The organism is Planosporangium mesophilum (assembly GCF_016863255.1).
GTDB classification, from domain to species: domain Bacteria; phylum Actinomycetota; class Actinomycetes; order Mycobacteriales; family Micromonosporaceae; genus Planosporangium; species Planosporangium mesophilum.
The window spans coordinates 1-56,544 of record NZ_BOON01000047.1 but is presented as its reverse complement, the minus strand read 5'-3'; the positions used below and the strand labels follow the sequence as shown (position 1 = coordinate 56,544).

Genomic DNA, 56,544 nt, shown 5'->3' with positions numbered 1-56,544 from the left:
TGGCTGGGGTAGGGTCGCGCCAGCGGCGGGCGCCGCACGGCCGACAACGGTGGGTGTTGCCATGACGATGCGGGGCGCTGGTCCGGACCACCCGGTCACTGGACCGTCCGGGCGTTCCCTCCCGCCGGGCAGGACCGCCGCCAGGGCCGGTGCGGGGCCGACCGCGGCCGATCGGGCCGCCGCCCGGCGAGCCACCGCTCCGCCACCCCCGCGCCGGCCGCGGGTCCGCCCCGTACTCCTGGTCGCGAGCCTGGTCGGGCTGCTGGCGGCCGGGTTCGCGGCCGGTGCGACGGTGCTGACCTCGCAGGACACCGGCCTGGACGCCGCGCCACGCTGGTCGGCTCCGCCGGGGGACGCGGGTGCACCCGATGCCGGTGCCGACCCGCTGTCGATCGCCCCACCGGCGTCGGGCGACACGGTCTCCATCTCCGCCACCGGCGACATCGTGATGGGGGCGGCGCCCGCCGGGCTGCCGCCGGACGGCGCCAGGAACTTCTTCGCCGGTGTCAAGAACGCCCTGCGCGCCGACCTCCAGATGGGCAACCTCGAGCAGCCGCTGACCAACGACACGGGGGTCAGCAAGTGCCCGCAGCCGTCACCGGGCGCGTCGCCGCCACCGAGGACCACGTGCTTCGCGTTCCGCTCTCCCCCCGCGTACGCCGGGGTGCTGCGGAACGCCGGCTTCAAGGTCCTCAACCTCGCCAACAACCACGCGTACGACTTCGGCGCCGAGGGCAACCGGCAGACCCGTACCGCGCTGGAGGCCGCCGGCCTCGTGCACACCGGCGCGCCGGGCCAGATCGCGGTGGTGGAGGTCAAGGGCATCAAGATCGCGGTCCTGGGCTTCGCGTCGTACTCGTGGTCGGCCAACGTGGTCGACGTCGTCGCCGGAGCGGCCCTGGTCAGGGACGCCAAGGCCCGGGCCGACCTGGTCGTGGTGCAGATGCACGTGGGCGGGGAGGGGGCCGACAAGACCCACGTCCGGCCGGGTACCGAGACGTTCCTGGGGGAGAACCGGGGTGACCCGATCAAGTTCGCCCGCGCCGTCGTCGATGCCGGCGCGGATCTCGTCATCGGGCACGGTCCGCACGTCATGCGGGCGATGGAGTTCTACCGGGGCCGGCTCATCGCGTACTCCCTGGGCAACTTCGCCGGATACAAGTCGCTCATCTACAACGGGGTGGTGGGTGTCGGCGGCGTGCTGAAGGTGACCCTGCGCAAGGACGGCTCGTACGTGGCGGGCTCCCTCGTACCGACCCACATGGTGGCCCCCGGACTACCGGCGACGGACCCGGCCAAGCAGGCGTTGTCGCTGGTACGGGGTCTGGGCGACGCTGACCTGCCGGACTCGGCGGCGCGCATCGCCGCCAACGGGTCGATCACGCCGCGTTCCTGACGGGTGTCATCGGTGTCGTAGCGGCGACGTAGGCTGCGAGCCGTGGCCGCTGACGAAACTGAGCTGGGACGCAAGCGGCGGGCCCGGCGGATGGCGCGGGAGCTCGCCGTGACGCACCCCGACGCGCACTGCGAGCTGGACCATCGCAACCCACTCGAACTCGCCGTGGCCACGATCCTCTCCGCCCAGACCACCGACGTGCGGGTCAACGAGGTGACGCCGAAGCTGTTCGCGCGGTACCCGACGGCGGCGGACTACGCGGCGGCGGACCGGACCGAGCTGGAAGGGCTGATCAAGTCGACCGGCTTCTACCGGAACAAGGCCGACTCGTTGATCAAGCTTGGCCAGATGCTCGTCGAGCGGTTCGACGGCGAGGTTCCCCGCACGATCGAGGAGCTGGTCACGCTGCCCGGCATCGGGCGCAAGACGGCCAACGTCATCCTCGGCAACGCGTACGACGTGCCCGGCATCACCGTCGACACCCACTTCTCCCGCCTGACGCAGCGCTGGCGGTGGACCACCGAGACCGATCCCGTCAAGATCGAGCACGCCGTCGGCGCGCTCATCGAACGGCGCGACTGGACGATGCTGTCGCACCGGGTGATCTTCCACGGCCGGCGGGTGTGCCATGCCCGCAAGCCGGCCTGCGGCGCATGCACGCTGGCCGGTGACTGCCCGTCGTTCGGCCTCGGCCCCACCGAGTTCGAGACCGCCGCCAAACTGCTCAAGGGCCCCCGGGTGGCCGAGCTGGCCGAGCAGGCCCGGCTCTACCGGGAGGCGAAGGGGCGATGACCCGGCTGCCCGGGGCGCTCGTGGCCCTCGTGGTGACGGTCGCCCTCCTGCTGTCGGGCTGCACGTCGACGCCGGCCCGCGACCGCGAGACCGGTGCGGCGCCGGCGCCGTCCGGGCCGTCCTGCCTGCCGGTACCGGCCTCGGCCGGCCCGGCCGGTCTCGTCTCCGGCCCGGTGAGCCCGCCCGCCGTCCCGATCAGCCCCGCCACCGGAGCCGGTGAGCCGGTGCCCGACCTGGCGCTGCCCTGCTTCGTCGGCGGCCAGCCGGTACGGCTGGCGCACCTCGGCACCCCCGCCGTGATCAACCTGTGGGCATCCTGGTGCCAACCCTGCCTGACCGAGTTGCCGCAGATCCAGCGCTATGCCGATCGGGCCGCCGGTCGGGTACAAGTGGTAGGTGTGATCACCAGCGACCCGGTCCGGGGCAAGCCGCAGTCGGTGATCGACGAGTTCCGGCTGCGCTTCCCGATGCTGTACGACGACAAGGCCACCCTCCAGAGCCGAATGGGCGCCCGACTGCTGCCCATGACCCTGCTGGTCGATGCGCAGGGGCGGGTGGTGTACCGGTACCAGTCCCGGCCGCTGGACGAGGCCGCCCTCGCCGACCTCGTACAGCGCCATCTCGGGGTGACAGCGTGAGTGAGTGCGGAGAGGTCACCTCTGAGGCGGCCAGGAGGCACCTGCCCCAGTGGTGGGAGCCGTTGCTGAGCCGGATCGACGGGGCCGGCGCCAGCGACTTCACCCGGCTGCCGACCCCCGAGCGGGCCAGCCGGGAGAGCGCCGTCCTGGTCCTGCTGGGCGAGGAGGGGCCGGACAGCGGCCCGGACGTGCTGGTCCTCCAGCGGGCCCACACGCTGCGCAATCACGCCGGCCAGCCCGCCTTCCCCGGCGGTGCCTGCGACCCCGGTGACGTCGACATGGCGGCGACGGCGCTGCGGGAGGCGGCCGAGGAGGTGGGCCTCGACCCCACGAGCGTGGAGGTCGTCGCGCACCTGCCGACCCTCTGGATACCGGTGAGCGACTTCCTGGTCACGCCGGTGCTCGCCTGGTGGCGCAGCCCCCACCCGGTCCGCCCGATGGACCCGGCGGAGGTGGCGCGGGTGGAGCGGCTGCCGCTGTCCGAACTCGCCGACCCCGCGAACCGGCTGCGGATCCGGCACCCGAGCGGCTGGATCGGGCCGGCGTTCCGGGTACGGGAGATGCTGGTCTGGGGTTTTACCGCGGGCATCTTATCCACTTTGTTGGAAATGGGCGGCTGGTCCGTGCCGTGGTCGATCGACCGGGTCGAGGGCCTGCCGGGTTCTGGATCCGCACCCGTACGCTGAACCCGTGCCCGGCACCCTCATTGATCTGACGCTTGTCGGTCTGATGCTCGTGTTCGCCCTGAACGGCTACCGCCAGGGCTTCCTCATCGGCCTGATGTCGTTCATCGGTTTCTTCGGCGGCGCCCTCATCGGGTTACAGGTGGGGCCGCTGATCGCGCAGCACTTCACCGACGATCCGATCCGGGTGCTCGTTTCGTTGGCCGCGGTGTTCGGCGTGGCCGCGATCGGGCAGGCCGTCGCCGGCTTCATCGGAGCCAAGCTGCGGGAGGCCGTCCGCAGCCCGTCCGCACGCCGCCTGGACGACCTGGGCGGCGCGCTCGTCTCCGTGGTCGCGGTGCTGGTCGTGGTGTGGCTGGTCGCGGCGCCGCTCGGGTCGTCGTCGCTGCCGTGGCTGGCCCGCTCGGTGCGCAACTCGGCGATCCTCGGCACGGTCGACCGGGTCATGCCGGATCAGGCCAAGGCGCTGTCGGACGCGCTGCGCCAGACCGTCGACACGCGCGGTTTCCCGGACGTCTTCGAGGGGCTCACCCCGACCCGGGTACGCCCGGTGCCCAACCCCGACCCGACGCTGGCCAACTCGCCCCTCGTTCTGAGCGCGCAGAGCTCGGTCGTCAAGGTGCTCGGCAACGCGCCCAGTTGCTCGCGGCGCATCGAGGGCTCCGGGTTCATCTACTCCTCCGAGCACGTGATGACCAACGCGCACGTGGTGGCCGGCACCCGGAGCAACGCCGTCGAGGTGAACGGGGCACGGCGGGCCGCCCAGGTGGTGGCGTACGACCCCCAGCGCGACCTCGCGGTGCTGTACGTGCCCGGCCTACGCGGCCCGGTGATGAAGTTCGGCCGGCCGGCGCCGAGCGGCTCCGACGCGATCGTGCTCGGCTTCCCGCTCGACGGGCCGTACGACGCGCAGAGCGCACGGGTGGCCGACCGGCGCGAGATCACCGGCCCGGACATCTACAACACCGGCAAGGTCACCCGGGAGATCTACACGATCCGCGGCCTGGTCCGCAGCGGCAACTCCGGTGGCCCGATGGTCGGCACCGACGGCACGGTCCTCGGCGTCATCTTCGCGGCCGCCGCCGACGACCCACAGACCGGCTTCGCCATCACCGCGGACGAGGCCTCGACGGTCGCGGCCGCGGGCCAGACCCGCACCCAGCCGGCGAGTACCGGCCCCTGCGCCGACTGAGGGCGGCGGACTGTCAGGCGCGGCGCGCCCGGCGTATCCCCAGCACGCCGACGGCCACGGCGGCGATCAGCAGGGCCAGCACGATGCCGATGCCGACCAGCAGCCCGTACGGTCGCGGCTTCGGCCGCTGGGCGACGGCCGCCGGTGCCGTGGTGGCGGAGCGCTCGCCGAAGCCCTCGACCCCAGGGGCCGCCGGCTTCGGCGCGACGAGCGGGTTGCGGCGCACGGTCGGCACCGTGCCGGTCAGCGCCCCGACCGGGTTGACCTCGCCGTAGCCGTACCGGTCGTCGCGGCCGGGCGACCCGAGGTCGCGGGCGGTCCGGATCAGCCGGTTGATCACGTTCGCGGCGTCCATGGTGGGCCAGCGGGAGCGTACGAGTGCGGCGACGCCGGTGACCAACGGAGCCGCGAAGCTGGTGCCCTGCACCCGCCAGTACCCGCCGGGGCGCGCGCCGATCAGGTTGACCGCCGGTGCGGTGAGGACGGTCGGCGTGCCGGTCAACGACCCGGTCCAGAGCGCCTCCGCGCTGCCGCCGGCGCCACCGGCGCCCACCGTACCGCCCCCGCCGGCCGACGCGCCGGTGTCCGTTGTGGCCAGGCCGGCGACCGCGACCACGCCAGGCTCGCGGGCCGGGTACCAGACCTCGGAGTAGTCCGCGCCGGACGCCACGTTGCCGGTGCAGGCGATGATCACGACGTCGTGGGCGGCCGCGTAGGCCAGCGCGTCGGCGAGGGCGTCGCTGCGCACGCTGCCGCCCAGCGACATGTTGACGACCTTGGCGCCGTGGTCGACCGCCCAGCGCAGGCCGGCCGCGACCACGGTCGCGTCGTCGTACTTGTTGTCCTTGTCCAGCACCCGTACCGGCAGGATGCTGGCCGAGGGCGCGATGCCCGCGACGCCGGAGCTCTTGTCGTTGCGCCCGGCGATCAAGGCCGCGACGGTGGTGCCGTGACCGACGAAGTCGAGGCGGCCGTCGGTGGAGCCGTCGACGAAGTCGGCACCGGGCAGCACCTTGCCGGCCAGGTCGGGATGGCTGGCGTCCACCCCCGAGTCGAGCACCGCGACCGTCACCCCCGAGCCGGTCGCCGACCGCCAGGCCGTGCGCACGTCGAGCACCCGAAGCTGGTACTGCTCGTCGCGTACCGAGTCGGCGAACGCCGGTGCACCCAGACCCGGGCCAGCCGTCATCAGCACGACCGCCAGGGCGACCGAGGCGGTACGCGTGACGGCTCGACGGACGGATGGGTGTCTGCTCACGGTCGTTACATTCTGGCGGGTTTCGATCTCCCGTGGGTTCCGATTTGCGTTAAGAGTTCCTTAGCTCGACGGGACGTGCGTCACCTGGACGAGCCGGGCTCCTTGCTTGCGGGTGACCAGCCAGCCACGGCCGGGCGGCTGGATCGACGGCCGGACGTTACCCAGCAGCGCACCCTCCTCGCGGTCGCCCGACATGATCAGACCGGGTGAGGAGAGCTCCCGCAGCCGCTGGATCACCGGGTCGTACATGGCCCGCCCGGCACCACCGCTGCGGCGGGTCATGATCAGGTGCAGGCCGATGTCGCGCGCCTGCGCCAGGTACTCCAGCAGTGGCAGCATCGGGTTGTTGGGGCCGCTGGCGACGAGGTCGTAGTCGTCGACCAGCACGAAGCACTCCGGTCCGCTCCACCACGACCGGTTGCGCAGCTGCTCGGGGGTGACGTCCCGGCCGGGCAGCCGGTTCTTCATGTACTCGGCGACCGCCTGGGTCAGCTCCAGCGTCGACGCCGCCGACGTGCAGGTACCCATGTTGTGCTCGGTGTCGGCGGCGCCCATCAGGCTGCGCCGGTAGTCCACGAGGAGGATCCGGGCCTGCTCGGGGGCGTACCGCTGCGTGATCGTCTTCGCCAGCGACCGCAGGAAGGTGGACTTGCCCGACTCCGAGTCGCCGAACAGCAGGAAGTGCGGCTCCGAGTCGAAGTCCACCAGGACCGGCCGCAGGTCGGCCTCTGCGATGCCGATCGGCAGCGCCAGCGGGCGGCTGTCGTCGCGGACGCTCTCGATCGCCGAGTACGGCACGACCGCCGGCAGCATCCGTACCCTCGGCGCCGGCGCCCCGGTCCAACCGGCGGCGATGTGCTTGACCAGGTCGGCCGGCTCACTGCCGGTCAGCTTCGGGATGGCGGTGAGGAAGTGCAGCTGCTCGGCCGTGATACCGCGGCCCGGCGTGCGCTCGGGTACGTTGGCCGCGGCCTTGCGGGAGATCGACGAGTCGCTCGGGTCGCCCAGGCGCAGTTCCAGCCGGGAGCCGAACATGTCCCGGATCGCCGGCCGGAAGTCCATCCAGCGGGTGGCGGCGGCCACCACGTGGATGCCGTACGACAGACCGCGGGTGGCGATGTCGGTGACCACGGCCTCCAGGTCGTCGTACTCGCCGCGCAGCGTCCCCCACCCGTCGATGACCAGGAACACGTCGCCGAACGGATCTGCTTCGGCGCCGCTGCCGGCCGGTCCGCCGCTTCTAGCGGCTCGCCGCTTGCGGTAGGTGGCCATGCTGTCCACCCCGAGATCGGCGAAGCGCCGCTCCCGGTCGGCCAGCAGGGTGGCGACCTCACCGACGGTGCGCCGGACCGCGGCCGTGTCCAGCCGCCCGGAGACGCCGCCGACGTGCGGCAGGTCGCGCAGCGCGGCGAGCTGGCCACCGCCGAAGTCCAGGCAGTACACCTGGGCCTCGGCCGGGGTGTGGGTGAGCGCGAGGCCGGTGATCAGCGCACGCAGCGCGGTGGACTTGCCGCTCTGCGGGCCGCCGACGACCGCCACGTGGCCGGCCGCACCCTCCAACCGCAGCCACAGCAGGTCACGGCGCTGCTCGAACGGCTTGTCCACCAGCGCGACCGGTACCTGGAGGGCGCCGTGCAGCTGGGGGTTGCCCACGGTCAGGCCGCGGGCCTGGTCCAGCGCCACCGGCCCGACCAGTTCGTCCATGCTGGGCGGCGTGGTCAGCGGCGGCAGCCAGACCTGGTGGGCCGGGATGCCCTTGCCGGCCAGCCGCGCGGCGAGGATCTCGAGCAGGCTCTCGCCCTCGGCGGCCTGCTCGACCGGCGCCTCCGGCTGCTCCGGTACCGGCGCGTAGTGCGTACTGAAGCTCTGCACCCGCCCGGCCACCCGGCGCCCGTCGGCCGTGGTCAGCTCGCCCGCGCGGCGGTACGGGCCGGACACGTACGCCGCCTTGAACCGCACCAGCGGCTCGGTGCCGAACTTCAGGTACCCGTGGCCGGGCGAGCGTGGCAGCTCGTACGCGTCGGGGACGCCGAGCACCGTGCGCGACTCCAGGGCCGAGAAGGTCCGCAGGCCGACCCGGTACGACAGGTGCGTCTCCAGGCCGCGCAGCCGGCCCTCCTCCAGCCGCTGGCTGGCCAGCAGCAGGTGTACGCCGATCGAGCGGCCGATCCGGCCGATCTGCACGAACAGGTCGATGAAGTCCGGCTTGGCGGTGAGCAGCTCGGAGAACTCGTCGCAGATGATGAGCAGGCTGGGCAGCGGTGCGAGGGCCGCCCCGCCGGCCCGGGCCTTCTCGTAGTCGCGCAGCGAGGCGAAGTTGCCCGCCCGGCGCAGCACCTCCTGGCGGCGTACCAGCTCACCGTTGATCGCGTCGACCATGCGGTCGACCAGCGGCAGCTCGTCGGCCAGGTTGGTGATGACAGCGGCGACGTGCGGCAGCTCGTCCAGCGAGGTGAACGTGGCGCCGCCCTTGAAGTCGACCAGGACGAAGTTGAGCGTCTCCGAGGAGTGGGTCGCGGCCAGCGCCAGCACCAGGGTGCGCAGCACCTCGGACTTACCCGAACCGGTCGCGCCGATGAGCAGGCCGTGCGGTCCCATACCGTCCTGGGCCGACTCCTTGAGGTCCAGTTCGACCGGCTGTCCGTCCCGGCCGATGCCGATCGGCACCCGCAGGCGGTCCCGGTGCGGCCGGGGCGCCCACCCGTGGGCGACCTCGAACGTGTACGGGTCGGCGATGCCGAGCAGTTCGGTCAGGCCGAGGTCGCGGCTCATCGGCGCGTCGCTCGAACGGGCGGCGGCCGCCAGCCGCAGCGGCGACAGCCGCCGGGCCAGCCCCTCCGCGTCCGCCTGGGCCAGCGCGTCGGCCGTACCGACCTCGCCCTCGCCGTCGGCGGAGATGGTCAGCAGCTTGCGGTCCGGGCCGGACGGGTCGAGGACGATCATCGTCCGGTCGAGCAGCCGCGGCGGTGGTTCGTCGAGGTCGAGCAGCGTCACCCCGTCGACCCCGCCGTCGGTGGCGAGGTGGGCGCTGCCGGTCAGCTCACCGCCGTCGAGGATGACGACCAGGTGCGGGGTGGTCGAGCCGCCGGGCATGAACCGGGGGCGGCTGGCGATCAGGTCGTCCAGGCGCTGCTCCAGTTCGGCCGCGGTGGTCGCGACCAGGCGTACCGGCCCGACCGCGTCGGTGGCGGACGGGTGCAGGTTGTGCGGCAGCCACTTCACCCATTCCCACTCGCCGCGCCGCTCCGGTGCGGCGAGCACGGCGATCAGCATGTCGTCCGGCGCGTGGAACACGGCGAGCTGGGCGATCATGGCGCGGACCAGGGCGCGGGCCGCCTCTGCCGTGGCGGGCGTGACCCGGCCGCCGCCGCCCCGGTCGGCGGAGACGCCGCGGACGTAGACCCGGGAGAAGCCGCGTACCGACACCGCGACCGGAAGGTCCGGCACCACCGAGTACGCGTCCAGGAAGCGCCGCAGCGCCCCGGCGGTCATCGGCTCCAGGTCCTCCAGCGGCCGCGTCACCGGCGGGATCAGGGGCGTGGCGAGGGTCTGCGGGCCCACCGCCACCCGCACGATGCCGAAGTCACCGTCGCCTGCGCGCCGCTCCCACAGCCGGTGGCTGTCCACCGTCGACCAGAGCCGGTCCGGGTCGGGGTGGCGGTAGAACTGGCCGCCGCGCTGGCGCTCGGCCGTCTCGCGGACCCGCTTGCGCAGCTGGGCGAGGTGGCGCAGGTACTCGCGGCGGGCCGCCATCATCTCGGACTTCTTCGGTCCGGAACTTGACCAGGAGGTGGCCAGCATCCCAAGCGTTGAGATGCCGAACACGCCGCCCACGACGTACGAGTACGTGCCGCCGGAGCGACCCGCGAACAGCAGGGCGGTCGCCACCGTACCCGCGAGCATCGGCAGCATCTGCAAAATCTGCTGCCAGCGCGCGTTCGTCGCCTGTGGAATCTCGGGCGGCGCGTCGACGACCAGCTCTCCCGTCGGTATCTCGGGAGCTGGGCGGCGAGGAAGACGCTTGACGACGACCGTACTCATACCGTCACCCCGCTGGCGCTCGGTGACGGCATTCGCCGAAGCACTGAGCCTCCGGTTCGCTCCCTACGCTCCCTCACGCCACGGATGGTAGGCGGTCGATACGAGTTTCGTCTTACCGGTCGTTCGTGGTAGGAGTACCGGGTGCCCGCCCCATCGACCGGCCTCGCCCGGGTGACGATCAGCTCGCCGCAGCGACGCGTCGATGTCGCACTTCCGGACGGCGTGCCCCTCGCTGAACTCCTGCCGGAGCTGCTCGGCCACGCCGGCGAGGGCCTCGCCGACGACGGCGAGCGCCACGGCGGGTGGCTGCTGCGCCGCGGTGACGGCACCGCGCTGTCCACCGCCTCCCCGCTGGCCGCCCAGGGCGTACGGGACGGCGCCGTGCTGCACCTCGTCCCGGCCCGCGCCGAGTGGCCGGAACTGGAGTACGACGACGTCGTGGAGGCGATCGCCGCCGGCTCCCGCCGGTACGGGGCGGCCTGGAACGCCCGCGCGAGCCGGGTCACCGGCCTGGTGGCCGCCGGGCTGGTGCTCGCCGTCGGACTGCTGGCCGTGCTGCGCTCCGGGCCGAGTTGGACGGTGCCGGGGCTGGTGGCCCTCGGCGTGGGCGTACTGCTGGTGGTCGTCGGCGTGGTCGCGTCGCGCGCGTACGGCGACGGCCCGGTGGGCGCGACGCTGGGCGGCTACGCGCTGCCGTTCGCGTTCGTGGGCGGACTGCTGGTCCTGCGGCCCGACCAGGCCCCGCTCGACGAGTGGCACCTGCTCGTCGGCGCCACCGTCCTGCTGCTGTTCTCGCTGGTCGCGGCGGTCGGCGTGGGGTACGCGCTGCGCCTGTTCGTGACTGGTGCGACCGCCGGCCTGCTGGGCGTGGTCGCGGCGCTGGTCGGGCACCTGACGTCGGCGGCCGGCGCGGCGGCGCTCCTGCTCGCCCTGCTGGTCGCGGGCATCGGCGCGGTACCGCTGCTCGCCATCCGGCTGGGCAAGCTGCCCATGCCGGCCACCACCCTGCCCGTCGAGCTGTCCGCCAGCGGTCAGGGCCTGGAGCCGCTGCCCGAGCGGGAGCGGGTCTTCGCCGCGGTGGCCCGTACCGACGAGATGCTCACCGGCATGCTGCTGGGCATGGTCGCGACGGGTGTCGCGTCGTCGTTGCTGCTGGCCCGCACCGGTGACCTCGCCTCCGAGCTGCTGATCGGGGTCGCCTCCGGGGCGCTGCTGCTGCGGGCGCGCCTGTTCGTGACGATCCGGCAGCGGTTGCCGTTGATCGTCGCCGGCGTCGCCGGGTACGTCCTGCTCGGCGCCGGTGTCGTCGTCGCGCGCGGCGGCTGGCCGGCGCTGGTCGGCGCATTCGGCATCGCGATCGTGGCGGTCCTGGTCGCCGTGGCGGGTGCGCGGTACGCCCAGCAGTCCCCGTCGCCCTACCTGGGCCGGGCCGCCGACGTCCTCGACGCGCTCTGCGTGGTCTCGGTACTGCCGATCGCCTGCGCGGTCCTCGGCCTGTACGGGCGGGTCCGCGGCTTCACGTCCTGAAGCCTCCTGAGGCCTCGTACAACGAAGCGGCCCGGAGTACAACGAAGCGGCCCGGACCCCGGCCGGGGTCCGGGCCGCTTCGCGTCAGCCTTGTCAGTCGTCGGTCGGGCTGGGGTGGGCGATGGGCTGCATCCCGGGGTCGTGGTAGGTACCCGACTCGATGCCCTGCCGGTAGCGCTCCCGCGACTTCTCGATCTCCGCCTCGGCGTCGGAGCGACCGACCCAGTTCGCGCCCTCGACGCTCTTGCCGGGCTCCAGGTCCTTGTAGACCTCGAAGAAGTGCTGGATCTCCAGCCGGTCGAACTCCGGCAGGTGGTGAATGTCACGCAGGTGTTCCTGCCGCGGATCGGCGGCCGGCACGCACAGCACCTTGTCGTCGCCGCCCTTTTCGTCGGTCATCCGGAACATGCCGATCGCCCGGCACCGGATCAGACAGCCGGGGAAGGTCGGCTCCTGCAGGAGCACCAGGGCGTCCAGCGGGTCGCCGTCATCACCGAGCGTGCCTTCGATGTACCCGTAGTCGGCGGGGTACTGCGTCGCGGTGAAGAGCGTACGATCCAGGCGGATCCGCCCGGTCTCGTGGTCCACCTCGTACTTGTTGCGCTGCCCCTTGGGGATTTCGACCGTTACGTCGAACTCCATCATCGGCTCCTTCAGCTTGCCCCGTTGCGACCGCCGGGATCAGTTCCCGCCACGACCCGCACCAACCACGTTCCAGCAGTTGACAGTGTCCCTAGGGTCGTGGAGGGGCGTGAAGGAGGGTGCGGTGGCGAGGCAAAGACCACAACTGCTGCGAGGGCTGCTCGTCGTCATGGTATGTCTGCTGTGCGCGGCTCTGGCGGCTCTCGGCGCAATCGTGGCCGCCCCGGACGCCGTCGCCGGCCTGACCGGTGCACCGCGACGTGCCTGGCGGGCCGGTACCCCGGCCACCCCGCCGCCGGCCGTCCTCGCCGCGGTCGGCACCTCGGCTCCCGCGCCGACCGCCGCCGGGCTCGCGGCCCGGCTGGGCCCACTGCTGAGCGACCCGGCGCTCGGCGGGAGCACCCTCGCCGCGGTGGCCGACGCCACCACCGGGGAGCGGCTGCTGAACCGGAACTCGGGCGCGGCCGCGGCCCCCGCGTCCACACTCAAGCTGCTGACCGCGGTGTCCGTGCTGCACGCCCGGGGCGCCACCTACCGGCTGACCACCCGCGTGGTCTCGGGCGCCAACCCGGGCGAGGTCGTCCTCATCGGCGGCGGTGACCCGACCCTCGGCGCGGGGGAGCGGCGTACCTACGCCGACGGCGCCCGGCTGGACCGGCTGGCAGCCCAGGTCAAGCAGGCCCTCGGCGGTACCGCGCCGACCCGTGTGATCATCGACGGCTCGCTGTTCGGCCCGGCGGCGTACGGCCCCGGCTGGGACGACGACATCTTTTCCAGCGGCAACGCGGCGCCGATCGCCTCCTTGATGATGGACAGCGGCCGGGTGCCACCGGCCGGCGCGCACGGGACCAGCCCGCGTACCGCCACTCCCGAGGTCGTGGCCGGTCGCGCGTTCGCCGCCGCGCTCGGGGTCCCGCCGGGCGCCGTCGTGGCCGGTATCGCACCCGCCGGTGCGGCGCAGCTCGGGGCGGTGGAGTCCCCGCCGATGGCGCGGCTGGTCGAGCTGATGCTGGTCGAGAGCGACAACGTGCTGGCCGAGTGTCTGGCCCGTCAGGTCGCGCTGGCCCGCAACCAGCAGGCCACGTTCGCCGGGGCGGCCGTCGCGATGCGCACCGTCCTCGGCGAGCTGGGGCTGCCGGTGGACGGGCTGGCTCTCAGCGACGGCAGCGGGCTGTCCCGGCTCAACCGGGTCACGCCGGCGCTGCTGAGCGAGGCGCTGCTGCTCGCGGGCAAGGGCGCCCGCCCGGCGCTGCGGCCGGTCTTCGCCGGCCTACCGGTGGGCGGGTACTCCGGGACGCTGCGGGACCGGTACCGCAGCCCGACCGACGGACCCGGTGGGGCCGGTCAGGTCCGGGCGAAGACCGGCACGCTGAGCGGGGTCAACTCGATCGCCGGCATCGTCGTCGACGCGGACGGCCGTGCCCTCGTGTTCGCCTTCATCGCCATCGGTGGGGCCGACGGCGTACCCCCGACACCGCCCCAGCAGGCGCTGGACCGGGTGGCCGCCGCGCTGGCGGCCTGCGGCTGCCGCTAGCTGTTTGAAAGGGACGAAATCTTCCGGTGGTCAAGTCCGGGTACGGTGGGGACATGTCGCAGCAGTTCGTCGACTGGGACCTGGCCACGGCTACCGCCGCCGCGCTGGGCCGGACCGGTCCGCAGGTGTCCTACGACGAGGCGGTAGAGGTCGTCGCCGATCTGCGGCAGCGCGCCGACGAGGCCGCCCGTCACGTCCTCGACTACACCATGCTGCGCCCGGTCGGGCCGGATCCGGGCGTGCGGGTGGTCGACCGGCGCGACTGGGCGGAGGCCAACATCCAGGGGCTTCGGCGCGTCATCACCCCGCTCGCCGAACGCCTGACCGGCGGTCGGCCGCCGGGCCCCCTCGCGACCGCGATCGGCGGCCGGGTCACCGGCGTGCAGGCGGGTACGGTGCTGGCCTACCTGTCCGGGCGGGTGCTCGGTCAGTACGAGGTCTTCTCCAGCGACCCCGGTCAGCTCCTGCTCGTCGCGCCCAACATCGTCGACGTCGAGCGCAAGCTGGGCGCGGACCCGCGCGACTTCCGGCTGTGGGTCTGCCTGCACGAGGTCACCCACCGCACGCAGTTCACCGCGGTGCCGTGGCTGCGCGGGCACTTCCTGGGCGAGGTACAGGCGTTCGTGGACGCCGCGCAGATCGACCGTGAGCAGCTCCTGGAGCGGCTGCGCCACGGGGCGTGGGCGCTGGCCGAGGCAGTGCGCAACCCGGACAGCCGGGCATCCGTGCTGGACCTGGTCCAGACGCCGGCCCAGCGCCGGGTCCTGGACCGGCTGACCGCGCTGATGACCCTGCTGGAGGGGCACGCCGAGTTCGTCATGGACGGCGTTGGCCCCGAGGTGGTGCCGTCGGTCGACACGATCCGCGCCAGCTTCAACCGCCGCCGGGAGGCGGCCAACCCGCTCGAGCGGGTGCTGCGCAAGCTGCTCGGCATCGAGGTGAAGCTGCGTCAGTACGCGGAGGGCCGCAAGTTCGTCCACAGCGTCGTCGAGCGGGTCGGCATGGCCGAGTTCAACCGGGTCTGGCAGTCGCCGCTGACCCTGCCCAGGCTGTCCGAGCTGACCGAGCCGGACGCCTGGATCAACCGGGTGCTCCGCGACAACGCCGCGTGATCCCATGGCCGCGCTGGCGCCGTCGGTAGCAGCGGTGCGGGTCGCGGTCCGCCGGGCACTGGCGTATGTGCCGCCGGGGTCGCTGGTCCTGGTGGCCTGCTCGGGCGGGGCCGACTCGCTGGCGCTCGCGGCCGCCAGCGCGTTCGTCGTGCCCCGGCAGGGGCTCCGGTGTGGACTGGTCACCGTCGACCACCAGTTGCAGCCCGGCTCCGCCGACCGCGCCGAGGCCGTGGCGAAATGGGCGAGAACTTTACCTCTCGGTCCCGTGGTAACGACGCGGGTCGAGGTGGGCGGGAGAGTGGGCGGTCCCGAGGCGGCGGCCCGCGAGGCGCGCTACGAGGCGCTGATCGATGCCGCGCGGCGTACCGGCGCGGTCGCGGTCCTGCTCGGCCACACCCGCAACGACCAGGCCGAGACCGTACTGCTGGCGCTGGCCCGGGGGGCCGGCCCGCGCGGGCTGGCCGCGATGCCGGCCCGCCGCGACGTCAACGGCGTGGCGCTGCTGCGGCCCCTGCTCGACGTGGCCCGCGCGGACACGGCCGCGGCCTGCGAGGTGCTCGGCCTCCAACCGTGGTGCGACCCGCACAACACCGACCCGTCGTACGCCCGGGCCCGGGTACGGGCCCTGCTCCCGGCGCTCACCGACGCGCTCGGCCCCGGGCTCGTGGGCAACCTGGCGCGCGCCGCCTCGCTCGCCGCGGCCGACGCCGAGGTGCTCGACGCCCTCGCCGCCACGGCGGCCGAGGACGCCGCCGACGGCGAGGGTGGCCTGCGGGTCGACGTACTGGCAGACCTGCCGGCCGCCCTGCGTACCCGGGTCCTGCACGCCTGGGCCCGCGGCCTGGGGGTGAGCGGCTCGGCGCTGTCGGCCCGCCACATCGACGCGCTCGACGCGCTGGTCGCCCGGTGGCACGGGCAGCGGGCGGTGGCCCTACCCGGTGCCCTACAGGTCACCCGCCGGGACGGCCGGCTGACCGTCTCGCAGGGTTAGGGTTTCGTCCATGCCGCAGTCGTACCACGGCCGCAAGCCGGTCCACGCGCCACGGGGCGCCGTGGCCACCAGCCAGCCGCTCGCCGCTTCGGCGGGCCTCGCGGTGCTGCGCCGCGGCGGCAACGCCGTCGACGCGGCGATCGCCACCGCCATCGCCCTGACCGTCGTGCAGCCCGGCTCCAACGACATCGGCGGCGACCTCTTCGCTCTGGTATGGGACGGCCGGACGCTGCACGGGCTCAACGCCTCCGGCCGCTCACCCGCCACGTTCACCCCGGAGCTGATCCGCGAACGCGGCGCCGGTGCGGTCGCGTCGGCGGCGCTCGGCGGCGCGCAGGCGGGCGCCGCCGAGGTCGTACCCGACCGGGGCTGGCTGCCGGTGACCGTGCCCGGCGCGCCGGCGGGCTGGCGTGACCTGCACGAGCGGTTCGGTGCGCTGCCGTACGCGGACCTGTTCACCGACGCCATCGGGTACGCCGAGCACGGGTACCCGGTCTCGCCGACGGTCGCCGCCGGCTGGGACTCCGCCGTCCGGCGGTTACACGCCGATCTGCGCGGGCCGGAGTTCGAGGAGTGGAGCAGGGTGTTCGCGCCGGGCGGGCGGGCGCCGCGGGCGGGGGAGCGGTGGCGCAACCCGGACGCCGCCCGGACCCTGCGGTTGATCGCCGAGACCGGGTCGGAGGCGTTCTACCGCGGCGAGATCGCGACGGCGATCGGGGACTTCGCGGCCGCCACCGGCGGTCTGCTGACCGCGGACGACCTCGCCGAGCACACGTCGACGTGGGTGGAGCCGATCTCGGTGAACTACCGCGGGTACGACGTCTGGGAGATCCCGCCCAACGGGCAGGGCATCGCGGCGCTGCTCGCGTTGAACGTGCTCGAGGGGTACGACCCGGCTGGCGCCTCGCTGGAGGAGCGGCTGCACCGGCAGATCGAGGCGATGAAGCTGGGCTTCGCCGACGCGCACGCCTTCGTGGCAGACCCTGATTTCGTGGCGACCCCGGTTCCGGCACTGCTTGATCGCGGTTATTCGGCGCAACGGCGTGCGCTGATCTCCGATCGCGCGTCGGTCCCGCCGCCCGGCGACCCGCTCCGGGGCGGCACCGTCTACCTGTGCACGGCCGACGCCGACGGCATGATGGTCAGCCTGATCCAGTCCAACTACATGGGCTTCGGCTCCCACGTCGTGGTCCCCGGCACCGGGTTCAACCTGCAGAACCGGGGCGCCGGGTTCGTACTGGAGGCCGGCCACCCGAACGTCGCGGCGCCCGGCAAGCGGCCGTTCCACACGATCATCCCCGGCTTCCTGACCCGCGGCGGCGAGGCCGTCGGCCCGTTCGGGGTGATGGGCGGGCACATGCAGCCCCAGGGCCACGTCCAGGTGGTGCTGTCGACGGTCGACGACGGTCTGGACCCGCAGCAGGCCCTCGACCGGCCCCGCTGGTACTGGCACGCGGGCACCGAGGTGCGCGTCGAGCCGGGCATGGTGGCCGACGACGAGGGCCGGGAGGCGGTCGAGGGGCTGCGCCGGCGCGGCCACGACGTGAGTGTCGCTGAATCGGGTGGTTTCGGGTTCGGCCAGGCGATCTGGCGGCTGGCGGACGGCGCCGGGTACGTGGCCGGAAGCGAGCCCCGGGCGGACGGCAGCGCCGTCGGTTACTAGGCGACGGCCCGGTCGCGGAAGGTCGTCCGGTACGACTGGGGGGTCGCGCCCACCCGCTTGGTGAAGTGGTGGCGCAGCATCGCCGCGGTGCCGAAGCCGGACCGGGCAGCGACCGCGTCGACCCCGAGGTCGGTGTCCTCCAGTAGCCGCCGGGCGAGCAGCACCCGCTGCCCGGTGAGCCACTCGTGCGGCGTCGTGCCCGTCTCGGCCCGGAAGCGCCGGGCGAAGGTGCGCTCGGACATGTGTGCCCGGGCGGCCAGCGACTCCACCGTGTGCTCCTGGTCGAGCGTGGTGACCAGCCACGACAGCAGGGGCTCCAGGGTCGGTGCGTCGGCCGTACGCGGCAGCGGCGCCTCCACGTACTGCGCCTGCCCGCCGTCGCGGTGCGGTGGCACCACCATGCGCCGCGCGAGGGCCGTGGCGACCGCGGAGCCGTGCTCGCGGCGTACCAGGTGCAGGCACAGGTCGATGCCGGCGGCGGTGCCGGCGCTGGTGACGATGTTGTCCTCGGCCACGTACAGCACGTTCGGGTCGACCGACACCGTCGGGTACCGCCGGGCGAGGTCGTCGGCGTGCTTCCAGTGCGTGGTGGCCCGCCGCCCGTCCAGCAGGCCGGCCTCGGCGAGCAGGAACGCGCCGGAGCAGACGGAGAGCACGTAGGCCCCCCGGTCGGCCGCCCGGCGCAGGGCGTCGAGAACCTCTGGCGGGGTGGTGGAGTCGACCGGGTAGGCGGGCACGGCGACCAGGTCGGCCCGGTCGACCGGCGCCAGGTCGGCGGTGGGCGTCAGCAGCCACCCCGACTTGGTACGGACCGGCCGGCCCCCGGGTGAGCAGGTGTCGAACTCGTAGCCGGGGAAGCCGTCGGCGACCCGGTCGGTGCCGAAGACCTCGCAGAGCACGCCCAGCTCGAAGGGTGCGACCCCGTCGAGCACGATCACGGCGACCCGTTTCAGCATGCGGCGATCGTACCGCCGAAGTGGCAGAAAATCGATGTGCTATGGCAATCCTGCCACTGTGCGGGGATGGTCGGGTGGGAGACGCTCATATCGAACCCGGTGCGCACCGGCCAGGACCCTCAACCGGAAAAGGGGTTGGCCGCCATGAGTCTGCTCGTACTCCTCGTCTTCCTCGTCCTGCTCGCCGTCGCCTCGGCAGCGGGCCTGACCACCGACAGCCGCGACGGCGCCGACTGGATCCCGTCGGTCGACGGCCGGCGTCAACCGAACCACCCGGGTTCGCCGATGTGACGATCTCCCTTTGCGGTACCCCCGGGTAGGGCGCGCTGACGGCATCGGGCAGGCTTGTCGCCATGGCCGAGGGCAACTGGCACGCCGCCGACATCGACCGCGTGATCGTCAGTGAAGATCAGATTCGCGAAAAGATCGACGAGTTGGCCAAGCAGGTCGCCGCCGACCACGGGAGCTCCGAATCCGTGCTGTTGGTGGGCGTCCTGAAGGGCGCGGTCATGTTCATGGCCGACTTCGCCCGCGCGCTGGGGCGGTACGGGCCGCCGGTGGAGATGGAGTTCATGGCCGTGTCGTCGTACGGCCAGGGCACCACCTCCTCCGGGGTGGTCCGGATCCTCAAGGATCTCGACCGCGACATCGCCGGCCGGCGCGTGATCGTCGTCGAGGACATCGTCGACTCCGGGCTCACTCTTTCGTGGCTGTTGAAGTACCTCCAGAGCCGGTCGGCCGCCTCGGTCGAGGTCGTCGCGCTCCTGCGCAAGCCGGACGCCGTGAAGGTCGACGTACCGGTCAAGTACGTGGGCTTCGACATCCCGAACGAGTTCGTGGTCGGGTACGGCCTGGACTACAGCGAGCGCTACCGCGAGGTGCCCTACGTGGGCGTCCTCCGGAAGGGTGTGTACGCCCAAAGCTGAACGGGCATATCCGGTTCGCCGGCTAAACCCGTGTCTGAGCCTGGTTTCATCTCTCTTCCCCTGGTTAGAGGGAGGGACCAGCACCTCCTGGCAGAGACGGTGCTCGTCCGCGTTGGTGGCGCGCACGGTGTACCGTCGAATAACCGACGTGCCGCCGCCTTGGCGCACGCGGCCTCGCGTCGATACGGACCCGGCGTGAGCACTGTCTTCTGGGATCAGGAGGTGCCGGGCGCCGCATCGCGCCCGACAACGATATGGAACGGACCCGTTTCTTCCGCCGGCCAGTGGTCTGGTTCATCATTGTGATCCTCGGTGCCATTGCGGCGAGCACGCTCTTCACCGGTGGAGCCACCTACAAGAAGGTCGACACCTCACAGGCTCTTGCGCAGCTTCAGGCTGGCAATGTGAAGAAGGCCCTGCTCGAGGACAAGGAGCAGACGCTCACCCTCGACCTCAAGCAGAACGTCGACGGCACGAACAAGATCCAGGCGCAGGTTCCCGCCCTCGCCATTCGGGATATATACACCGAACTGAACACGCTGAAGTCGCAGGGCAAGATCAACGCCTGGGACGCCAAGGTCACCAAGGACAGCGTGGTCGTCGGGCTGCTGGTCAACCTGCTGCCGATCGGCGTGCTGGTCGTGCTCCTGCTGCTGTTCATGTCGCAGATGCAGGGCGGCGGCTCGAGGGTGCTCAACTTCGGCAAGTCCAAGGCCAAGTTGATCTCCAAGGACACGCCCAAGACGACGTTCGCCGACGTGGCGGGCGCCGACGAGGCGGTCGAGGAGCTGCACGAGATCAAGGACTTCCTCCAGGCGCCGGCGAAGTACCAGGCGCTCGGCGCGAAGATCCCCAAGGGCGTACTGCTGTACGGGCCGCCCGGAACGGGTAAGACGCTGCTGGCCCGCGCCGTCGCAGGCGAGGCCGGGGTGCCGTTCTACTCGATCTCCGGTTCGGACTTCGTCGAGATGTTCGTCGGTGTCGGCGCCTCCCGTGTCCGCGACCTGTTCGAGCAGGCCAAGACGAACGCCCCCGCCATCGTCTTCGTCGACGAGATCGACGCCGTGGGTCGCCACCGCGGTGCCGGCCTCGGCGGCGGTCACGACGAGCGCGAGCAGACCCTCAACCAGCTGCTGGTCGAGATGGACGGCTTCGACACCAAGGGCGGCGTGATCCTGATCGCCGCCACCAACCGGCCCGACATCCTCGACCCGGCGCTGCTGCGCCCGGGCCGGTTCGACCGGCAGATCGCCGTCGACCGCCCGGACATGGAGGGCCGCAAGGCCATCCTGCGGGTGCACGCCAAGGGCAAGCCGTTCACGCCCGACGTCGACCTCGACTCGGTCGCCCGGCGTACCCCCGGCTTCACCGGCGCCGACCTGGCCAACGTGATCAACGAGTCGGCCCTGCTGACCGCCCGCGTCGACAAGCGCGCCATCACCAACGACTTCCTGGAGGAGGCGATCGACCGCGTGATCGCCGGTCCGGAGCGCCGTACCCGGGTGATGAGCGAGCACGAGAAGCGGGTCACCGCGTACCACGAGGGCGGCCACGCCCTGGTGGCCTGGGCACTGCCGCACGCCGCGCCGGTGCACAAGGTTACGATCCTGTCCCGCGGCCGCTCGCTGGGGCACACGCTGGTGCTGCCCACCGAGGACAAGTACACCCAGACCCGCTCCGAGCTGATCGACACCCTGGCGTACGCGCTGGGTGGCCGGGCCGCCGAGGAGCTGGTCTTCCACGAGCCCACCACCGGCGCCGGCAACGACATCGAGAAGGCGACCAGCGTCGCCCACGCGATGGTCACCGAGTACGGCATGAGCTCCCGGCTGGGAGCCGTGAAGTACGGCCAGACCGACGGTGAGCCGTTCCTCGGCCGGACCATGGGGCACGAGCGCAACTACTCGGAGAAGGTCGCCGCCGACATCGACGCCGAGGTGCGGGGGCTGATCGAGATCGCGCACGACGAGGCGTGGGAGATCCTGGTCGAGTACCGGGACATCCTCGACAACATCGTCGAGGAGCTGATGGAGAAGGAGACCATCTCCCAGACCGACATGGCCCGGATCTGCGCCCGCGTCGTCAAGCGGCCGCCGATGGCGCCATACAGCGGCAACGGCAAGCGCCGCCGCGGCGACCTGCCGACCGTGCCGACCACCGAGCTGGATGCGCTGCGCAAGCCGTCGCCGACGGCCTCGGCCGGCGGTGACGAGGCCCGCGCGGGTGCCGGCAGTGGCGTGGCGTCGGGCGAGCGTTCGACCGGGGATGGCGCGAACTGACCACCGTATCGGGTCCGCTCTCGTCGGGAAGCTCCACGGAACCAGAGTCCGACGACGCGGTTGAGTACGAGGAATCGCTGGACTACCTGGCCGCCCGTCTTGTGAACGGGCGGCTGGGTGGTATCAGAGTCGAGAAGGCCGTCGACCTGCCGCGCATCGAGGCGGCGGTCCGGGAGATCCTCATCGCCGTGGGCGAGGACCCGGACCGTGACGGCCTGCGCCGCACGCCGGCCCGGGTCGCCAGGGCTTACGCCGAGCTCTTCGCCGGCCTGCGGGTCGACCCGGCGCAGGTCCTCACCACCACGTTCGAGGCCAACCACGAAGAGCTGGTGCTCGTCCGCGACATCGAGGTCATGAGCCTCTGCGAGCACCACCTGCTGCCGTTCCACGGGGTGGCCCACATCGGCTACATCCCGGGGGAGGACGGCCGGATCACCGGACTGTCGAAGCTGGCCCGGCTGGTCGAGGTGTTCGCGCGCCGACCGCAGGTGCAGGAGCGGCTCACGACGCAGGTCGCCGAGCTGCTGATGAAGCAGCTCGAGCCACGCGGTGTGATCGCGGTCCTGGAGTGCGAGCACCTGTGCATGGCGATGCGCGGCATCAGGAAGGGCGGCTCGCGTACCGTCACCTCCGCCGTCCGCGGACTGCTCCGTGACGACGCCAAGACCCGCGCCGAGGCGATGAGCCTGATCCTGCAGCGCTGACCCGGCCACCCGGCGGTGCTGACCCCTCCGGCCGTGACCCCTCCGGCCGTGACCCCTCCGGCCGGGAGGCCGGAGGGGTCAACGCCACAGCCTCAGAACCGGAACCTGCCCACCAGGGACTGGAGCTGACCCGATACCTGGACGAGTTCGTCGGAGGCTTGCTGCGCCTCGGTGACCGACTCCGCCCAGTTGCGCCACCGTGGCGGTGGTCGTTTCCATGGCGGGCCATCGCGCGACCCGCGACCGCCGCCTCGTTGGCGTTACGCGCGATCTCCCGGATGGATGAGCCCATCTGCTCCGAGGCCGCCGCGACGCCCTGCACGTTGCGGGAGACGCCGCCCGCCGTGTCCGCGACCACATCGGCCCTGGCCGAAGACTCCTCCGCCCCGCTGGCGATCCGGTCGGACAGCCCACTGATCCGCTCGCTCGCCGACGTCACTCCGTCGGCGCTGTGGGCGAACCCGGTCATGACCTCGCCGACGGTGGTCAGAGCGGTGTTGAGGGAACGCCCCAGCTGACCGACCTCGTCGTGGGAGGTGATGTTCAGCCGCCGGGTCAGGTCGCCGCCCGCCACGGCCGACAAGACGGTGACCGCCTCCGCCAGCGGCCGGGTGATGCCGCGGGTGATCCACCAGGCCACGACGACCGCGATCACGATCGCCAGGGCGCACATCAGCACCATGATGAGAAGGAATCCGCCCGCGAGGCCGCGAGCCTTGGCGCTCTCGGCCTGGTTCATCGACTCCTCGAGATCGATGAAGACGTTGATCGCGGCGAGCCACTTGATGAACAGCGGCTTCGCCTGCTGTACCAGTACCCCGAGCGCCTGGTCGGTGTCGCCCGCCATCCGGAGGCTGATCACCCGCTCGACCAGCGGAAGGGTCTCCTGCTCGATGCGTTTGATCTCCGCCAGCGCGGTCTTCTCGTTGGTGCTGATCTTGCCGGGGGTGCGAACGGTTTCCGGTGGCCCGCGCCATAACCGGCCCGCCGCCGGGATCGATCAGAGTCGCAGCTTGTGGAAAGCTAACCCGCCAGTGACGTGGACACGTGATGACGGCGTTGGGGCGCGGGTCGCCGCGAACGGCGAGCCGGCGCCGCTGCGTGTCCGCCCCGCTGTCATTGGCTGACGCGGTCCGTGGACCGGAGAGGGATTGCGGATGAAGATCTTGCTGCTCGTCTCGAGCTTCAACGGCCTCACCCAACGTGCCTGGTGCGCTCTGCGCGAGGCCGGTCACGAAGTCAGCGTCGAGCTGGCAATCGACGAGTCCACGATCATCAGCGGCGTCGAAGCCGCGAAGCCCGATCTGGTCCTCTGCCCCTTCCTGAAGGAGCGGGTACCGGCGCGGGTCTGGCAGAACTGGCGGACCGTCATCATCCACCCCGGTCCGGTCGGCGACCGGGGCCCGTCCTCGCTCGACTACGCGATCATGAATCGCCTGCCCGTCTGGGGCGTCACCGCGCTCCAGGCCGTCGAGGAGATGGACGCCGGTCCGATCTGGGCGACCCGCACCTTCCCGATGCCGGACGAGGCGCCCCGCAAGTCGGTGCTCTACAACAGCCTGGTCGCCGACGCCGCCCTCCAGTGCATCGCCGAGGTGGTGGGGAAGGCCGGCGACCCCACCTTCATGCCCACGCCGCTGGAGTTCGCGCACCGGCCGGTTCCCGGTACCGGCCTGCAGCCGACGCTGCGCCAGGACGACCGCGCGTTCAGCTGGGAGGACGACGCGGAGACCATCGTGCGCCGCGTCCGCGCCGCGGACGGATTTCCGGGGGTACGCACGGAGGTGGCCGGGCTGGTGGTCAACGCGTTCGACGCGTACCCGGGCAACGTGGCCGGCGCGCCCGGGGAGGTTCTCGCCCACTACAACGGCTCCGTGCTGGTCGGCACGGGCCGCGGCAGCGTCTGGCTGGGGTACCTGAAGGAGCCCGGCGGCGTCAAGCTGCCGGCGACCATGGTGCTGGCGGGCCGGCTGCGCGACGTACCGAACGCCCAGGCGGGGCTGCCACCGCAGATCGAGTACGCGCGCCACGGCGACGTCGGCACCCTGACGTTCCGGTTCTACAACGGGGCGATGTCCACCCGGCACTGCCGCCAGCTGGACGCCGGCCTGCGGTACGCGCTGAGCCAGGACACCCGGGTCCTCGTGGTGCGCAGCGGTGACTGCGTGTTCAGCAACGGCATCCACCTGGGCGTGATCGAGGCGGCCGACGACCCGGCCGTCGAGGGGTGGGCCAACATCCGCGCGATCAACAAGGTCTGCCGACGCATCATCACCGCGTCCAACCAGGTCGTGATCGCCGCGTACGCGGGGAACGCCGGCGCCGGCGGTGCGATGCTCGGCCTCGGCGCCGACATCGTGGTGGCCCGGTCCGGGATCGTGCTCAACCCCTACTACGAGATGGGCCTGTACGGCTCCGAGCTGCACACGTACACGCTGCCCGACCGGGTCGGTGACGAGCTGGCGATGCGGCTGACCACCGACCGGCTGCCGGTCGACACCACCCGCGCCCGGGCGATCGGGCTGATCGACGCAGTCGGGCCGCGCGAGCCGGAGGAGTTCGCCCAGTGGCTGCACGACGTCGCGGTCGCGCAGACCGGCCGGCAGCGGTGGCGGTCGATCCTGGAGGCGAAGGTCGAGCGGGCCCGCGACACCGTACGGCCATTGTCGTACTACGAGACGCGCGAACTGGCCGAGATGGCGCGCGACATGTTCGACGACCGGAAGGGCTTCGCGGCGGCGCGGCACGCCTTCATGTACAAGCAGAAGCCGACCGAGACGCCGTCGAAGCTGGCCCTGCACCGCCAACCCGATGTATACGACCAGCTGGTGGCCGTAGGGTAGTCGAATGTCGTCGATGCGGATCGACCTGGACGTGCTGGCGGAATGGTCGCGGACCCTGGACCGGTTGCCGCCGCTCGCCTCGCAGTTGCGGCTGGAGTCGCCGTCCACGTCGGCGGGGTCGGCGGCCCACGCGCTGCACCGGGTGAGCGCCGCCGGGATGGTCGCGCTGGTCGAGGTCGCGGAGTCGCTGGACCGCCTGACCGAACGGCTGCGCTCGGGGGTGGCGACCGCTGCCGCCGGGTACTCCCGGGTGGACGATCACGCGGCGTCGGTTGTGGACTGCCATGTCCGGTGAGTCCCTGCCGGTGGTGGCCGACAACCTGCGCAGGGCCGCCGCAGACTGGGCCCGGGCCGCCGAACTGATCGAGGAGCGGGCCGACGTGCTGGCGGCCGGCCTGTCCGCCGTCGAGCGGGCCTGGGACTCGCCGGCCGGTCGGGCGCACGCCGACGACGTACGGGCCCTGGTGGCCCGGGCGCGGGCGGCCGCCGGCGTCGCCCGCTACAACCACGCGCAACTGCTGGCCGCGGCGGACGCGACCGAGGCGGCGATCCGCGGCCTGGACGCCTCGTCGTCCTCACCGGCTGGGCGCGACGCGATGGTCCGGGACATCGTCGATGCGCTGAACGAGACGTACGCCAACGCCGCGGCCCGGCTGACCGAACCGAGGGTCGAGGTGGGGCACGCGGTGTCGGTACTGGCGTCCGCGTCGACCTCGGCTCCGTCGGGCGAGCCCGCGGCTCCGTCGCCTGATCCTGCCGGGGACGACGGTTGGTCGTCGGTCGAGATCGACCCGGAGCTGCCGGACCTGCTCGGCGCCGGGGCGGTGCCGGTGGGCCGCTCTCGGGGGACGAAGGGCGGCGGTGAGCTCGGCCGCTTCCCGGTCACGCCGCGCCCCGCCGTGGCGCCGGTCCTGCCGCGCTCCCGCGTGGTGCCCGATCAGCCGCGTTCCGGCACGGCGCCCGATCAGCAGCGTTCCGGCGTGGCGCCCGATCAGCCGCGTTCCGGCGTGGCGCCCGGCCGACCGGCAGCGCCCGCGTCCCCACCGCGCGAGGAGACCTACATCGACGCGCGGGGCCACCAGGTCCGGATCCGTTGGAACGCCGCGTCGCAGTGAGCCGAGCGCTCCGCCCGGCATCGACGGTCCGCGTTACGCTCAGGCGGTGAGCGACGAGCCGAAGCCGCCCGTACCGTCACAGCAGCCGGAGAACGGCGCCGATGAGACGCTGGGAACGCCCGCCGCGGGCGCTCAGGAAGCCGCATCGGCCCCGCCGGCCGCCAAGGGCCGCCCGGGACGGGTCACCGGGATCGTGCTGGCGGTGGTACTCGGCACTGCCACGCTGCTCTGCTTCGGCGGCCTGGGCGTGGGGTACTTCGTCTACTACCGGGTCAGCGAGCCCGACCGGAGCACGCCGGCCGTGGTCGTCCGGCAGTACCTTCAAGCCACGTTCGACGACCGCGACAAGTCGAAGGCGGCGCGGTTCACCTGCGGACGGCCGGAAGATATCGGTGACATCGAGCAGAAGGTGGCAGACATCGCCGGTCGCGAACAGCGGTTCGGCATCCACATCACCGTCGGCTGGGAAAATTTCACGGCACATGAGAACAAACAGACCGCGACGGTTTCGGCGCGCTTGACGATCCAGGTGCCGGAGCAGACCGGCCAGCCTTCGGAGTCGTTCCAGAATTGGAACTTCGCGATGCGGCGCCAGAACGGCGACTGGCGGGTATGTGGGGCGCAGCAGACCGGCTGACTACTCCAGCCACAGCAGGTGTACGGGCACCTCGAGGGTCTTCGGGGCGGTGCCGCTCCAGGCCCAGCGGTACCACTCCAGCTCCGTCGCGACCCGTACGCAGATGTCGCCGTCGGAACTGGTGTACGCCTCGGTCACGGCGCGAAGATCGCGCTGGTCGCGGCCGGTCTTGTCGCCGGCAACCCTGACCACGCGCCGGCCGGTGAGGCGGACGGCGTCGCGTACCGGTACCGGATCCCGGTGGGGCGGCGCGTCCAGCGACACGAGCCGTGAGACCAGATCCGGCCCGCCGCGCTGCTCCGTCGTGGACGAGACCGCGAGCGTCTCCACCCATACCCGCTCGATCGGAACCAGCGGTGCGAACGCCTCGATCTGTTCGGCCTCGGCGCGGTACCACTCCTGCTCGGGCAGTACCGGCACGTACGTCCGGCTGCCCTGCACGACCGGAGAGTCGGCCCGCATGTCGTCGCGCCAGCCGAGCCCGGGCAGACCGATGACGACCCTCTTCCCGCGTACGGCCTGATGCGCGGCGGCCGGCATCGGTACGATCGGCGCCGGTCGCCGGGCGGACAGGGCGTCGAAGTTCCACCCCGCGAGCGGATCGGTCACTGCGATCCCCTCCCACCCCGGTTCTTGGCGGTCCCGAGCGGGGAGCCCTGTTGGTGCATGAATTCCACCGGGTCGATCGCACCGTTGTTGCCGGCGTCGCCGTTGTGGTGGACCTCGAAGTGGAGGTGCGGGCCGGAGGAGTTGCCGCTCGAGCCCGAGTGCCCGATCTGCTGGCCCGCCGTCACGGTCTGCCCCGGCACCACGTCCGGCTTCGACACCATGTGACAGTACCGGGTGATCACATTGTTGGCGTGCAGGATGTCCACGTACCAGCCGCAGCCGAGGACGGCCGGGGAGCCGTCGCTGTCACAGCTCAGGTTGCTGCCGCCGGCGCTCCTCGCGTTGCACTTCGCGGTGATCACGACCCCCGCCGCGGCCGCGCGGACGACGGTGCCCTTCGGCACGGCCAGGTCCACGCCGTAGTGGTTGGGCCGGTCCAGGGTGCGGAAACCGGAGCCGACCTCTGCGCGGACCGGGATGGTCCAGCCCGACGCCGCGATCTCGCCGGGTTCCGGGCAGCGCAGGTCGGTCAGCGAGCCGACCGAGCGGGCGGCGCCGTCGGCGAGATTGTTGACGATCTGCGCGGCCAGGGCCTCGTGCTTGGCGTACGCGTCGGGGTAGGCGCTGGCCTGGACCTTCTGCGCCGCCTCGGTGAGCGGCAGGCTGTCCCACCGCGGGACCCGCAGCAGCTTCTCGTAGAACTTCGTCGCGGCGTACTGCGGGTCCCGCACCTGCTCGGGTGATCCCCAGCCCTGGCTGGGCCGCTGCTGGAACAGGCCCAGCGAGTCGTGGTCGTTGCGGGCACCCAGGAAGCCGAGGTTGTTCAGCTTGGACTCCTGCCACGCGGTCGCGATCGCAATGACCCAGCCGCGGGGAGGCACGTTCATCCGCTGTCCGACGGCGATGATGATGGCCGCGTTGCGGGTCTGCCCGGCGTCGATGCCGCCGACCCGGTCCAGGTCGCCGTTCGGATCGACGACGAGGCCCGGCTTGCCGCAGTCCGCGCTGAAGGCGTTCAGGGTCTTCGAGCCGTTCAGCCCGTCGAGGAAGAACGCCACCGTACCGCCGCCGCAGCACAGCAGGGCGAGCGCCGCGGTCAGCGCGACGAGCAGCCCGATCCGGGGGCGCCGTGGCTCGGGGGAGTCCGTCGTCATGTCCGCTCCCAGCCGACCCCGTCGACGAGCCAGCGCCCGTTCGTGGCGAGCAGGCGCAGCCGTACGGTCCCCGTGTCCAGCGGCATGCTGGCCTCCACAAACGTCGCGGAGCGGTTCATCAGCGACACCGGGCCGGTCATCCGCTGTGCGGGGACGCCCGCCGGGTCGGTGTCCTTGAGCTTGTCACGCAGGGTCTGGGTGGCGTACCTGGCGAAGCCCGCCCGCCACTGCTCGGGGGTGACACCGTCGTGGGCGAGCCAGGCGCGGACGAAGTCGGTGGCCACCGTGGCGGGCTCGGCCGCGCCGGGACTGGTGACCGGCGGCGCGGGGCTTTCCGGACTTAGTAGGCTGTCATTCCCCGCGGTCGGGTCGATGCTGCTGCTGCGCGGTGACTCGACCGCGGTCCCCAACGTCTGCCGGTACGAGCCGGCTACTCCCCGCATGACGCCCACGACGCCCAGTACGAGCAGTGCGAGCACGAGGGCTATCCCGTACCGCGTACCGAGCAGTCGCAGAACCGGTCGCATCTCATCTCACCTGGGCATCCTTGCCGACTCCGGTCGCTGGACCGAGGTCGCCGGCACGGTGACGTCCCCGGAGTCCGGCCGGTAGACGGTGTAGGTCGGGGGGCCGTCCGCCACGTCGGGCTCGGTCCAGCGCTGGCCGGTCTCGAGCCGTCGGCGCGCTGCCTGCGCGCCAGCGGTCGCCGGCTCGGGAGCGCTGCGACCGGTCTCGGGACGCTCGGCGGCCGGGCCCGACCCCGCCACGTTGGAGCCGGCGACCACCACCGACTCGGTACGGGACTCCGGCCGCTGGGTGGTCTGCGCCAGACCGGCCCGGCCGCCGGCCGGCTCGCGGGTGCCGCCCTCCTCGATGAGCCTGAGGGCGGCCGCCTGTCGCATGTCCCGGAAGAACAGCCGGTGCCAGCTACCGACCGAGGTGACCGCCTGGGAGGAGTCCTTCCCGCCGAGCTGGGTGATCCGGCGGTACGGCCGCAGCAGCAGCCAGCCCACCAGACCGGTCAGCCAGATCAGGACGACCTGCAGCCATCCGGGCAGGGAAGCGGTGCTCATCACCAGGTCGACCGCGAACAGATAGATCGCCGCACCGGTACCGAAGATGATGATGTTGAAGATCGCCGCGATGACGGCGTTGGCCAGCCGGCGCAGACCGCTGCTGGCAGGGCGGAGCAGGCCGACCGTGCCCAGGATCGGCGCGGCGATGACGGCCCACCGGAAGATCAGGAAGCCCAGCAGGACGAGGATCGAGGCGGTGAGGTCGAACAGCGCGAAGAACAGGGAGGCCAGGATCGCGATGAAGCCGGCACCGATGCGCTCCATGCCCTTCTTACCCTGGAGGTACTCGTACGCCTCCGGGTCCTCGTTCCTGATCTGCTCGGCGACCTTGTTCCAGCGGTTCTGCTTCTGCTCGATGAGGACCGGCCGCTGCTGGGGGTCCTTGCGGATGTCCTGGATCTCGCCCCAGCTGAAGGATTTCGCGTCGTAGAGCACCGGCCCGTACTTGCGGGCGGTCTCGCTGTCGGCCGAGCCGAGTTCGCCGCGCAGCCAGTTGCGGTAGAGCATGCCGTCGGTCGCGGTGTCGCTGGCGCGTACCGCCGGCGTCCGGTGGTCGACACAGCCCTGTGGATCGGGGTTCCGGCACTGGTCGGCCGGGATGTCCTGCGACGGCGGTCCGACGGCGTCGTGGATCACGGCGAGCGACCCGACGAGCGTCTTGTCCGCGAGGTTCGCCGACCACGTCGGCCATTGCGCGATCGCGGTGATGACGACCATGACCATTACGGCCCAGCCGGCCGTCGTCATCGCGTTGGACAGGTCGGACTGGCGGGCGCGCCAGAGCAGGTACAGGCCGATGATCGCGAGCGTGACGGCCCCGAACACGGTGAACACCTTGGCGTACACGGCCTTGGTGGCCCGGTCGACCAGCGGGTCGGCCCATCCCCACATCGCCTTCGGGTTCCAGGCTCGCTCGCGCAGTGCGTTCGAGGCGCCGACGATCGAGGTCGCGACCATGAACCCGCCGTTGGCGACGGTGTGCTCGAACTTGTACTCGGGGTGGATCAGCTCCTGCCCGCAGTTGATGTCGTAGGTCGTGTAGTCGTACCCGGCGTAGCCGTACCGGGTGTAGAGCCCCTTCGGACCGGGCCTGTCATAGGAGTCGGTACGGGAGGCGAACCAGCCGGCCATCCCCGAGTCGGGGGCGCCCGGCGTGGGAGCGTGCACACACTGCAGCCGCTCCGAGCCGACGTCCTGCAGCCCTTGTACGCACTTCTCGAAGTTGGCCGGGTTGCGCCACTCGTCCGTGGTGCACAGGCTGCCCGGTGCCTGCGCGACCGGCGCGGCCAGGGCCGGTGCGGCGCCCGCGAACAGGGTCGCCACGGCGCCCACGAACACGGCCAGCACCAGCGACGCCACCCGGTGCTGGAGCTTCGCCTCCACCGATCAGTCCTCCGGCTCGTCGAGCTGGACGGTCGGCAACACCGGCGCTCCACCGGCGGCCGCTGGCGTCGTGTCCAGGTACTTCAGCAGGTCCGGGACGTACGACACGTCGGCGCGTAGCTTCTGGACGCGGCCGTCGACGTCTCGCATCACGAACTCGCGGAACCCCAGCCGGGACTCCGACGACGTGTCCGCCTGGGACAGGGCGGCGAGTGTCTGCTCGTACCCGACGCCGGTCGGCACGCGCAGCAGGCGCAGCGCCTCCTCGGCGATCTCGGTGTCCTCGGCGATCCGGCCGACGAACACGGTGGAGACCAGGTTCTGTACGTCCAGCCCGAGGATGTCGCGCGGGTTCTGGGAGGCGACCAGCGCCGCGAGGTTCCACTTTCGACTGTCCCGGGCCAGGCGGACCAGGAAGGAGCGGCCGGAGCGCCATCCCTCCATGAAGTGCGCCTCGTCGAGGCCGACCAGCTTGCGCCGGCCCATCTCGCCGCCGTAGCAGCGGCGGACCGCGAGGCGGTGCGCGGTGTGCAGCATCGGCAGGGCGAGCGACTCCTCGGCCGACCAGTACTCGCGCTCGATCTTGAGGTCGGGCAGGCGCAGCCCGGCCATGGTGATGACGGTCAGCGCGGTGTCCGACGACAGCGACCCGGAGCCGGGCTGCCCGAAGAACAGCGTCGCGAGCGGCATCTCCGCGGTGTCCAGGAGCAGGTTGCCCAGCTCCCGCGACTCGTCGTCGCCGATGCTCTGGAGCAGCGCCACCACGTCGTCCAGGGTGGACGTCTCCTCGGCCGGCACCTGGCGTACCGCGTGGCGCAGCAGGGTGGCGGTCGACGCCTCCCGGGCGACCTGCGGCGGGACGAGCATCATGCAGATGTCCTGTACCAGCATCCGGCGCTCGGCCCGCGCGTTGGAGACGGCGATCTCGAACTCGCGATCGCCGGTCGGCCCGGCCGCGAAGTGGGAGCGCAGTGGCGTGGGGATCAGCGCGTACGGGGCCAGGGTGCCCTGCTCGGAGCCGGTCAGGTTGAGCACGCGGGAGTACGGGGCGAGCTCCGGCATCGCGCACAGCCGGGCCAGCGGACCGGACGGGTCGAGCAGCGTCACCTGGATACCGCGCCGGGCGGCGAGGTAGCCCAGCGCGCCCAGCAGGGTGGACTTGCCGCCGCCGGGCTCGGCGACGAACACCGCGAGGCCGGAGCGCTCGCGTACCTCCATCGGGAAGTGGAGGTCCAGGAACACCGGGCGCCGGCACGTCCCGGAGGTACGCCCGATGAGGTCGCCGCGGCGGTCGCCGACGGTCGACGCGGCCTGTGGCAGCGCGGCGGCGAACAGCTTGATCGGCATCCGCCGCAGGTACCCGGTGTTGGCGAGGGGTTCGCCGGGGATGAACTCCCGGGCCAGCCAGTCCTGGTTCTTCGGGTGCTGCAAGGAGATGCGCATCTCGCGGGAGTAGAGCTGGGTGACCCGCCGGGCCCGCTCCAGGCACTCCTCGCGGGTCCGCCCGCTGACGGCGATGCGGTGCCAGCCGTGCGCCCGGGACGAGTCCACCGGCAGGCCGGTGGTGATGTCGTCGCCGATGGTCAGGGCCCGCTTGGCCAGCCGCTCCAGCTCCGGCGGCGCGTCGATGCCGTGTTCGGCGTAGTCGACCTGCTGGGATCGGATGAGGCGGAGCCGGTGCTCGAGGTTGCGGAACGAGTCGGACGGGCCGAGGATGTCCACCCGCGACGACAGCTCCATCGGCCACGGCAGCCGCTCGTGGAAGTGCAGCCACGGCTCGTGGCGCTCGGGGATGTCCAGCGGCTCCATCCGGCCCACCGCGAGCACGGCGACGTGCCGCTCCTCGCCGGTCATCCGGTTGACCAGCTTGACCGTCGAGCCGTACGGGGTGCGGTAGCGCTCGATCTGCTCGGTGAGGGCGAGCAGATCGCCGCGTTCCCAGTTGCCGTGCTCGACCGGGGACAGTTCGCCCGGCGGCTGCATGCAGAGCGCGACCGACCGGTACAGCAGCCACTCCAGCTCCCGTACGGTCACCCGGCGTCCGCGCATGCCGAACGCGCCCAGTACCTCGTCGAACTGCTCGATGGTGCGCGCCATCCGGCGGCGCTCGCTGCCGCTGACACCCTTGTTGAACATGCGCCCGAACCGCTCGGAGAGCGTGTCGCCGAGGGTGCGCCGGGCGAACGTGATGCCCAGGTAGGTCTGGCCCTCGGCGTGGTTGACCGACAGCAGGTGCTGCTGGGCCGCGACGAGGTGGTCCGACCAGGACGGTGCGCCCGGCACGCCGGGCAGCGGGTTCGGGGTGTGTCCGTCGACCACCCGGGCCCACTGGCCCGCCGGGAACGGCCGGGTGGTGCGGCGCAGGTGGATGCGGAAGCCGGCCAGACCGGCGTACTGCTCGGAGATCGCCGCCAGCAGCGCCTCGCGCTCGGCGTCCGGGCGGAACGCCCACCGCACCTCGGGCAGCCAGTACCAGGCGGTGACCGAGTTCGGCGTGAACGTCAGGTGCCCGGCGATCTCGGTGATCGCCAGCTCGACGGCGGGGTCGCGGTCCTTGCGTCGCGGCTTCGGGGCCCTTTCGAGCGGACTGCGGCCGCGCTCGCGGGTCGAGGACGGCAGGATCAGCGACGACTCGCGGGTGCGGGCGACCGCGCGGTCTGCAGGCGGTTCCCTGCGGGACCGGGCCTCCCAGTCGGCGGCGATGCGCTCCGCCGCCGCCCGGTCTCCACCGTTGCGCTCCGCCGCCGCCCGGTCTCCACCGTTGCGCTCCGCCCCGGTACGCGGGACGGCGGTCGGGGCGACCACTGTGGAGTCGATGACGGTGGGATCGACCACCAGCGGATCGGTCGGGTCGACCACCGGCTGCGGCGGCGCGGCGTCCGAGCCGCCGACCAGTCCCAGGAACGGCGAGTCGATGTCGGCGAGCGGCTCGTCGTTGCCGGCCCGAGGGGGAACCGACCACCCGTTGCCTGCCACGTTCGACCCACCGCCCTGGAGGACGGCGATGCGGCCGCCCTCGACCGCCGCCTGCAGGCCGCCGTCGTAGTCCACCGAATGGCCCGGATCGTCCTCGGCTCCGGTCACCTCGCCGTCGTAGCGTCCCCGCGTCATGCCAGATCCTCCCGGATGCGTACCCGGCGCGCGACGAAGCGCGCATCGCACTGCTCCCGGCGCGGCTCGCGGGTGTGCCGCCAGTCGGTGAGCGCGGTGCGGATGACCATCCGCGCCGGTCGGTCGGGGTCGACGTAGCGGAACACCAGCGACGTGGTGACCATCGCGAGCGCGATCTCCCAGGCCGGGAACAGGTCTGGCCCCTGGAACGTGACCAGCCAGTGGAGGAACATGTAGAACGGTACTAACAGGACAAATAGTCCATATTGGGCATATGGGAGCTGGACCGGCAGGGTGTACCCGGGTGGCCCCAGGTACACGAGTCTTGCCCGGTAGATGTCATCGTCGGTACGGAGCCGCATCGTCGCCCTACTCGTCTCGCAGGTCGTTCAGTCCCGTCTCGGCCTACTTGAACACCATTTTGATCAGCGAGTCACCGACGATGAGGAGTGTGGCCGCGCCAGCGATGAAGCCGAGGCCGATGATGGCGATCGCCGAACTGGTCAGCACGCGCGAGACCTCACCCTTGCTGGCCCGGCCAATGAAGATCACTCCCAGGATCGCCAGCAGGATCGGTGCGATCTTGCTGGCGAAGAACGTGAGGATCCCCTCGGTGTTCAGCTCGCCGGGGGCTGCGAGGGCGGGTGCGCTCGGTGGGGACAGCGCGTGGCCCCACAGCGCCTGACCAACCTCTATGAGCATCATCGATCAACCTTCCCGGTACGCGTTCGCCGCCGCGTGTACAGCCTTGCCGATGATGGGCCGCATTGGTAGTGGCCCGTCCCCTGTGTCGGAGCCGGGCCGCGCGCGCTACCCAGGCTTTTCGCCTGGTGGGAGGCGTTCGCCGTGGTTAACACTCTGAATAGCGCCCACTCGCAGAGAGTACGTTGAAGGCCCTCTTATCAACAAGCTGACCGATGTGTCGTACCCGCCGTACGGTGACGGCGCGGCCGCACCCGCCACCGACCACGTCGTACCTGCGTGACGCCTCCGTCGGGGATGTGACGCCGCCCGGCGCGCCCGAGCGGCGCTAGGTAACGTCGTCACTGTGACCGACCTGCTCGCCGCCCGACATCCGGTTGTCATGGGTGTCCTCAACGTGACGCCCGACAGTTTCTCCGACGGCGGGCGGTACGCCGACCTGGACGCCGCCGTGGCGCACGCCGCGCAGATGGTGGCCGACGGCGCTGACCTGGTGGACGTCGGCGGCGAGTCGACCCGGCCCGGCTCTGGCCGGGTCCCCACGGAGGTCGAGCTGTCCCGGGTCCTTCCCGTCATCCGTGAACTCGCGACGGCGGGCGTACCCATGAGCATCGACACCACACGCGCCGCGGTCGCCGCCGCCGCGATCGGGGTGGGCGTCGGCATCGTCAACGACGTCTCGGGAGGCTTGGCCGATCCGGACATGGGCCGGGTCGTGGCGGACGCCGGCTGTCCGTGGATCCTGATGCACTGGCGCGGCCACTCGCGTCGCATGGGCGAGTTGGCCGTTTACCACGATGTGGTGAAAGAGGTGTGTGCCGAACTGTCCGAGCGGGCGGACGCGGCGGTCGCCGCCGGCGTCGCGCGCGAACGGCTGATCCTCGACCCCGGGCTCGGCTTCGCCAAGACGGCCGAGCACAACTGGCAGCTCTCGGCCCACCTCGACGCGATCATGTCGCTCGGCCTACCGGTTCTCTTCGGGTCCAGCCGCAAGTCCTACCTCGGCAGGCTGCTCGCGGACTCCGACGGCGCGCCGCGCCCGGCCGTCGAGCGGGACGTCGCGACGGCGGCCACGTCGCTGCTCGCCGTCGCGGCCGGGGCGTGGGGCGTACGGGTACACGACGTGCGCGGCACGGTCGATGCCATCCGGGTGTGGCAGGCGTTGGAGGCGCACCGGTGAGCGAGCGCAGCGAGGTGACGCCGTGAGCGAGCGAACGCAGGGGCAGGGCGCGATGAGCGACCTCATCTCCCTGGCGGGGCTGCGGGCCCGGGGACGGCACGGGGTGTACGACTTCGAACGCGCCCAGGGTCAGGACTTCGTGGTCGACGTGGTGCTGCGGCTGGACCTGTCGGCGGCCGCCGCGAGCGACGACGTCGCCGACACCGTCCACTACGGCGAGTTGGCCGATCGGCTGGTGAAGATCGTCGAGGGCGAGCCGGTCAACCTGATCGAGACGCTCGCCGACCGGTTGGCCACGGCGTGCCTGCTCGATCCCCGGGTGTCGTCGGCCACGGTCACCGTGCACAAGCCGCAGGCCCCGATCCCGCACGAGTTCGCCGACGTCGCGGTGACGCTGACCCGCGGCCGGGAGCAGGCACCGGGCGCGGGCACCACGCGGGAGCCGGCGTGACGCGGGCCGTCCTGTCCCTCGGCAGCAACCTCGGCGACCGGGCCGCACACCTGCGGGCCGCGCTGGCGGGGCTGGGCGATCTCGTCATGGCGGTCTCCGGGGTGTACGAGACGCCGTCGTGGGGCGGCCCCGGGCCGGACGGGCGCGAGTCGCCCCCGTACCTCAACGCGGTCGTGCTGGCCGTCGACGCCGGCGACGACCCGTACGCCTGGCTGACCAGGGCCCGGGAACTGGAGCGGGTCGCCGGACGGGATCGAGACCCCTCGTGGCGGTACGCGCCGCGTACCCTGGACGTGGACGTGATCACGGTCTGGACCGCGGACGGGGCGCCGGTCGTCTCCGACGACCCCGACCTCGTGCTCCCGCACCCACGGGTGCACGAGCGCGCCTTCGTGCTCAGGCCCTGGCTGGACATCCAGCCGTACGCAGAACTGCCCGGGCACGGCTGGGTCTACGACCTGGTCCGCGCCGAGCCCGTCGCCGCCGACCTGCCGAACGTTCGCCCATGCGCTGACCTGTCCTTGGAGTCATGACGATGAGCAAGCCTGGCGAGCCGCCCCCCGAGCCGCGCATGCGGCCGACCAGCCTGTCGACCCTCTGCGTGGCGGCCCTGGCCATGGCCGCGGTGGCCTGGCTGGTGATCAGCAACTTCTACGGGGAGATGCCGACGCTGCCCTGGCTGCCGCCGTTGGTCATGCTCGGGCTGGCCGCCGTCGAGGCGGTGCTGGCGCAGACCACCAAGGCGCGCATCGACCGTCGTGAGGGTACGGCCCCGGTCAACCCGCTGACGGTGGCCTGGTACGTGGTCCTGGCCAAGGCGTCGGCGCTCGGTGGCGCGCTGTTCACCGGCGTCTATGCGGGCCTGCTGGCGTGGCTGCTGCCCCAGCGCGGTCAGCTCACCCACATCGGCCGCGACCTTCCGCAGGCGATCGCGGGGCTGGTCGGCGCCCTCGCCCTCACCCTCGCGGGGCTGTGGCTGGAGCGCTCGTGCCGGGTCCCGCCGTCCCCGGAGGACGACCAGACGCGCTCCGACCGGCCGGGCGGCGAGCGTTCCGGAGGACGTTCCGGCAGCGCCTGACGCCCGTACGCACGAACCTCGGGTCTTTGCGCGCACCCCTCGCGCGGGTAGCGTGCGACCGTGCCGGCCACAGCGGTCGGGCGGGTAGCCGGTTCGATGCGAGGCAGCAGGAGGCACTGACCGATGGCCTACGACGATCCGCGTTATCGGGGCGCCTCGGACGATGTCGACCCGGGTGACTACCCCTATGCCCCCACCGGGCCGGGTGAGCGTACCGACGGCATCTCGCGACAGGGGTACGCCCGGGCGGACCTCGACGACCTGTTCGAGGATCCGGCGCACGGCGAGCCCGGGCGGGACCGCTTCGGCGTGCACCTGGTGTGGGAGCTGGTGCTGCTGGTCGCCGTGTCCCTGGTGGGTTACCTGCTCTACCGGGACGGTCGCTTCCTGAACACCGGCGGTGGTCTGCGCGGCCTGATGCTCTCCGCGACCGTACTCGGCCTGCTGGTCCTCGGCGCCGGGCTGAGCCTGCGGGCGGCCGTGCCGAACCTCTCGGTCGGGCCGATCGCGCTCGCCTCAGCGCTGTACTTCGCCGAGCACATCGACCGCGGCGTACCGGTGGCCGCGACGCAGGCCGTCGTGCTCGCGCTCGCGGTCGGCGCCGCCATCGCACTGGTGAGCGTCGCGCTGCACGTACCGGCGTGGGCGGCCAGCTTCGGCGCCGCCCTCGCCGTGGTGCTGTGGATCCAGCAGCACCACCAGGTCCTGACCCTGCCGAAGAGCACCTACCAGCCGCTGCCGCACGCGGCGTACTGGTTCGGCGGCTTCGCGGCGCTCGCCGTCGTCGGGGCCGTGCTCGGCTCGGTCCGGTCGGTACGCCGTACCGTCGGCCGGCTCCGCCCGGTGTCCGACCCGGCGGACCGCCGTGGCGGCGGGGCCGCCGTGGTCGGTATCGCCGCGCTGCTCGGCTCGTCCGTCCTGGCGGCGGGCGCCGGGATGTTGACGGTGCTCCAGACGGGGCGGGCCACGCCGACGGACACGTCGCTGGCGCTCACCGGGTTGGCGCTGGGCGGCGCGCTGCTCGCCGGTACCAGCGTGTACGGGCGCCGGGGCGGCCTGCTGGGAACGGTGCTGGCCACGGCGCTGCTGGCCATGGTCGTCCGGTACTTCCAGGTGGCCGAGCTGCGGGTCTCGCCGCTCGCCGTCGGGGCGGTCGCCATCGGCGTCGGCCTGGTCGCCTCCCGGTTGGTGGAGGCGTTCGGCCGGCCGCGACCGCTCTTCGCCGAGGACGACCGGTGGCGGACCGTCGCGCCGACGACCGCCACCGCGCCGCTGCCGCCGCACGACCAGGACCGGACCGACTCCCGGTCGACCGGCTGGACCAGCCCGCTGCCGGCGTCCAGCGCGGACGACCGTTGGGGCGACGACGAGTGGCGCGGGCGGTGACCGTCCCGGCTAGGCTGAAGGGTCATGACGACCGATCGCCTCGCTGAACTGGACGCGCTGCCCACCGAAGAGCTTCGTAAGCGCGCGTTCGCCCGCGCGGTCGAGCGCCGGGACGTCGGCTTCTTCTGGTCGCTGCTGCGCCATCTGCCGCATGCGGACGACACCGAGGAGCTGGACGCCTCGCTGGGCGCCGTGGGCGCTTCGGTGGACGACGCGATCGCGCTGTGGCGGGAGTTCACCGGTCACGGGTACGGCGAGGCCGAGCCGCTGCTGCGAGCGGCGTTCATCGATTACCTGCGCTGATTACCCGGCAGTCGGGACGCGAGACGCGGGCGCCCTGGCGGGGCGCCTGCGTCAGGCGTTGCTCCGGTGCAGTGCGCGGTGGATGTCATCGGGTGTCAGTACGCCCAGCGGCTCCGCGCCGTCGCGGACCACCACCCAGCCGCTGTCCGCGCCGAGCAGCGCGGCCAGCGCGTCCTGAAGCGTCCCGTCGACGGATACGGCGGCGACCCCGTCGGGCGGGTCCGACGCCGGCAGCGGCCGCAGCGCGTCCCGCGGGATCGGGGTGACGCCGAGCCGCTTGATCGCGCGGTCGGCGCCGACGAACTCGCGGACGAACTCGTTGGCCGGCCCGGCGAGCAGCACGGCGGGCCGCTCGTACTGCTGGAGCCGGCCCCGCTCGGCCAGTACCGCGATCCGGTCGCCGAGCCGGACCGCCTCGTCGAGATCGTGGGTGACCAGCAGGATCGTCTTGCGTACGGTCTCCTGGAGCCGCCGGAACTCGTCCTGCAGCCGAGTCCGCACGATCGGGTCGACCGCCGAGAACGGCTCGTCCATGAGCAGGACCACCGGGTCGGCGGCGAGCGCCCGGGCCACCCCGACCCGCTGGCGCTGGCCGCCGGAGAGTTCGTGCGGGTACCGGGGGCCGAAGCGGGCCGGGTCGAGCCCGACGAGTTCGAGCAGTTCGTCGGTGCGCTCGGTGACCTGCGACTTCGGCCAGCCGAGCAGCTTGGGCACGGTGCCGACGTTGCCGCGTACGGTCTGGTGCGGGAACAGCCCGACGTGCTGGATGACGTACCCGATCCGCCGGCGCAGTTCGACCGGGTCGGCCTCGGCCACGTCCTCGCCGTCGACGAGCACGCGCCCCGAGGTCGGCTCGACGAGCCGGTTGACCATGCGTAGCACGGTCGACTTGCCGCAGCCGGATGGTCCGATGAGGACGGTCAGCTCGCCGGCGGCGAGGTCCAGGGTCAGGTCCTCGACCGCGACCGTGCCGTCGGCGTACCGCTTGCTCACGGCCTCGAACCGGATGGGCGCGGCGCTATCGCTCCGCCGGGTACCGTCCACTCATGTCCTTCCTTGCCCAGTCCGCTGCGGCAAACCCGTGGTTCTCATGGGCGTACCTGCGTACGAACGCCGACACTATCCGGGCTCTCGTCGTTGAGCACCTATCGTTCACCGTCGAGGCGGTCGCGGCGGCCGTGGTGATCGGCGTGCCGCTGGCGGTGCTGGCCTACTGGGTGCGGCCGCTCTCCGGCCCGATTCTGGCATCCGCCGGTGTGCTGTACACCATCCCCTCGCTGGCCCTGTTCGCCTTCATCGCCCCCTTCCTCGGCACCGGCCGGCTCACGGTGCTGATCGGCCTGGTGCTGTACGCGCTGCTGTTGATCATCCGCAGCACCCTGACCGGGCTGTCGCAGGTGCCGCCGGACGTGCGGGAGGCGGCCTCGGCGATGGGGTACGGGCGGCTGGCCCGGCTGCTCCGGGTGGAGTTGCCGCTCGCGCTGCCGGGCCTGGTGACCGGCGTACGGCTGGCGACGGTGTCGACGGTGGCCCTGGTCACGGTGGGCGTGCTCGTCGGCAAGGGCGGGCTCGGCCAGTTGATCATCGGCGGCTTCCGGAACAACTTCTACAAGGCGGAGATCGCGACCGGGGCGGTCCTCTGCGTCGCCCTGGCCGTGCTCCTGGATCTCCTCCTGGCCGGCTTCGGGCGGCTGGTCACCCCCTGGCGGCGGGAGCGGGCATGAACAGTTTCAACCAGATGATCAACTGGCTCAACGACCCGTTGAACTGGACCAACCCGGACGGGATCGTGACCCGCCTGCTCGAGCACCTGCGCCTGTCCTTCGGGGCGGTCCTGCTGGCCTGCCTCGTCGCCTGGCCGATCGGCATCGCGCTCGGCCGTCGCGGCCGGGGCGGCGGGCTGGTCGTCGTGCTGTCGAACGCGACCCAGGCCATCCCGGTCGTCGCGCTGCTGACGATCCTGCCGCTGACGGCTCTCGGCTTCGGCGCCCGGCCGGTCATCGTGGCGCTGGCGGTCTTCGCGGTACCCCCGCTGCTGGCCACCGCGTACACCGGGATGCGCGAGGTCGACCCGGACGTGCGTGACGCGGCCCGGGGCATGGGCCTGTCGCGGTGGCAGTTGCTGCGGGGGGTCGAGCTGCCGCTCGCGGTGCCGTACCTGGCGGCGGGGCTGCGCACCGCGACGGTCCAGGTGATCGCGACCGCCGCGCTGGCCGCGCTGGTCAACGGCGGCGGCCTCGGCATGATCGTGTCCGCCGGCTTCGGTATCGGCATCGCGGCCGGCGGTGGCCAGATCCTCGCCGGCGGGCTGCTCATCGCCGGGCTGGCGCTGCTGGCGGAGGCGCTGCTGGCGTGGGTGCAGCGACGGGTCACCCCGGCCGCGCGACAGACCTGACCGGCCGGGTCACGACGGGTGTGACAGTGTCGTTGCCGAAGTGTTAGGTGGCGAACGCCACGTATCGGACTTTTTTGCTTGCCGCCACGGCCGGCAGAGGGTTTTGTTGGTCGAGCGGGCGGCTTGTCGATCTTCCGCCCGTCGGACACGCGGCCGGCCTGAATGGTCGAGCCGGGACACGGAAGGCGGGCTCATCATGCGTATCGTCATGCGCGCCGCGGTGATCGCTGCGGTCGGCCTGGCCTCGGCCGGCCTCGTCACAGGCTGCGGCAAGGCCGGACAGTCGGGCACCACCGCGGCCAAGGATGTACAGGGTGCCGGCTGCGCCCCCGTCGCCGGGCAGCAGTTGGTCCTGCTCACCGACGACAAGAAACTTCAGGCAGCCGACAACGTGATCCCGGCGATCAACGCCAAGGTCGCCGACCCCGCGCTGGTCGCCGCGCTGGACAAGGTGTCGTCTGCGGTCGGCGGCAAGGATCTGATCTCGCTCAACAAGGCCACCAACGTCGACCGCAAGACCCCGAAGGTCGCGGCCGAGGAGTTCGCGGCGAGCGTCAAGCTCACCGACGGCCTGGCCAAGGGCCCGGGCGGCAAGATCACCGTCGGCGTGGCGGACTTCAACGAGAACCAGACGCTCGGCGAGCTGTACCGCATCGCCCTCGGGGCGGCCGGCTACCAGGCCACCGTGCAGCAGATCGGAAATCGGGAACTGTACGAGCCCGCCCTGGAGAAGGGCGAGATCCAGGTCGTGCCCGAGTACGTCAGCACGCTGACCGAGTTCCTCAACAAGAAGCTCAACGGGGCGTCGGCGGCGCCGCTGTCGAGCAGCGACCTGGACAAGACGGTTGCCGCGCTGACCGATCTCGGGACCAGGGCCGGGCTGAAGTTCGGCAGGCCGTCGCAGGCGACCGACCAGAATGCGTTCGCCGTCACCAAGGCGTTCGCCGACAAGTACAAGGTCGGCACCCTGTCCGAGTTCGGCTCCAAGTGCTCCGGGAAGGCGACGATCCTGGGCGGCCCCAACGAGTGCAAGGAGCGGCCGTTCTGCAAGCCCGGGCTGGAGCAGACCTACGGGATCCAGTTCGGCCAGTTCGCCAGCTTCGACGCGGGTGGGCCGCAGACCAAGAACGCGCTGACCACCGGCGCCGCCTCGATCGGCCTGGTGTTCTCGTCGGACGCCGCGTTTGCCACGAGTTGACCGGGTCTGACGCGAATCATTGATGGCGGTGGGCGCGGATCGGCGCAGGTAGGCCGGTTCGCGCCCCCGGTCGTCACCTTCCGTGATCAGTTCGGACCATTTCGCGGTGCCGAACTCTTGAGTAAGGTCTACAGCCATGCCGGCTGCGGACACCCAGCAAAGACAAGCCGGGCTTCCCCTGGTCCCGGGCCTGTTGTGGTCCGGCGTCGGGTTGGCCCCGGTCGCCGCGCTGCTTGTCCTCTTCGGTGGGGACCGCACCGGGCTCATTCGGCTCGCCGTGCTCCTCGCCGTGGTGGCGATGGCGCTGATCGGCGTGTCGTTCGCGCTGCGGCGGGACCCGGACACGATGCGCGACCAGATCGAGGACATGGTCTTCCAGGAGTTGGACGTCCTCCGCGACGACATGCGCGAGGACATCACGACCGCGGCCCGCGCCACGCACAAGGCCTTCGGTGAGCGGGTCGTCTCCCTCCAGGAGTCCGTCGAGTCACTGCGCGGCGAGTTCGAAAATCTTCGGGTACGGGTGGAGCGCGGCGGTGCGCCGTCGCAGTCCATCCCGGCCCCGGGTACGGCCGCGCCGGTGCCGCCGTCGCCGGTGGTCCCCGGGCCGGGCGTGGTCGGACCGCACGGGGTGGTCCGGCACACCGAGACCGTGAAGGTCACCACCCGGCAGACCATCGTCGACCAGAACGACCGCGCCTCCACGACCGGCACGGTGTACGGCGGCGGCCGGGCAGGCGGGCCGCCGGTCGTGCCGACCCAGCGGCGTTCCGAGCACGGCGGCCCCCCGCCGCGCGGCGGCGAACGCCACGACGAGCCGCGCTACGGCGACGTGGGCTACGGCGAGACCCGGTACGGCGAGGACCGGTCGGGAGAGCAACCGTGGTCCGGTGACGTCCGGGACGGTCGCCGGCGCGCCCAGCGGCCGGAGGAGGAGCACTCCGGCCGGATCACCGGAGTGCAGGCCGGCGATCGGTGGGCCAGTGTCCGCAGCGACGACCGCGGTCACGAGATGAGGATGGGCGAACGGCGGACCGCGATGCACGCCGACGGGTCAGGCACCGAAGTGCGGATCGAGGATCGGTGGGCGGCCGTCCGGCGCGACGAGAGCCGTGGGCGGGACGCGCGCCGGCAGCCCGAGCAGTCGTGGGACCACGGCCGCGGCGCCGAGTGGGGCCGGGAGCCGCACCACGAGCGCCAGGCGCGACCCGAGGAGTCCTGGTCGGATCCGCGCTACGGGCAGGCCCGCGGCGACGACCGCGGGAACTGGAGCGAGCCGCGCCGGGACCGGCCGGGTCCGCAGCCGGCGCTGCCCGCCGTGCCGTCCGAGCCGAGCGCCTCGGCCTGGATGCAGGACTGGGAGGCGCAGGCCGAGTCGGCGCACCAACAGCAGCGGCACGGCGGCGACGCCGGGTACGGCGGCTGGAACGGCCGGGACGAGGACCCGGCACCGGCCCGCTCGCCCCGGGCCCGCGCCGCCGGGTACGACACCGGCCAGGAGCGCTGGCGCTAGCTACTTGTCGATGTCGCCGACGACGAAGAACATCGAGCCCAGGATCGCGATCAGGTCCGGGACCAGGGTTCCGGGCAGCAGCGTGGTCAGCGCCTGCACGTTGGCGTACGAGGCGGTGCGCAGCTTCATTCGCCACGGCGTCCGGTCACCCCGGGACACCAGGTAGTACCCGTTGATCCCCAGCGGGTTCTCGGTCCACGCGTATGTGTGGCCCTCCGGTGCCTTGACGACCTTGGGCAGCCGGACGTTGACCGGGCCGCTGATCTGGTCGACCCGGTCCAGGCAGGCCTGCGCCAGGTCCAGCGACACGTACACCTGATCGAGCATGCACTCGAACCGGGCGTGGCAGTCCCCGGTGGTACGGGTGACGACGGGTACGTCGAGCTCCCCGTACGCCAGGTAGGGCTCGTCGCGGCGCAGGTCGAAGTCGAGGCCGCTGGCCCGGGCGACCGGCCCGGAGGCGCCGAACGCGGCGGCCTCCGCAGGCGTAAGCACCCCGACCCCGCGGGTACGGGCCATGAAGATCTCGTTGCGCCGGATGATGTTGTCCAGGTCCGGCATCCGCCGCCGCACCTCGTCGATGGCGAGCCGGGCGCGCTTGGTCCAGCCGGCCGGTACCTCCTCCTTGAGGCCGCCGACCCGGTTGAACATGTAGTGCATCCGGCCGCCGGAGGCCTCCTCCATGACCGCCTGCAGCGTCTCGCGCTCGCGGAACGCGTAGAACATCGGCGTGATCGCGCCGATCTCCAGCGGGTACGAGCCGAGGAACATCAGGTGGTTGAGCACCCGGTTGAGCTCGGCGAGCGCGGTGCGCAGCCAGACCGCGCGCTCAGGCACCTCCAGCCCCATCAGCCGTTCGACGGCCAGGACCACGCCGAGTTCGTTGTTGAAGGCCGACAGCCAGTCGTGCCGGTTGGCCAGCACGATGATCTGGCGGTAGTCGCGCGCCTCGAACAGCTTCTCCGCGCCGCGGTGCATGTACCCGACGATCGGCTCGCAGGAGACCACCCGCTCGCCGTCGAGGACGAGCTTGAGTCGGAGCACGCCGTGGGTCGACGGGTGCTGGGGGCCGATGTTGAGCACCATGTCGCTGGTCTCGAGACCAGCACCGGTGCCGATGGTCAGCTCGCGCGTCACGCCTTGAATCGTCCCATGCCGCGTCCGGGTCAGGGAATCAACGCCTCCAGACCCAGCCCGACCGGCTGCCACAGCCAGTAGTGCCCGCCCAGGCCGGCCGGGTCGGTGAGCTCGGCACCGACGCTGGCCTGGGCGAGGGCCCGCAGGTAGCGCTGCGGATCGCGGTGGGCCAGCTCCAGCGGCGGCCGCCCGCCGCCCACGCCGAGGGAGCGCAGCGACTCGCGCTGGCTGGTCAACCACGCCGGCTCGCCCGCCACGGCGGTACCCGCCGCCGCGCACGCGTCGATGGCGACGTGGGCCGTGAGGTCGCGGGTGCCGTCGGGTACCGGCAGCACCTGCCGGCCGTCGCGGAAGCCCGTGAGCGTGCCGAAGGCCGGCCGGCAGGTGCGAAGGTGGCCGTAGTCCACGGTGAGGGCGAGACCACGGGTCACCGCCGCCACCGCGTCCGCCCAGGCGGCGTCGCGGGGAGCGCCGATCTCGGCCCTGGTCGCCGGCGGGGCCTCCTCGACCGGCCACCACCTGGCCAGCCACGCCGTGTCGGCCGGCTCGACCGGCGGCCCCAGCCGCTCCTCGCCGGCGTCGTCGACGAGCACGTACCGCACCGCGCCGACGTCGTCGACCTCGACGAGGTCGAGCGGCTCGTTGTCCAGCCACTCGGTGGCGATCAACACCCCGACCAGGTCGCCGGGGATCGTCGAGGTCCAGCCGATCTCGGGGGCCAGCTCGGCGGGGCGCGGCGCCAGTTCGACCACGACCGGGCGTACCCGGGCCGCGACGTCGCCGGGGAGCGCGGCCAGTACGGCGCTCCACAGCTCACCCCGGCCGCCGCCGACGTCCACGAGGTCGAGCCGGTCGGGCCGGCCGAGCGCCGCGTCGACGCGGCCGACCAGGGTGGCGACCGCCTCGGCGAAGACCGGCGAGGCGTGCGCACTGGTCCGGAAATGGCCGGCCGGACCGGGGCCGGGGCCGGTGAAGAAGCCCTCCGGCCCGTACAGGCTCCGCCGCATCGCCTCGCGCCATCGCACCCGATCACCGTACGGGCTACCCCAGGAACGACCTGGCCTCGCCCCGGTAGGTCGGTACGGTCTCCGCGATCGTGTCGCCGGTCACCAGGTGCAGCGCGTCGACGTGCTCGCACAGCTCGCCGGCCTTGGCGTGGCGGAACCAGACCCGCTCACCCACCGCGAGGCCGGACGCGCCCGGCCCGACCAGCGGTGTCTGCACCTCTCCGGCGCCCTCGGTGGCGAGCAGTCGCAGTCCGGCGGGCAGCCAGGGGGTCGGCAGCCGGCTCGCGTGCGCCTCGCCGGACGCTGTCCAGCCACCGCCGAGCACGGTTGCCGTCCCCGGCGTGGGCTTGCGTACGACCGGCAGCGCGAAGAACGCCGCCGGCACCGGCCGCCAGGCACGGTACGCGTCGAACAGGGTCGGCCCGTACAGCCCCGACCCGGCGGTCACCTCGGTCACGGCCGGGTCGGCGGCGGTCGCGGCCACGCTCCCGGTACCCCCGCCGTTGACGAACTCGAGGTCGGCGTGCGCGGCGACCTCGGCCACCGCGGCGGCCCGGCGGGCCAGCAGTTCGGGCCCGGAGCGCGCCTGGATCGCCCGGATCAGGGCGCCGCGTACCGGCCGGCCGGGCGGCGCGTCGCCGAGGCCGGCGATCTGCGCCTCGTAACACATCACCCCGACCAGCCGGAAGCCGCGCCGGGCGGCGATCGCCGCAGCCAGGGCGCCGGCCGCCGCCGGGGAGTGGATCGGAGAACGGCGGACGCCGACGTGCGTACCGGGGAGCGGGCGCCAGGAGGCGTCCAGGTCGATACAGACGCGCAGGGTCTCGCGGTGCCCGGGCGGCGCGACCGCGTCGACGAGGTCGAGTTGCGTGATCTCGTCGATCATGAGCGTGACGGCGGCCGCGGCGGCCGGGTCCGCGGCGAGTTTCGCGATCGCGCCCCGGTCGACCGTCGGGTACGCGACCAGGACGTCGTCGGTGATCTCCGTCTCGACCAGCCAGAGCGCCTCGGCCAGGGTGTACGCCATGACGCCGGCCCAGCCGTCCCGGCCCAGTACGCGCCGCAGCAGGTCCCGGCAGCGCACCGACTTGCTCGCCACCCGCAGCGGTTTCCCGGTGGCGCGGTGGTGGAGCGCGGCCGCGTTGGCGTCGAAGGCGGCCAGGTCGACGATGGCCAACGGCGGGTCGAGGTGGGCGGTGGCGGCGTCGTACCGTGTCCGCAGGGCCCGCCGGTCGGGCACGGCGGAACCGGCAACGGGGACGGGTGCGGCGGGCACGGGAAGAACGGTAGTCGCTGATCGACCAACCCGAAACACCATCGGGGACGGCGCCTGCGGTCTCGATGTAGACAACGACACGGGGCGACGGGCAGTCGCAAATCGGTAGCGCGGCTACAGTGACCTTTGAGTAGCCACCCGGCGGGGGTGGCCGCGTGCGGAGGTGCGCCGATCAGTACCGAAGATCCGGCCGGCAGCGGCCGGCAGCCGACCGCGTCGCCGACGTCCCCTCAGGCTGGGATGGCCGGTCGGACCTCGCCTGCCGCTAGTCAGGTCGACTTGTCCGGTATGGCGGAGCTGAAGGCCATCCTGCGGATCCGCCCGTTCCGCCGGCTATGGGCGGTGCTCGGGCTCTCCTCGCTGGGTGACTGGCTGGGCCTGCTCGCCGCCTCCACCTTCGCCGCCGGCCACGTCAGCGGCTCGGCCGCCAAGGGCGCCGCGTTCAGCACCCTCATCGCGGTGCGCCTGCTGCCCGCCCTGGTTCTCGGCCCGCTCGCGGGCGTGCTCGCCGACCGGTTCGACCGCCGGTACACGATGGTCGTCTGCGACCTGATCCGGTTCGTCTTCTTCGCCTCCATCCCGGCGGCCGGCCTCGTCACCCACGACGCGAAGCTGATCGTCGGGTGGGCGGCGATCGCCACGTTCGTCATCGAGACGGCCGCGATGCTGTGGGTGCCGGCCAAGGAGGCCTCGGTACCGAACCTGCTGCCCCGGGCCCGGCTCGAGGCGGCCAACCAGCTCACGCTCGCCACCACGTACGGGCTGACGCCGGTCGCGGCCGGTCTCGTGCTGGCCGGCATCACCACCGGTCTCACCTCGTTCTACGCCTCGATCGGCCATACCTGGGTCGCGCCCACCGACATCGCGCTGTACTTCAACGCGCTGACCTTCCTCGCCACCGCGCTGACCGTGCTGCTGGGCATCAAGGAGATCAGCGGCCGCAGCGCCCGGACGGCCGAGCGCAAGCCCGGGATGTTCCGGGAGTTCATCGACGGCTGGTCGTTCGTCGGCAAGACCCCGCTCGTCCGCGGTCTGGTGCTCGGCATCCTCGGCGCCTTCGCCGGCGGCGGTGTCGTGGTCGGCAGCGGCCAGGCGTACGCGGTGTCCCTCGGCGGCGGCAACTCCACCTTCTTCATCCTCTTCGCGATGCTCTTCGTCGGCCTCGGAGTCGGGATCGTGGCCGGCCCCCGGCTCGTCGGCGGGCTGTCCCGGCGGCGCATGTTCGGCGTGTCGATCGTGCTGGCCGCCGGCTCCGTGGGCCTGCTCGCCGTCGCACCGCACCTGACCGTCGCCGTGGTCGGCACCCTCCTGGTCGGGGTGGGCGCAGGCATGGCGTTCCTGTCGGGCACCACGCTGATGGGCGGCGAGGTCGACGACGAGGTGCGCGGGCGGGCGTTCGCGGTGGTCCAGACCGGCACCCGGGTCGTCCTGATGCTCGCGGTCACGGTCTCCGGCCTGATCGTCGGCGCCGGCGGGTCGAGGCAACTGGCCCTGCCCGGCGGCGCCATCCAGATCTCCACCACCCGACTGTTGCTGGCCGCGGCCGGCGTCTTCGGGGTCGTCGCCGGCCTGACCGCACTGCGGCAGATGGACGACAAGCCGGGCGTACCGCTGCTCGCCGACATCCTCGGCTCCATGCGCGGCCGGCCGCTCAGCCCGGCCGAGCCCAAGCCTCGGCGCGGCCTGTTCATCGTCTTCGAGGGAGGCGAGGGGGCCGGCAAGTCGACCCAGGTGCGCCGCCTCGCCGAACTGCTGCGCGCGCAGGGCCGGGACGTGGTGGTCACCCGCGAGCCCGGCGCGACCGAGATCGGCGAGCGGATCCGCGGCCTGCTGCTGCACGACCGGCCCGCCGCCGCCACGCTCACCCCGCGGGCGGAGGCGCTGCTGTACGCCGCCGACCGGGCCCACCACGTGGCCGCCCTGGTACGCCCGGCGCTCGCGCGGGGCGCGGTGGTCATCTCCGACCGGTACGTCGACTCGTCGCTGGCCTACCAGGGTGCGGGTCGGACGCTGCCGGTGGACGAGGTGCAGTGGCTGTCGTCCTGGGCCACCGGTGGGCTCAAGCCCGACCTGACCGTGCTGCTCGACGTCGAGCCGGAGGTGGGCCTGGCCCGGGTGGGCGCGCGCGGTGCCGGCGCGGACCGGCTGGAGAGCGAGTCGGACGCGTTCCACGAGCGGGTCCGGTACGCCTTCCTCGACCTCGCCGCGGCCGACACCGGCCGGTACCTGGTGCTCGACGCCGGCCGTCCGGCCCAGTCGATCGCGACCGAGGTCGCCGAGCGGGTCGGCGAACTGCTTCCGCCCGAGCCGGCCGAGGGCGAGCCGGCGGAGGGTGAGCGGGCCGAGGGCGAGCGGGTTGACGGTGAGCCGGTCACGACCGAGTTGGCCGAGCTGACGGGCTCCAGCGACGGCCTCGCCGCACCGGCCGACGACCCGACCCAGCCGCTGAAGGGCCGGTCGGTGTGACCGTTCCCGCCGTCTTCGACACTCTGGTGGGCCAGGACGAGGCGGTCACCACCCTGGCGCGGGCGGCCGCCGCCGCGGGGTCGCTGGTCGCCGGTACCCCCGTCGACGGGGCCGCGATGACCCACGCCTGGCTGTTCACCGGGCCGCCCGGCTCGGGGCGCTCGGTGGCGGCCCGCGCGTTCGCCGCGGCGCTCCAGTGCCCGGACGGTGGGTGCGGCACCTGCCAGGCCTGCCACACCACGCTCGGCGGCACCCACGCGGACGTGCGGTTCGTGGTACCCGATGGGCTGACCATCAAGGTCGACGAGATGCGGGAACTGGTACTGCGGGCGGCCGGCGCACCCAGCCAGGGCCGCTGGCAGATCGTGCTGATCGAGGACGCCGACCGGCTCAGCGAGAAGGCCAGCAACGCGCTGCTCAAGGCGGTCGAGGAGCCGACGCCGCGTACCGTCTTCCTACTCTGTACGCCGTCCACGCACCCCGACGACATCTCGGTGACGATCCGCTCCCGGTGCCGGGTGGTCACGCTGCGCCAGCCCCCGGCCGAGGCGGTCGCCGCGGTGCTGCGCCGGCGTGACGGTACCGACGACGCGACGGCGGCCTGGGCGGCGGCCGCGGCCCAGGGGCACGTCGGCCGCGCCCGGCGGCTGGCCAGCGACCCGCAGGCGCGGTCGCGCCGCGAGGCCGTACTCGCCGTGCCGCGCCGGCTGACCGGCGTCGGCGCCTGCTTCGACGCGGCCAACGCGCTGATCGAGGCCGCCGAGGCGGAGGCGGCGGCTGCCGTGTCCGAGGTGGACAGCTCCGAGCGGACCGCGCTGGAGACCGCGCTCGGCGCGGGCGGCACGGGCAGGGGAGCGGCGGGAGCCGCGCGCGGCGTGGCCGGGCAGTTGAAGGACCTGGAGAAGCGGCAGAAGCTGCGGGCGACCCGGTCGCAGCGGGACGCGCTCGACCGGGCACTGGTCGACCTGGCCGGCTTCTACCGGGACGTGCTGGCCCGTTCCTTCGAGGCTCCGATCGCGCCGGTCCACGCCGACACCGCCGAACTGGCCGAGGCGGCGGCGCAGCGGTGGAGCCCGGAGAGCACGCTGCGCCGGCTGGAGGCCGTACTCGCCTGCCGGACCGCGATCGAGACCAACGTCAAGCCGCGCATCGCCGTGGAGGCGATGATGCTCGAACTGTGGCGCGGTTGAGCCCACCCACCACCTGAACCGCGCCTCACCCAATCGCGCAGGAGAGTTATCCACAGACGGCAATTTGTCATTCCCCGGTTACCGCGCGGTGCCGTAAGTTCCCGCACGGGAGGGCTGCCGAATGGGTCGGGAGATCGACGAAGCGTGGATCGACGAGGCGGTCGAGCGCTACCAGCGCATCGAGGCGCGGCTCGCCGAGCTTGACCGGGCGGCCCGGGGCGTCGAAGTGACCGTCCGCTCGCCCGACGGCCTGGTCGAGGTGGTCGTGACCGCCGACGGCACCGTCCGCGACGTGCGGATCCAGGGCAAGGCGTGTACCGACGCGGAGCTGTCGCGAGCCGTCCGGGACGCGGTCGTCGCGGCCGCCGACGCCGCCGCCTGGGCACGCCAGAAGCTGCACGCCGAGACGTTTGGCGAATACCGGCCGCTCACCTAGGAGGGAAGATGGCGCTGGGTGACATCGCCGCTCGTCTGAGTGCGGCGGGAACCGAGACGACCGCCGTGGCGGCGGCGTTGCCAGGGCACGAGCTGGACGCCGGGGTGTTCGGCGTGGCGACCGCCGGCCGCCTGGGGTCACTCGGCCGGCGGCTGCACCGCGACTACGCGGTGGCCCTCGACGCCCGCGCGCGGGAGGCGGCGGGGCACGGCGCGCGGCTGTCCACCCTGGCCGACGCCGTCAACCGGGCCGCCTCCGGCTACGCCGCGGCCGACGACGCCGCCTGGGTGCGGCAGCGGGAGACCCGGTGAGCGACGCGCTCGACCGTCTCAACTCACCAGGGGCCGACCTGCTCGGGCGGGTCGACGCCGTCCTGACGGCGCAGGGGCTGCCCGCCGACCATCCGGCCACCGAACTGCTGCGGCGGCTGGGCGCACTGCCGTCCGACCTGTTGGAGGCGGTCTCCACCTGGCGCTCGGACCCGTTGCGCGATACCGCCGCCGACCTCCACCGCACCGCCGAGGCGTACGAGCAGCAGCGCGACCAACTCGGCACGCCGACCGGGTGGGAGGGCGCCGCCGGCGCGGGGTTCGAAGCCCAGCGGCAGAGCGTGGTCCGGTTCCTGGGAGAGACCGGCGACCCCGACGAGACGAGCCTGCTCGGCCGGTTGCGGGCCACCGCGGCGTACCTCGAGGACGTGGCCGAGTGGCTGGACCGGTCACGGCGCGCAATGGCGCGCGCCGTCGCCGACGCCCTCGGCTCGGCAGAGGCGGTACGGCTGCACACGAGTGGCGACGCCGTCGCCGCGGCGACCCTGGCCGCCCGGATCCTGACCGCTGCGGCCGAGGTGGACTCGTGCGGGTCGGCGGTCGTCCAGCGGTGGGCGGGCCGGCTCGACGAGGTGCCCTACCGGCCACCCGCGCCCACCGCGTCCCCGGCCGTCCAGGCTCGACTGCCCCTGTAGACCGTGCCGTTGGTCCGGGACGGACCGCGTCAGTATGGTGGGGCCATGGGCATGCTGTGCGCGGTGAGCTTCAACCGGTACGGCCGCCTGTACTACTTCGACCCCGCGGGCTTCTCGCCGCAGGTCGGTGACCGGGTGCTCGTCCCCACCGACGACGGCTCCGAGGTCGCCGAGTGCGTGTGGGCAGCTCAGTGGGTGTCCGAGGACACCGATGGATTCCCGAAGCTGGTCGGGCCGGCCGGCGACGAGGACCTGCGCCGCGACGAGCTGCTGCGCAAGCGCAAGGCCGAGGCCAAGGTGGCGGCCAAGAAGCTGATCCGCGAGCACGGGCTTCCGATGAAGGTGGTCGCCGTCGACCATGTCCTCGACCCGGGCGGTCAGGGTCCGCGTACGACTATCTACTTCACCGCACCGCACCGGGTCGACTTCCGGTCACTGGTACGCGACCTCGGTGCGACCCTGCACTGCCGGGTGGAGCTGCGCCAACTGTCGGCACGGGACTCCGCGCGGGTACAGGGTGGGATCGGCTCGTGCGGGCGCGACCTGTGCTGCGCGACGTTCCTGACCGATTTCGAGCCGGTCACCATCCGGATGGCCAAGGACCAGGACCTCCCGCTCAACCCGCTGCGCATCTCCGGGGCGTGCGGGCGGCTGATGTGCTGCCTGAAGTACGAGCACCCGCTGTACCAGCAGTTCCACGCCAGCGCGCCGCAGGTGGGCGCCCGGGTGTCCACGCCGGAGGGTGAAGGGCGGGTCGTCGGGCACAGCGTGCCCGGCGACTCGGTGGTCGTACGCCTGGACTCGGACGGCTCGCGCTGCTCGTGCAGCCGCGCCTCGGTGTGCGGCCCGCGTAAGGCGCACGACCAGCGCTACGGATGATCTCGCGGCCTCGTCAGCTCAGCCGGATCGGCTCCTCCGCGAGGCGGACGGTCAGCGGGCGGGTCGGCTCGATCCACGGCCGGTGCGCCGGCGCGTCCGGGGCCGCACTCCACCGGCGGCCGACCCGGTCGACCGCGATCGGATAGATCGTCAGCGTCCCGTCCCGGTCCAGGTGCAGCCGCAGGAACGACTTGTGGTCGACGATGCCCTGGGCCGCGAACAGTTCGTTGAAGTTGACGTCGAACAGGCTGGCCACCAGCAGGTATGCGGCCACGACCTGGCTGGCGAGCAGCCCGAGAATCGGCAGGTAGATCAGTACCGCGAGGATCGCCGGGTACGGCCACGGCAGATCGTCGACCGGCAGCTGCGACCAGGCCCACGTACCCAGGGCACCCAGTCCGATCTGCACCGCGCCGTGCAGCGCACCGAGGCCCCAGTGTTTCCAGCGCCTGGTTCCTGCCGTCGCTGGCATCGAGAATCCGATGGCGGCCCCCAGGATGACGAGGGCCATCACGGCGACCGGGACGGTGAACAGGTGGCGTTCCGGACCGGTGAGGCGCTGGGCCGCCCCGGCGAGCGCGAACATGAGCAGGAGCTGGACCGTCCCGAGCAGGCCGGCGAAGCCGGGGTTGCGCCAGGGCAGGCGGCCGAAGACCCCGGCGGCTAGCCACCGCGAACGGCTCTTCGACGGGTACGTCGCGGCCAGCCGGTACTCCTCGCTGGCGCTCTTCTTGCGCACGATGGTCGCCTTCGGTGGCACGTCGAGCCGTTCGGGCAGCCGGTGCGTGCCGTACAGGTAGGCGCCGCCGCCCCCGCACGTGATCAACTCGCGGTCGGCGTGGCTGTAACGCGCGTAGTGGTGCAGATCGCCGGAGAGCATCACGCGCACCTGCGCGCCGGTCGGGGCGATGACGGTACGGATGAAGTAGTCGACCGTGTCGTAGGCCTGCCGGTCGCGGGTGGCCTCGACCCAGGTCGGGTTGGGTGGGCACAGGATCACCCGATCGCCGGGGCGCAGCCCCTCGGCCGCCTGCCGGAAGTACCGCAGCTGGGGATCGTCGATGTACGCGTCCAGCTGCGCGTCGATCGCGAACAGCCACCACCGGTGTGGCAGCTCGATCGCGAAGTACGACCGGGTCTGGCGGGTCCGCCAGCCGCCCATCTCCCCCTGCCCCCTGGCGAACAGGCGGAGGAAGGCGGTCAATCCGTCGTACCAGTCGTGGTTGCCGGGCAGGGCGTACATGGTCGGCCGGTCGCCGTCGAGCGGGGGGCGGGGGAGCGCAGCCTCGTACGGGCCCTTGAACCGGTCCTCGTACTGCTGCCAGCTCGCCGTCGGGTAGACCTGGTCGCCGCCCATGACCAGCACCCGACCGCGGGGCAGCTCCTCCCCGTCGACCGTGAGCCGGGGTTGAGCCAGCAGGTACGCGACCGAGTAGGTCGCGTTGAAGCCGTCGCCCAGGTCGGCCACGTAGTCCAGCCACAGCTCGCCGTCGTCGGTACCGTCGGCGTGCTCGTCGAAGCAGGTGGACTGGAGCGCGTTCTGCAACTCGCGTTTGTCGAGGTAGGCGCCGAACAGGCCGGCCATGACGACCCGAACCGCGGTGCCCGCCAGCAGCACCGGGCTCAGCCAGGGCACCCCGCGGCGCGGCGTGAATCCGAGCTGCTCTGGCCGTATGGAGGTGGGGCGGGGGTGGGCATCGTCAACGGGTGGCAGCGGCGCCAGTTCGGGCTCGATCGGGCTCGGGTCACCGGGGTCGGCGGTGAGCTCCCCGGGGGCGCGGGGGGTCTTGTCGGGATCCACCCGCCGGACGTTACCGGGTCGATGACGGCGATCGATGGCCGGCGTGTCCCTAAACCCCTCGCACGTCCGCGCGATCCGTCGCGTACACTTGCGTACCGTTGCCGCCTTAGCTCAGTTGGCAGAGCGACGCACTCGTAATGCGTAGGTCGACAGTTCGATTCTGTCAGGCGGCTCCACCCGGAGGCCCAGGCCAGGACCCTGATCAGGGATCTTGACCTGGGCCTCTTTCATGATCGAACGGGCAGAAGCAGCCAACCGGGCAGCCATCACGCCTCGTCCCACAGCGCGCCCTCGATCCGGTCGGCGGCGTCCCGGGCGATCTCCGGAGCCACGTGGGCGTAGGTGTTGAGGGTGACGCTGATCTGCGAGTGACCCAGGATCTCGGCGTGTCACCACAGCTCATCGAGGGCTGCGATCTGCTTCCGGAGGGTTCGGGCGTCCGTCGGCGGCAGGACGGCAACGGCGACGTCCAGGATCCAGCGCAGTTCCGGCGGATTCGGACAGCACTCCATCACCCCACAGCCGGCAGTCGGGTCCCACAAACGATGCCAGGGGTGGCGCACGAACCATGACCAAGTCCGCAGTGCATCGAACACGGCCTGGTTCCAGAGGCGGGTACGTTCGAGGTAGGCGATCGCTTTCAAGCCGCGGGCCGAGAGCCCGGAGATGACAGAGGTCGACCCGTCAAGCGGTCGGCGGTAGATGGAGTCGGCACGCAGTTGTGCGGGGCGCCTACGCGGCATTGCCCTTTCGTGGAGTCGACATGCCGATCATCGTTGCACGCATGCGTTCGGCTCACCTGTCTAAACCGTGTGCGGCCGGGCTACAGCCAGATATGGCCGTCGGCGTCCTCGTGCGCGGACGCCACCGCAGCATCGTGGTGGCGACCTGACGGCGTACGCCGTTGCCACGGCCGTCGT

At 72.4% G+C, this 56,544-nt stretch carries 52 protein-coding genes and 1 tRNA gene; 35 read left to right on the top strand and 18 right to left on the bottom strand.

Features of this window, described 5'->3' with window-relative positions; all coding sequences use genetic code 11:
• Positions 1-61 precede the first annotated feature (61 nt).
• The 5 genes from Pme01_RS23885 to Pme01_RS23865 are packed head-to-tail and all read left to right on the top strand — an operon-like array spanning position 62 to position 4,701.
• Complete coding sequence (locus Pme01_RS23885) at positions 62-1,396, top strand: CapA family protein (RefSeq protein ID WP_239088419.1); 1,335 nt, start codon at positions 62-64, stop codon at positions 1,394-1,396.
• Between the two features lie 42 nt (positions 1,397-1,438).
• Positions 1,439-2,188 (top strand): endonuclease III, encoded by a 750-nt coding sequence (gene nth, locus Pme01_RS23880; protein WP_275408564.1) that lies wholly within the window; start codon positions 1,439-1,441, stop codon positions 2,186-2,188.
• Complete coding sequence (locus Pme01_RS23875) at positions 2,185-2,826, top strand: TlpA family protein disulfide reductase (RefSeq protein WP_168115238.1); 642 nt, start codon at positions 2,185-2,187, stop codon at positions 2,824-2,826. Before nth ends, Pme01_RS23875 begins: the two co-directional genes overlap by 4 nt.
• Positions 2,823-3,512 carry an NUDIX hydrolase gene (locus Pme01_RS23870; RefSeq protein WP_373315522.1) on the top strand — a complete coding sequence of 230 codons (690 nt, stop codon included), beginning with the start codon at positions 2,823-2,825 and terminating at the stop codon, positions 3,510-3,512. The genes Pme01_RS23875 and Pme01_RS23870 overlap by 4 nt, the downstream gene beginning before the upstream one ends.
• 4 nt (positions 3,513-3,516) lie before the next feature.
• Positions 3,517-4,701 (top strand): MarP family serine protease, encoded by a 1,185-nt coding sequence (locus Pme01_RS23865; protein WP_275408563.1) that lies wholly within the window; start codon positions 3,517-3,519, stop codon positions 4,699-4,701.
• Between the two features lie 13 nt (positions 4,702-4,714).
• Here the strand turns inward: Pme01_RS23865 and Pme01_RS23860 are convergent, their stop codons facing one another.
• Together Pme01_RS23860 and eccCa are read right to left on the bottom strand one after the other, a co-directional pair.
• Positions 4,715-5,959 carry a S8 family serine peptidase gene (locus Pme01_RS23860; protein ID WP_373315521.1) on the bottom strand — a complete coding sequence of 415 codons (1,245 nt, stop codon included), beginning with the start codon at positions 5,957-5,959 and terminating at the stop codon, positions 4,715-4,717.
• Between the two features lie 60 nt (positions 5,960-6,019).
• On the bottom strand, positions 6,020-10,000 hold the full coding sequence (eccCa, locus tag Pme01_RS23855; protein ID WP_168115239.1) for a type VII secretion protein EccCa: 3,981 nt from the start codon (positions 9,998-10,000) through the stop codon (positions 6,020-6,022).
• Positions 10,001-10,141: 141 nt separating this feature from the next.
• Between eccCa and eccD the strand changes: the two genes are divergently transcribed.
• Positions 10,142-11,527, top strand: a complete 1,386-nt coding sequence (gene eccD, locus Pme01_RS23850) for a type VII secretion integral membrane protein EccD (protein ID WP_168115240.1) — start codon at positions 10,142-10,144, stop codon at positions 11,525-11,527.
• 93 nt (positions 11,528-11,620) lie between these two features.
• Here the strand turns inward: eccD and Pme01_RS23845 are convergent, their stop codons facing one another.
• Positions 11,621-12,169: an inorganic diphosphatase gene (locus Pme01_RS23845; RefSeq protein ID WP_168115241.1), complete on the bottom strand. Its 549-nt coding sequence runs from the start codon at positions 12,167-12,169 to the stop codon at positions 11,621-11,623.
• Between the two features lie 124 nt (positions 12,170-12,293).
• Between Pme01_RS23845 and dacB the strand changes: the two genes are divergently transcribed.
• Genes dacB through Pme01_RS23825 form a run of 4 tightly spaced genes read left to right on the top strand, consistent with a single transcriptional unit; the run spans position 12,294 to position 17,469 of the window.
• Positions 12,294-13,703, top strand: a complete 1,410-nt coding sequence (dacB, locus tag Pme01_RS23840) for a D-alanyl-D-alanine carboxypeptidase/D-alanyl-D-alanine endopeptidase (protein ID WP_239088418.1) — start codon at positions 12,294-12,296, stop codon at positions 13,701-13,703.
• A 53-nt stretch (positions 13,704-13,756) separates the two neighbouring features.
• On the top strand, positions 13,757-14,815 hold the full coding sequence (locus Pme01_RS23835) for an Rv3626c family coenzyme F420 biosynthesis-associated protein (RefSeq protein WP_168115242.1): 1,059 nt from the start codon (positions 13,757-13,759) through the stop codon (positions 14,813-14,815).
• Positions 14,816-14,819: 4 nt separating this feature from the next.
• The gene (gene tilS / locus Pme01_RS23830; RefSeq protein WP_168115243.1) at positions 14,820-15,806 is read left to right on the top strand and encodes a tRNA lysidine(34) synthetase TilS; all 987 of its coding nucleotides are present in this window, start codon (positions 14,820-14,822) and stop codon (positions 15,804-15,806) included.
• 10 nt (positions 15,807-15,816) lie between these two features.
• Positions 15,817-17,469 carry a gamma-glutamyltransferase family protein gene (locus Pme01_RS23825; protein WP_168115244.1) on the top strand — a complete coding sequence of 551 codons (1,653 nt, stop codon included), beginning with the start codon at positions 15,817-15,819 and terminating at the stop codon, positions 17,467-17,469.
• Here the strand turns inward: Pme01_RS23825 and Pme01_RS23820 are convergent.
• Positions 17,466-18,425, bottom strand: coding sequence for a GlxA family transcriptional regulator (locus Pme01_RS23820; protein ID WP_168115245.1), 960 nt, complete (start codon positions 18,423-18,425; stop codon positions 17,466-17,468). The genes Pme01_RS23825 and Pme01_RS23820 overlap by 4 nt on opposite strands.
• Positions 18,426-18,569: 144 nt before the next feature.
• On the opposite strand from Pme01_RS23820, the gene Pme01_RS23815 reads away from it, so the two are divergent.
• From Pme01_RS23815 to folE, 4 genes are all read left to right on the top strand, one after another.
• Positions 18,570-18,716, top strand: coding sequence for a hypothetical protein (locus Pme01_RS23815; protein WP_168115246.1), 147 nt, complete (start codon positions 18,570-18,572; stop codon positions 18,714-18,716).
• Positions 18,717-18,778: 62 nt separating this feature from the next.
• Positions 18,779-19,351 carry a hypoxanthine phosphoribosyltransferase gene (gene hpt, locus Pme01_RS23810; protein ID WP_168115247.1) on the top strand — a complete coding sequence of 191 codons (573 nt, stop codon included), beginning with the start codon at positions 18,779-18,781 and terminating at the stop codon, positions 19,349-19,351.
• A gap of 254 nt (positions 19,352-19,605) precedes the next feature.
• Complete coding sequence (ftsH, locus tag Pme01_RS23805; RefSeq protein ID WP_168115248.1) at positions 19,606-21,630, top strand: ATP-dependent zinc metalloprotease FtsH; 2,025 nt, start codon at positions 19,606-19,608, stop codon at positions 21,628-21,630.
• A 77-nt stretch (positions 21,631-21,707) separates the two neighbouring features.
• A complete protein-coding gene (gene folE, locus Pme01_RS23800; protein WP_203935830.1) occupies positions 21,708-22,334 on the top strand; it encodes a GTP cyclohydrolase I FolE in 627 nt (208 codons plus the stop codon).
• Here the strand turns inward: folE and Pme01_RS23795 are convergent.
• Positions 22,255-23,196, bottom strand: coding sequence for a methyl-accepting chemotaxis protein (locus tag Pme01_RS23795; protein WP_168115249.1), 942 nt, complete (start codon positions 23,194-23,196; stop codon positions 22,255-22,257). The genes folE and Pme01_RS23795 overlap by 80 nt on opposite strands.
• A gap of 295 nt (positions 23,197-23,491) precedes the next feature.
• On the opposite strand from Pme01_RS23795, the gene Pme01_RS23790 reads away from it, so the two are divergent.
• From Pme01_RS23790 to Pme01_RS23775, 4 genes are read left to right on the top strand one after another with little or no spacing between them, the layout of a single operon-like run.
• A complete protein-coding gene (locus Pme01_RS23790) occupies positions 23,492-25,177 on the top strand; it encodes an enoyl-CoA hydratase-related protein (protein ID WP_168115250.1) in 1,686 nt (561 codons plus the stop codon).
• A 4-nt stretch (positions 25,178-25,181) separates the two neighbouring features.
• Complete coding sequence (locus Pme01_RS23785; protein ID WP_168115251.1) at positions 25,182-25,472, top strand: hypothetical protein; 291 nt, start codon at positions 25,182-25,184, stop codon at positions 25,470-25,472.
• Complete coding sequence (locus Pme01_RS23780; RefSeq protein WP_168115252.1) at positions 25,462-26,292, top strand: hypothetical protein; 831 nt, start codon at positions 25,462-25,464, stop codon at positions 26,290-26,292. Before Pme01_RS23785 ends, Pme01_RS23780 begins: the two co-directional genes overlap by 11 nt.
• A gap of 46 nt (positions 26,293-26,338) precedes the next feature.
• A complete protein-coding gene (locus tag Pme01_RS23775; RefSeq protein WP_168115253.1) occupies positions 26,339-26,929 on the top strand; it encodes a hypothetical protein in 591 nt (196 codons plus the stop codon).
• Here Pme01_RS23775 and Pme01_RS23770 read toward each other — a convergent pair whose 3' ends face one another.
• Genes Pme01_RS23770 through Pme01_RS23740 form a run of 7 tightly spaced genes read right to left on the bottom strand, consistent with a single transcriptional unit; the run spans position 26,930 to position 34,967 of the window.
• Positions 26,930-27,538 carry a hypothetical protein gene (locus tag Pme01_RS23770; RefSeq protein WP_373315520.1) on the bottom strand — a complete coding sequence of 203 codons (609 nt, stop codon included), beginning with the start codon at positions 27,536-27,538 and terminating at the stop codon, positions 26,930-26,932.
• Positions 27,535-28,692 carry a M23 family metallopeptidase gene (locus tag Pme01_RS23765; protein WP_168115254.1) on the bottom strand — a complete coding sequence of 386 codons (1,158 nt, stop codon included), beginning with the start codon at positions 28,690-28,692 and terminating at the stop codon, positions 27,535-27,537. Before Pme01_RS23765 ends, Pme01_RS23770 begins: the two co-directional genes overlap by 4 nt.
• Positions 28,689-29,219: a hypothetical protein gene (locus tag Pme01_RS23760; RefSeq protein ID WP_168115255.1), complete on the bottom strand. Its 531-nt coding sequence runs from the start codon at positions 29,217-29,219 to the stop codon at positions 28,689-28,691. The genes Pme01_RS23765 and Pme01_RS23760 overlap by 4 nt, the downstream gene beginning before the upstream one ends.
• A gap of 6 nt (positions 29,220-29,225) precedes the next feature.
• Positions 29,226-31,151, bottom strand: coding sequence for an MFS transporter (locus tag Pme01_RS23755; protein ID WP_168115256.1), 1,926 nt, complete (start codon positions 31,149-31,151; stop codon positions 29,226-29,228).
• Between the two features lie 3 nt (positions 31,152-31,154).
• The gene (locus Pme01_RS23750) at positions 31,155-34,262 is read right to left on the bottom strand and encodes an ATP-binding protein (RefSeq protein WP_168115257.1); all 3,108 of its coding nucleotides are present in this window, start codon (positions 34,260-34,262) and stop codon (positions 31,155-31,157) included.
• Complete coding sequence (locus tag Pme01_RS23745) at positions 34,259-34,624, bottom strand: hypothetical protein (RefSeq protein WP_168115258.1); 366 nt, start codon at positions 34,622-34,624, stop codon at positions 34,259-34,261. The genes Pme01_RS23750 and Pme01_RS23745 overlap by 4 nt, the downstream gene beginning before the upstream one ends.
• Positions 34,625-34,667: 43 nt before the next feature.
• Positions 34,668-34,967: a hypothetical protein gene (locus Pme01_RS23740; protein ID WP_168115259.1), complete on the bottom strand. Its 300-nt coding sequence runs from the start codon at positions 34,965-34,967 to the stop codon at positions 34,668-34,670.
• A 343-nt stretch (positions 34,968-35,310) separates the two neighbouring features.
• Here Pme01_RS23740 and folP point away from each other — a divergent pair, with 343 nt between their 5' ends.
• From folP to Pme01_RS23710, 6 genes are all read left to right on the top strand, one after another.
• Positions 35,311-36,144 carry a dihydropteroate synthase gene (gene folP / locus Pme01_RS23735; RefSeq protein ID WP_168115260.1) on the top strand — a complete coding sequence of 278 codons (834 nt, stop codon included), beginning with the start codon at positions 35,311-35,313 and terminating at the stop codon, positions 36,142-36,144.
• Between the two features lie 52 nt (positions 36,145-36,196).
• Entirely contained in the window at positions 36,197-36,595 is a 399-nt protein-coding gene (gene folB / locus Pme01_RS23730) for a dihydroneopterin aldolase (protein WP_168115306.1), read from the top strand.
• Positions 36,592-37,128, top strand: a complete 537-nt coding sequence (gene folK / locus Pme01_RS23725) for a 2-amino-4-hydroxy-6-hydroxymethyldihydropteridine diphosphokinase (RefSeq protein WP_168115261.1) — start codon at positions 36,592-36,594, stop codon at positions 37,126-37,128. The genes folB and folK overlap by 4 nt, the downstream gene beginning before the upstream one ends.
• Positions 37,125-37,673, top strand: a complete 549-nt coding sequence (locus Pme01_RS23720; RefSeq protein ID WP_373315518.1) for a DUF3180 domain-containing protein — start codon at positions 37,125-37,127, stop codon at positions 37,671-37,673. The genes folK and Pme01_RS23720 overlap by 4 nt, the downstream gene beginning before the upstream one ends.
• A gap of 123 nt (positions 37,674-37,796) precedes the next feature.
• On the top strand, positions 37,797-39,059 hold the full coding sequence (locus Pme01_RS23715; RefSeq protein ID WP_168115263.1) for an ABC transporter permease: 1,263 nt from the start codon (positions 37,797-37,799) through the stop codon (positions 39,057-39,059).
• A gap of 24 nt (positions 39,060-39,083) precedes the next feature.
• A complete protein-coding gene (locus Pme01_RS23710) occupies positions 39,084-39,362 on the top strand; it encodes a hypothetical protein (protein ID WP_168115264.1) in 279 nt (92 codons plus the stop codon).
• A 51-nt stretch (positions 39,363-39,413) separates the two neighbouring features.
• Here the strand turns inward: Pme01_RS23710 and Pme01_RS23705 are convergent, their stop codons facing one another.
• The gene (locus Pme01_RS23705) at positions 39,414-40,406 is read right to left on the bottom strand and encodes an ABC transporter ATP-binding protein (RefSeq protein ID WP_168115265.1); all 993 of its coding nucleotides are present in this window, start codon (positions 40,404-40,406) and stop codon (positions 39,414-39,416) included.
• A gap of 2 nt (positions 40,407-40,408) precedes the next feature.
• On the opposite strand from Pme01_RS23705, the gene Pme01_RS23700 reads away from it, so the two are divergent.
• From Pme01_RS23700 to Pme01_RS23685, 4 genes are all read left to right on the top strand, one after another.
• Positions 40,409-41,086 (top strand): ABC transporter permease, encoded by a 678-nt coding sequence (locus Pme01_RS23700; RefSeq protein ID WP_168115266.1) that lies wholly within the window; start codon positions 40,409-40,411, stop codon positions 41,084-41,086.
• Positions 41,083-41,757 (top strand): ABC transporter permease, encoded by a 675-nt coding sequence (locus Pme01_RS23695; RefSeq protein ID WP_168115267.1) that lies wholly within the window; start codon positions 41,083-41,085, stop codon positions 41,755-41,757. The genes Pme01_RS23700 and Pme01_RS23695 overlap by 4 nt, the downstream gene beginning before the upstream one ends.
• 196 nt (positions 41,758-41,953) lie before the next feature.
• Positions 41,954-42,955 (top strand): glycine betaine ABC transporter substrate-binding protein, encoded by a 1,002-nt coding sequence (locus Pme01_RS23690; RefSeq protein ID WP_239088417.1) that lies wholly within the window; start codon positions 41,954-41,956, stop codon positions 42,953-42,955.
• Between the two features lie 136 nt (positions 42,956-43,091).
• Positions 43,092-44,468 (top strand): hypothetical protein, encoded by a 1,377-nt coding sequence (locus Pme01_RS23685; protein ID WP_168115268.1) that lies wholly within the window; start codon positions 43,092-43,094, stop codon positions 44,466-44,468.
• Here Pme01_RS23685 and Pme01_RS23680 read toward each other — a convergent pair whose 3' ends face one another.
• The 3 genes from Pme01_RS23680 to Pme01_RS23670 form a co-directional block, all read right to left on the bottom strand.
• Positions 44,469-45,554, bottom strand: a complete 1,086-nt coding sequence (locus Pme01_RS23680; RefSeq protein ID WP_168115308.1) for an NADH-quinone oxidoreductase subunit D — start codon at positions 45,552-45,554, stop codon at positions 44,469-44,471.
• Positions 45,555-45,634: 80 nt separating this feature from the next.
• On the bottom strand, positions 45,635-46,612 hold the full coding sequence (locus Pme01_RS23675; protein WP_168115309.1) for an SAM-dependent methyltransferase: 978 nt from the start codon (positions 46,610-46,612) through the stop codon (positions 45,635-45,637).
• Positions 46,613-46,646: 34 nt separating this feature from the next.
• Complete coding sequence (locus Pme01_RS23670; protein ID WP_373315516.1) at positions 46,647-47,888, bottom strand: alanine racemase; 1,242 nt, start codon at positions 47,886-47,888, stop codon at positions 46,647-46,649.
• 288 nt (positions 47,889-48,176) lie between these two features.
• Between Pme01_RS23670 and tmk the strand changes: the two genes are divergently transcribed.
• The 6 genes from tmk to Pme01_RS23640 all read left to right on the top strand — a co-directional run bounded on the left by tmk (position 48,177) and on the right by Pme01_RS23640 (position 53,823).
• Positions 48,177-50,354 carry a dTMP kinase gene (gene tmk, locus Pme01_RS23665; protein ID WP_240947959.1) on the top strand — a complete coding sequence of 726 codons (2,178 nt, stop codon included), beginning with the start codon at positions 48,177-48,179 and terminating at the stop codon, positions 50,352-50,354.
• Positions 50,351-51,544: a DNA polymerase III subunit delta' gene (locus tag Pme01_RS23660; RefSeq protein ID WP_168115271.1), complete on the top strand. Its 1,194-nt coding sequence runs from the start codon at positions 50,351-50,353 to the stop codon at positions 51,542-51,544. The genes tmk and Pme01_RS23660 overlap by 4 nt, the downstream gene beginning before the upstream one ends.
• Positions 51,545-51,665: 121 nt before the next feature.
• On the top strand, positions 51,666-51,980 hold the full coding sequence (locus Pme01_RS23655; RefSeq protein WP_168115272.1) for a YbaB/EbfC family nucleoid-associated protein: 315 nt from the start codon (positions 51,666-51,668) through the stop codon (positions 51,978-51,980).
• An 8-nt stretch (positions 51,981-51,988) separates the two neighbouring features.
• Entirely contained in the window at positions 51,989-52,291 is a 303-nt protein-coding gene (locus Pme01_RS23650) for a hypothetical protein (protein WP_168115273.1), read from the top strand.
• A complete protein-coding gene (locus tag Pme01_RS23645) occupies positions 52,288-52,944 on the top strand; it encodes a hypothetical protein (protein ID WP_168115274.1) in 657 nt (218 codons plus the stop codon). The genes Pme01_RS23650 and Pme01_RS23645 overlap by 4 nt, the downstream gene beginning before the upstream one ends.
• 45 nt (positions 52,945-52,989) lie before the next feature.
• Positions 52,990-53,823 (top strand): PSP1 domain-containing protein, encoded by an 834-nt coding sequence (locus tag Pme01_RS23640; protein ID WP_168115275.1) that lies wholly within the window; start codon positions 52,990-52,992, stop codon positions 53,821-53,823.
• Between the two features lie 13 nt (positions 53,824-53,836).
• On the opposite strand, the gene Pme01_RS23635 is transcribed toward Pme01_RS23640, so the two are convergent.
• Positions 53,837-55,624 carry a metallophosphoesterase family protein gene (locus tag Pme01_RS23635; RefSeq protein ID WP_308441109.1) on the bottom strand — a complete coding sequence of 596 codons (1,788 nt, stop codon included), beginning with the start codon at positions 55,622-55,624 and terminating at the stop codon, positions 53,837-53,839.
• Between the two features lie 100 nt (positions 55,625-55,724).
• On the opposite strand from Pme01_RS23635, the gene Pme01_RS23630 reads away from it, so the two are divergent.
• A tRNA-Thr gene (locus Pme01_RS23630) sits at positions 55,725-55,800 on the top strand.
• A 213-nt stretch (positions 55,801-56,013) separates the two neighbouring features.
• Here Pme01_RS23630 and Pme01_RS23625 read toward each other — a convergent pair.
• Positions 56,014-56,268, bottom strand: coding sequence for a hypothetical protein (locus tag Pme01_RS23625; RefSeq protein WP_168115276.1), 255 nt, complete (start codon positions 56,266-56,268; stop codon positions 56,014-56,016).
• Positions 56,269-56,544 lie beyond the last annotated feature (276 nt).

Bases quoted from the DNA above. Each gene is read 5' to 3' on its own strand.
- Pme01_RS23885 (WP_239088419.1), top strand. From the start codon at position 62: ATGACGATGCGGGGCGCTGGTCCGGACCACCCGGTCACTGGACCGTCC.
- Pme01_RS23875 (WP_168115238.1), top strand. From the start codon at position 2,185: ATGACCCGGCTGCCCGGGGCGCTCGTGGCCCTCGTGGTGACGGTCGCC.
- eccCa (WP_168115239.1), bottom strand. From the start codon at position 10,000: ATGAGTACGGTCGTCGTCAAGCGTCTTCCTCGCCGCCCAGCTCCCGAG.
- Pme01_RS23845 (WP_168115241.1), bottom strand. From the start codon at position 12,169: ATGGAGTTCGACGTAACGGTCGAAATCCCCAAGGGGCAGCGCAACAAG.
- Pme01_RS23835 (WP_168115242.1), top strand. From the start codon at position 13,757: ATGTCGCAGCAGTTCGTCGACTGGGACCTGGCCACGGCTACCGCCGCC.
- tilS (WP_168115243.1), top strand. From the start codon at position 14,820: ATGGCCGCGCTGGCGCCGTCGGTAGCAGCGGTGCGGGTCGCGGTCCGC.
- Pme01_RS23825 (WP_168115244.1), top strand. From the start codon at position 15,817: ATGCCGCAGTCGTACCACGGCCGCAAGCCGGTCCACGCGCCACGGGGC.
- Pme01_RS23820 (WP_168115245.1), bottom strand. From the start codon at position 18,425: ATGCTGAAACGGGTCGCCGTGATCGTGCTCGACGGGGTCGCACCCTTC.
- Pme01_RS23815 (WP_168115246.1), top strand. From the start codon at position 18,570: ATGAGTCTGCTCGTACTCCTCGTCTTCCTCGTCCTGCTCGCCGTCGCC.
- hpt (WP_168115247.1), top strand. From the start codon at position 18,779: ATGGCCGAGGGCAACTGGCACGCCGCCGACATCGACCGCGTGATCGTC.
- ftsH (WP_168115248.1), top strand. From the start codon at position 19,606: ATGGAACGGACCCGTTTCTTCCGCCGGCCAGTGGTCTGGTTCATCATT.
- Pme01_RS23790 (WP_168115250.1), top strand. From the start codon at position 23,492: ATGAAGATCTTGCTGCTCGTCTCGAGCTTCAACGGCCTCACCCAACGT.
- Pme01_RS23785 (WP_168115251.1), top strand. From the start codon at position 25,182: ATGTCGTCGATGCGGATCGACCTGGACGTGCTGGCGGAATGGTCGCGG.
- Pme01_RS23780 (WP_168115252.1), top strand. From the start codon at position 25,462: ATGTCCGGTGAGTCCCTGCCGGTGGTGGCCGACAACCTGCGCAGGGCC.
- Pme01_RS23765 (WP_168115254.1), bottom strand. From the start codon at position 28,692: ATGACGACGGACTCCCCCGAGCCACGGCGCCCCCGGATCGGGCTGCTC.
- Pme01_RS23760 (WP_168115255.1), bottom strand. From the start codon at position 29,219: ATGCGACCGGTTCTGCGACTGCTCGGTACGCGGTACGGGATAGCCCTC.
- Pme01_RS23750 (WP_168115257.1), bottom strand. From the start codon at position 34,262: ATGACGCGGGGACGCTACGACGGCGAGGTGACCGGAGCCGAGGACGAT.
- Pme01_RS23745 (WP_168115258.1), bottom strand. From the start codon at position 34,624: ATGCGGCTCCGTACCGACGATGACATCTACCGGGCAAGACTCGTGTAC.
- Pme01_RS23740 (WP_168115259.1), bottom strand. From the start codon at position 34,967: ATGATGCTCATAGAGGTTGGTCAGGCGCTGTGGGGCCACGCGCTGTCC.
- folB (WP_168115306.1), top strand. From the start codon at position 36,197: ATGAGCGACCTCATCTCCCTGGCGGGGCTGCGGGCCCGGGGACGGCAC.
- Pme01_RS23720 (WP_373315518.1), top strand. From the start codon at position 37,125: ATGACGATGAGCAAGCCTGGCGAGCCGCCCCCCGAGCCGCGCATGCGG.
- Pme01_RS23715 (WP_168115263.1), top strand. From the start codon at position 37,797: ATGGCCTACGACGATCCGCGTTATCGGGGCGCCTCGGACGATGTCGAC.
- Pme01_RS23710 (WP_168115264.1), top strand. From the start codon at position 39,084: ATGACGACCGATCGCCTCGCTGAACTGGACGCGCTGCCCACCGAAGAG.
- Pme01_RS23700 (WP_168115266.1), top strand. From the start codon at position 40,409: ATGTCCTTCCTTGCCCAGTCCGCTGCGGCAAACCCGTGGTTCTCATGG.
- Pme01_RS23695 (WP_168115267.1), top strand. From the start codon at position 41,083: ATGAACAGTTTCAACCAGATGATCAACTGGCTCAACGACCCGTTGAAC.
- Pme01_RS23690 (WP_239088417.1), top strand. From the start codon at position 41,954: ATGCGTATCGTCATGCGCGCCGCGGTGATCGCTGCGGTCGGCCTGGCC.
- Pme01_RS23685 (WP_168115268.1), top strand. From the start codon at position 43,092: ATGCCGGCTGCGGACACCCAGCAAAGACAAGCCGGGCTTCCCCTGGTC.
- Pme01_RS23680 (WP_168115308.1), bottom strand. From the start codon at position 45,554: ATGGTGCTCAACATCGGCCCCCAGCACCCGTCGACCCACGGCGTGCTC.
- Pme01_RS23675 (WP_168115309.1), bottom strand. From the start codon at position 46,612: ATGCGGCGGAGCCTGTACGGGCCGGAGGGCTTCTTCACCGGCCCCGGC.
- tmk (WP_240947959.1), top strand. From the start codon at position 48,177: ATGGCGGAGCTGAAGGCCATCCTGCGGATCCGCCCGTTCCGCCGGCTA.
- Pme01_RS23655 (WP_168115272.1), top strand. From the start codon at position 51,666: ATGGGTCGGGAGATCGACGAAGCGTGGATCGACGAGGCGGTCGAGCGC.
- Pme01_RS23650 (WP_168115273.1), top strand. From the start codon at position 51,989: ATGGCGCTGGGTGACATCGCCGCTCGTCTGAGTGCGGCGGGAACCGAG.
- Pme01_RS23640 (WP_168115275.1), top strand. From the start codon at position 52,990: ATGGGCATGCTGTGCGCGGTGAGCTTCAACCGGTACGGCCGCCTGTAC.